The following is a 50,148-nucleotide window of genomic DNA, read 5'->3' as shown; positions in this document are numbered from 1 at the left end:
GATGTTGGACATGATCGGCGAGGCGATACCACCCTGCGGACAGCCGCTGAGCGTAGCGTTCCACCGCCAGTCCTCCAGATATCCGGCCTTTAGCATCCGGCCGACCAGTTGCAGGAACCGGCCATCGTGGATCTTCTCTCCCAGAATCCCAAGTAATACCTCGTGATCCAAACTACCGAAGCAGTCGGAGATATCTCCCTCGATGAACCATTTCGATCCCGTCCAGGTGTTGACCACTTCTCGCAACGCGGTGTGGCAACCCCGGTTGGGTCGGAAACCATGGGAATGGTCGGAGAACCGCACATCGTAGTACGCCTCAAGCAGCAGACGCACCACCTCCGCAACGATTTTGTCTGACCAAGGCGGCATCCCGATCGGACGCCGACGCCCGTCCTTCTTGGGCACGTACACCCGCCTGGCCGGCGACCACTGGTACGCCTCACGACGTAACGTGTCGATAATCGCCTCAATCTTGGCCAGGGACATACCGTCCACGGTCTCCCTGGTGGCCCCCCTTGTCATCGCCCCAGAATTCGAGTAGATGCGCCCGTAGGCCATCAGGAACAGTTCCCTGTTGAATAGCTGCCGATACAACCTTTCCAGCGGCAGACCGCGCCTGCCGCGCTCCCGAATGACGTTCAGCACGGTTTCAGCACTCTGCATTCCGCAGCCCTCCCCGTCCGAACTTCCCGACTACCTGTGCCCCTTCGCCCTCATTCCGGCTTTCCCGGACCTCGTGGCCGGTCGTTGCTCCGGCGGCTACTATGAGCACTCCGTCGCCGATAGGGCTCGCGCCCCTTAGGCGATCCCGTGGTACGTCTTCGCTGTACGCATCGAGCACGACTTAGGCCGCCCATTCATCCCCTCACCCGTCCTCACTGGACGATGTTGCGCGTCACGGAAGTTGCCTCGGCCCTTTGCCCATGCCGGGGCACGACGCGCCGTCGGCTTCAGGTGTCATTCCGACGGATGTTGTATTTCATCACTGGGGATTGGACTTTAAGCAGTTCAGCCTTGGCCTTATCGTGCGGGCCTCGCGGCACTTCGCCCTGGACACCTCCCGACGAACACCGCTTTCCTGACATGCTGTTGTCCCCTTCGTCTTTCGATTCCAGGTAAGTCAGGTGACCCAGGAACCTCCTTCCGAGTTCCTCCCGGCTGCACCGGGAATACAGCGAAGCGCCTCACGGCGCACGCAGAGCTACAAGCAGGTCAAGAACGAACGCAATTGAAGGCCTCGACCTTAGGGTCGCGGTCCTCGATGTGTGTTCGTAACTGATAGTGATGCCCAGGGCTTCGTAGAGTGGGCCTCTCGTCTCGGTGTCGGCTGCGTGGATGCGCTGTGCGATGTCTCCGAGCCTCTCAGCGATCTCCCGGATCTGCTGGGCGGCGAGTGGGCACTCTTTTTTCCGGGTGGCGACGGGCAGCGCGTCGAGTTTCTTCCGTGCCGCCTCCTTGTCTCTCTGCGCCTCGTTGATCCATTGGGTGACGACGGTGGGGTCGGCTCCGGCTTCGAGGGCGGCCTGGTAGCGGGTGAGTCGGCGTTCGCAGTCCTTGATTGCCTGGCGGGCCTGGGTGTGCCCGGGTGTTTGAGTGTCTGTGGCGTTTGCCGCGGCGCTTGCGTGGGTGAGGGCTTCGAGGGTGGCGGTGAGATCGGCGGGGCGGCTGCTGCCCACCCCGACCTCCGCCGACGCAGGCGGCCGAGCGGGCACCACCCCCAAGCGTCAGGGCGGAATGAATCTGCGTACCGCTGTCTCTCGCCTGCCGGATGGTGGGGCGACTACCTGCCAGCCATCCGTCGCTGGGAACACGCCACCGGTCGCGCCGCGCCCTCCCCGACCGTTCCCGGAACCCGGCGCCTGTCCGCCGATTTCGTCGAGTGGATGATGCTCCCCAGCGGGTGGGGCACCGGGACCGAGGGCCTGTCCCGTGCCGCTCAGCTCCGTCTCCTCGGCAACAGCGTTGTTCCCGAACAGGCGGTGCACGCGCTGGAGATCCTGCTCGGCGACATCACGGCACTCGCTCCCCTGAGGGAATGGCGTCTCGGTGGCGAGGAATGCACACCATGAGCAGCCGATCTCATACCCCTCGCGGAGTGGAAGAACACGGCCTTGACGAAGCGGGCGAGACGGAGCGTCAGTGGTCGACGGCCGCCGTCGACGCGTCGCCCGGCACAGTGCACCAGACCGAACTGACACATCGGGGGACGACTTCGAAGGTGACCGTCGGCTACGTTGTGGTCGACGGGCCCGATGGTCAGGCGCTCACCGAGCGCCAGGCCGCGTGTCGAGGGAGTGTCCGTGCCCCTGTCTGACAAGTAAGACGCGTCGCCCCTGCTTGAGTGGGTCTGTGGCGGCCCGGGTGATCCCCTTGGCCAGGGCGAGTATTCCGATACGTCGAGGTCGGAGCGGAGAGCACCGGTTCTTTTCGCCCGGGCAGGCAGTGCGGACGCGGCTGTGTGCATCGACTGGTGGCAGTGGTCGAACAGGCCGCCGCCGACATCGAGGTGCCGAATCCTCACCGTCGCGAACCAGGACGCCCAGAATGCCGTCCGCAGCGGCGCGACCGGGCCGATCGGCCCTACGGATGCAGAGTGGCGGGCCCGCCGACTGCACCGCTGGGCGTTGTATTGAAGCCGCGATTTGGCGGCTTCGTCGCCGGAAGCCGGGTGTGCTCACACGTCCGAACTGCCCCGCCTCGTGCAGCGGCCACTTCCGGGCGCGGGTCGGTGCGGCGGTGGTGGACTTACCGCTCGCGGGAGGCAGTGACCTGACCCCGTTTCTCTCGGGGGCCACGAGCACCGCGTTGCGGGTCGCCGCGCGCGAGTTGGAGTTTTACGACACCGGCGACGTCGACGGGGCGGACGAGGTGTTCGCCCCGGATGTGATCGACCACAACCCCGCCGTTGGCGCCGCCTCGGGCATCGACGGCATGCGAGCGTCGATCGCCGCGGTCCGTGACGGATTCACCGACGCACAGCACCGGATCCTCTTCCAGCAGGAGCTTCCCGGCGGCTGGGTGGTTCTCCACTGGCGGATGACGGCGATCCACACCGGAGACGCCTGCGGCAAGCTCACCCAGGTGCTCCTCCGACAGACCGCAGAAGGCGGAATGGGACGTGGCCGCGCGGGCCTGACTCGTCATCACACCCGAATCAACTCGCGCGGCCTTCGCCATGTCCCCGTCTGTGACCAAGAGCAATCACGAGGCAGCCCGTTAGCGGCGGATCTGAGCGTTCACTGTGGGATGCGCGTCATCGCTGTCCGCGTCCAGGCCCACGAGCAGGCGCAGTCCGTCCTTGGCGGGGCTGCCGGGAGCTGCGGACAGGACCAGCAGCTCCATACCCGATTCATCCGGTAGTGCGAAGTTCTCCTGGTGCAGTTCCAGCAGTCCGACCAGCGGGTGGCGGTACGCCTTGCGTCCATGGGTGCGGGCGCGCACGTCCGCGCGGGCCCAGAGGCGGCGGAAGCGCTCGCTGCCCATCGCCAGTTCGCCGATGAGCGAGGCCAGGCGGGGGTCCTCGGAGTATTTGCCGGCGGCCAGGCGCAGATGTCCGACCACGTCGAGGGTGCAGTTCTCCCAGTCCGCGTAAAGGCCGCGCTCGGCCTCCTCAAGGAAGATGTGCCGGGCGGTGTTCAGGCCCGGCATCGGCCGGCCGTAGAGGAGCCCGGCGAGGCGGTTCCCGGCGAGCACGTCCAGGCGGTGGTCCATGATCAGCGCGGGTGCGTCGGCGACCAGGTCGAGGACGCGCAGCAGCTCCGGCCGGACCCGCCCGCCCGGCGCCTTCGCGCGGCGGCGGCGCTGCCGGGCGAGCCGGTAGAGGTGCCCGCGTTCGGTCTCGTCGAGGCCGAGGACGCGGGCGAGCGCGTCGAGGACCTGCTCGGAGGGCTGGGTCGCGCGGCCCTGCTCCAGGCGTACGTAGTAGTCGACGCTGACGCCGGACAGGTGCGCGACCTCTTCGCGGCGCAGCCCTTCGACCCGGCGGCGGCTGTCGGTGGGGATGCCGACGGACGCCGGGCCGACCCGGGAACGCCGGGTCCGCAGGAATCCCGCGAGATCGTCCATGCCCCCCAGTATGGCCTCGGTGGTGTCCGTGAAGGTGGTCCTGCCAGTACCAGGAAGTCCCGTCCGATGGAAGAGGAGCCCCTGAACGCCGGGCGCCGCGGCGCCCAGGATCGGAGGCATCCGATCCGAAGGAGTTCTCATGAAGACGCTGATCGTCTACGCACATCCGGAGCCGAAGTCGCTCAACAGCTCGCTCAAGGACCTCGCGGTGTCCACCTTGGAGAGCGCTGGGCACGAGGTACGGGTGAGCGATCTGTACGCGATGAACTGGAAGGCGGTCGTGGACGCCGCGGACTACGGCCCCGCCGCCTCGAGTCCGCTGAAGGTCGCCCTGGCTTCGGGCCGGGCCTTCGACGCCGGGACGCTCACCCCGGACGTCCTCGCAGAGCAGGAGAAGCTGCTGTGGGCCGACACGATCATCTTCCAGTTCCCGCTGTGGTGGTACACGATGCCCGCGATCCTCAAAGGCTGGGTGGACCGGGTGTTCACCTACCACTTCGCGTACGGTGTCGGCGAGCACAGCGACACCAGGTACGGCGAGCGCTTCGGCGAAGGCACCCTCGCCGGCAGGAAGGCTCTGCTGTCGGTGACCGCCGGCGGCCCGGAGTCGCACTACGCCGCTCGCGGGATCAACGGCCCCATCGACGATCTGCTGTTCCCGATCCACCACGGCATCCTCTACTACCCGGGCATCGAGGTGCTGCCGCCGTTCGTGCTGTACGGCACCGACCGGATGACCAGCGTGGAGTACCCGGACGTTGCCAAGGCATGGGAGCAGCGCCTGCTCACCCTGGAGTCGACCGAGCCGATCGCGTTCCGGCGGCAGAACTTCGGTGACTACGAGATCCCCTCGCTGCACCTGAAGGAGGGACTGGAGCCGACGGGCCGCACCGGTTTCGGGCTGCACGTGCGCGGCTGACGGGATACCCCGTGACTCGTGCTCGCCCGCCCCACGGCCTGCTGAATCACCCACCAGCCGAACCTCCGGGCCAACACGCCTCAAGACCAATCGCGGGGCAGCTCGTAAGGGGACAACCGGTGAACTGCCCGGCACCAGGGGTGAGTTGCGGCCGTGCACGCACACCGTCCACCACGACAGCGGCGCGGTGTGTCCCGCGGTGTCCCGCGTGATCCTGCCGACGCCGTCCGCGTGAGGACCGGGCGCCCGGTCGGAGACGATCCGGGAGGCGCACCCCTCCTTATCCGGGTGCGTCCTGCCCTGCATTGAGCCCGTCCAGCAGGAGGTCCCCGAGCTCGGAGAAGGCATCGCCGGCGGTCAGGCCGGTGCTCTCCAGAAGGACCCCCGACTGGACCGCGTCGATGGTCACCGCCACGACCTGGGCGGCGAAATGCCCGTTGAGCGCGCGGAAGACGCCGCTCTGCACGCCTTCCTCGATCAGTTGGTGGACCCGGTGCGCCGCGGCGGCGGAGTTCTTGCGGTAGATCTGCGCCGTCGGTTCGTAGCCGACCATGTCGTCGTAGAAGGCGTTGGAGTGGCGGCGCATGGCCGTGCCGACGCCGGCGAGGTAGACCCGGATGCGCTGCCTGGGATCGGGCTCGGCCTGGACGGCCTGCTCGATCTCGGCTGTCGCATCCCGGAAGAAGGCCCGGGTGACCGCCAGCACCAGCTGTTCCTTCGTGGAGGCCAAGCTGTACAGCGTCGCCTTGGAACACTCCAGCCGTTGCGCGAGCTCATTCATGGTCACCGATGTGAAGCCCTCGGCGGCACAGCGATTTGCAGGCCCGCATGTTGAGGTGTCGCGTATCCTCCGGTGGTTTACAGCCGGTCACTCTGCGTGCTCGGAGGTGCCTACTGATCGCTCTGTGTCGTCCGAGCCGGGCGTGGTAAGGCCGATCTGGCAGCGGGTTGAGGCTTTGGAGATGGGGTCAGGTCCTGCCGCCGACCGAGGAGGGCGCGTAGTGCTGGGGCGGGGGCGTTGTGTGGTGGGCAGGGGGCGAAGTCAGGCTTGCCTTCGGGCGGTCCGCGTCCAGATGTAGGAGCTGACGGTCAGGTGCCCGCGGTTGTTGTCGCTGATGGGTTTTCGATGGCTTGTGAGAACCGGTAGCTGGGCGATTATGCGCTGCCAGCTCTCGGATTCCAGTTCCCCGACGCGAGGGCTTCGCGGCGGGGAAGTCGACGGCCGGGCGGGCATTGCGAAGCGAGTCCTCTCGGTGAGCCGGCGGCGGGCAGGGCTGCCGGTCGGCGTGTTGAAGACTGGAAGATCCTGCGGGACTGCCGGCTCAAGGGCAACGGAGTTCACCAGGCCATGCTCGGTATCGCCTGGCTACACAACCCAGCTCTCACCGGATAGCTCACACCCCATACGGGACAACCTCAAGACCTCATCCCGAGATGCGCTCCACCGGCGACGTCGAGAGAGACGCCGGTGATGTACCGGTTGGCCCGGCCCGTGAGGAAGCCGATCGCGTTGGCGACCTCGGCCGGTTCGGCGAAGCGTCGCATGGGGAGCTGCGCGGCACGAGCGTCGCGTGCTGCCTGCGCGGAGCCGGACTGGTCGGCGAGCTGTGTCCACATCGGTGTGTTCACCGGTCCGGGGTTGACGGTGTTGACCGAGATCCCGTCCGGTCCGAGGATCTTCGCCATCGACCACATGATGTGCAGCACGGCGATCTTGCTGGCGTTGTACGGCAGGTAGTCGATGCGCGCTTCCTTGGCCGCGACCGACGACAGCAGCAGAATGGTGCCCTTCGTGCCTCTGCCCCGCATGAGGTTCGCGACCTCGCGCGTGATGGTGAACGTGCCCGTGGCGTTGATGCGCATGGTGCGCTCGAACTCCTCGGTCGTGGTGGCCAGCGGGTCGGGGGTGCCACCGAGCACCCCTGCGGCGTGGACGAGGACGTCGATGCGGCCGTGCTCGGCGACCATCCGGCGCAGCACTTCGGCGGTCTGATGCTCGTCGGTGACGTCGAGTTCGGAGAAGCCGGTGATGTCCTGCCCGCCGAGCGGTGCGAGGTCGGCCCCGATGACGACGTCCCCGCGCGCCTGCAGCGCTTCGACGGCGGCCGCGCCGATGCCGCCGCTGGAGCCGGTGACCAGGGCGACCTGGGGCTGTGGCGCTACTGCACTGCTTTGCTGGACCACGTGCGTCCCTCCTGCTCCTCGGTGGGCAGGCCTGCCGCCGCGAGGATCTTGTCGAGTAGCTGCTGGGTCTTGACCGCTTCCCATCCGGAGGTCAGCGGCTGCTGCCGGTCCTGAACGCGGTCGAGGAAGTGGCGGACCGCGTCGGCGAAGCCGAAGGTCTCGGTCGCGGTCGCCCAGCCGAATGCTTCCGGGCTCATCGACCGGACGGTGCGGGCGCCGTCCGCCGTCACCGCGACGGTGTCGGGGGCGATGACCTCCGCCGAGCGCAGCTGGCCGTACGCGTCGAGCTTCTCGCCCCATGCGCCGGCGGTTCGGGCCGCGACCAGCAGGCCCGTGTTCCCGGTCGAGAACCGGATGAGGGCGGCTGTGCCGTCCTCCTCCCAGGGGTCGGTTCCTGCGGCCGCGCTGGTGACCTCGACGACGTCTCCGCCGCAGAACCAGCGGAGGAGGTCCACCATGTGGATCGCGTTTTCGAACGTGGCCCGGTACTCGGAGCCGGCGCGGTTCTTCTGCGCGACGCAGAACGACGCTCCGGCCGCACCGAACGCTTCCCGTGCAGCGACGTACACGGGCGCGAACCGCCGGTTCAGGCCCACCATCAGGATGCGGCCGTGCTCGTCGGCGAGCTCCGCAAGGCGGACCGCGTCGGAGGTCGAGGTGGCAAGCGGCTTCTCGCAGAACACGTCGATGCCGGCGCGCAGGGCGCTCTCGACGGCCGCGACGTGCTCGGAGCGGGGAGTGAGCACGAAGACGGCGTCGAGCTCTTCGGCGTCGAGCATTGCGTCGATCGTGCGGTACACGTTCGCGAACCCCCACCGACGCTGTAGCGGGCTCGGGTCCTCGCGCCGCGACACCAGGGCGCGCAGCTCGACGTCGTTGCGCTGAACGAGGGTGGGCAGCTGCGCGATGCTGGCGATGTTGCCGGCGCCAACCACGCCGACGCGGAGTGCGGTCACGAGCGGGCCTCGGCATTCTGGCCGGTCGCCTCGAGATCGAGCTGCCGCAGCAGCGTACGGAGATGCTCGGCGCCGCGACGGAATCCGATCTCGGGGGCGTCGAGATCCTGCGGATGCCACCGGTACTCGTATTCGAGCGAGAGCACGTCGTCGTAGCCGACCTCGCGGAGGCGTCGGAGGATGGGCGACCAGGCGAGGGTGCCGTCGCCGACGACGCGCGAGATGACGGCGCGTTCCTCGGCGTGCACGCGCGCCGTCTCGGATGCGACGAACGGGGCGTTCGGGTCCTTGAAGACAAGGTCCTTGACGTGCACGTGGCCGATGAGATCGCCCTGGACGGCGAAGGCGTCGTCGACGTCCTCGTCGTGGGTGAAGGTGAGGTTCGCCTGGTCGTAGAGGACGCGGACGGCGGGCGAGTCGACCGCGCGGATGAGCTTGGCGGTGTCGCGCGCGGTCTGCGTCATGGTGCCGAAGTGGTTCTCGGCGCAGAGCACGACGCCTGCGTCTGCCGCCGGGGCGGAGAGCTCCTGGAACGAGCGGACGAGCTGCGTCCAGTGCGCGGCGTGGTCCTGCCGGTCCGGCTGCCACGCGCCGGAATAGACGCGGATGCGGTTCGCGCCGATGGCGTGGGCGATGTCGATGGCCGATCGCAGTTCGTCGACGGCTGCTCCGCGTATGCGCTCGTCGGTCGCGTTGATGGCGGTCGTGTACGGGGTGAGCCCGATGACGGGGATGCCTTCGCCGTCGGCGACGCGTGCCGCTTCCGCCGCTGCCGCGGCACCGCCGATGGGCAGACCGCTCGTGTAGTCGTCCTGGTAGATCACCTCGGCGGCATCCAGGCCCGCTCGGGCGAAGAGTTTGAGCGCTTCGGGGACGGTGTGGTCGGGGGTGCCGAGGGTGTGGCCGGCGATCTTCAAGAGGGCGTCTCCGAGGTCTTCGAGGTCTTCGAGGTCTTCGAGGTCTTCGATGTCGAGTGGGTGTGCCAGTCGTGGGGGCCGACGAGACGCGGGGGATCGACGACCCGCGAGCGGTCGACGAACTCGAGGATGAGCCCCCAAGAGGTGCGGGCGTACACCCACCGGTTCCCGGCGACAGCGGGGCTGTCGCCGGCGACCTCCTTGCGCGCACCGAGGATCTCGATGCCCCGCAGGTCGGCGACCGCGTCGACCACGTCGTCGACGTCGTCGACGACGAAGCAGAGGTGGTGCCCGCCCGCATCGCTGGCGCGCGGGAACACGGGGGAGCGGTCATCGCTCCACCACTGGAACAGCTCCACGTTCAGGTTCGGCGGCAGCCGGAGCATGCGCAGCTCCAGGTGTGCGTCCGCGGGCACGCCGAAGTGCTCCGGCATGACCGCGGCATCGGGTCCGCGGGTGGAGCGATAGAGCTCTTCGGCGCCGAGAAGGACGGTGAACAGGCGGGTGGCGTCGTCGAGGTCGGGGACGGTGAAGGCCACGTGGTCCATGTATTGCAGACCGGGAAGGCGACCGGGGTTCGGACTCATGAGCGGTGTTCCTGAGTGGAGGAGCGGATGAGAAGCGATGGTTCGAGCACGACGTGGTCGGGCGGGCCGCCGGCGATGAGGGCCTCGCCGAGTTCGATGGCGATCCGTCCGAGGTCGGTGATTGGCTGTCGGACACTGGTCAACCGGGGGTTGAACTGGGAGCCGAGGTCGAGGCCGTCGAAGCCGATCACCGACAGGTCGGCGGGCACGGTCAGTCCGCGCGAGCCGAGCTCGGAGATCATGGCGAATGCGATGAGGTCGTTGGAGGCGATCACCGCCGTCGGGCGGATCGGTTCCCGCATCCAGTGGTCCACGAGCCCCGGCCCCGGTTCGGCGCCGGGCGCCGCCTCCAGGACGACGGGCGGGATGGCGTGACGCTCGGTGGCGTGGTGGTAGGCGTCCCAGCGATCCTGGGCGGTGTACGTGCCGACAATCCCCGGGGCGTAGGCGATGTTCGAGTGGCCGAGACCGAGGAGGTGGTCGAAGGCGAGGTCGACGCCCCGGGCGCTGTCGACAGTGACGGTGGGCACGGCCGGGTCGTCTTCGACCCGGTCGATGACGACGACCCGGTTCTGAAACGCGTACCGGCGGAGCGCCTCGAGGTTGACCCGGGTTGAGGGGGCGACGATGCCGAAGGGGGAGTACATGGAGTGCATCGCGCTCACGTAGTCGGCGGTCTGCCCGGTGTCGCCGTCGGTGATGCAGAGCATCAGCTGGTAGCCGCGTGCTTCGGCGGCGGCGGCGGTCGTGCGCGCAAGCTCGGCGAAGAACGGGTTGGTCAGGTCCGGAACGATCAGCGGGACGAGGTTGCTCGAGCCGCGGCGGAGAGCCTGCGCGAGGGGGTTCATCGAGTACCCGAGCTCGGCTGCGACACGCAGCACGTGTTCCCGGGTCGCCGCGCGCACGGCATCCGGTTTCGAGAACGCGCGCGACACGGTCGAGCGGTGCACGCCGGCCGCTTCGGCGACGTCGTCGATGCTCACCTCAGCCACGACGCACCGTCCCTTCCAGGTGCGGCGACCAGATGAGCTCCATAGTGGTCAGAAGCTCGGCGAGCGTCGGCAGGCCCGCGAACCCGGTCGTGAGCGTGTCGGCGACGCCGGTGACGAACACGTCGTACAGCGGGTCGCTGTCGACCTCGAGGACGGCGCTCTTGGTGATGCCGGACTGGTCGGTGAACGTTGCGACGCCGGTGGTGTCGACGGTGGCGAACCCATCGGTCCCGGCCGCGGTGAAGCTGCAGTACCGCTTCAGCGGCGAGTCGGGGAACGCGTAGCCGACCTCGACGATTGCCTCGCGGCCCGTGACGGTTGTCAGGACCATCGTGGAGTGGTCGTCGACCGGCTCGCCGTGCAGCGTGGTGGAGAGCTTCTGGACGACGTCGACGGGGTGTCCGAGGTGGCGAATCGCCAGGTCGACGAAGTGCGGGCCGAGGTTCATGAGGCTGCCGCCGCCGGCGAGGGCGGGTTCGAGCATCCAGGGGTTGCCGTTGCGCCGGTACCGTGAGGGCGGACCGGCGACGAACGCCATCCGCTCGTAGACGATGTCGCCGGCCTGCCGCAGCCAAGTGTCGATCGGGGCACCGCGCTGGACGAGCGGCACGGTCGCCGGCACGGCGGCCAGGCGCGCCTCCTCCTCGAGCGTCCGAAGGTCGTCGAGGTTCGCACCGGCGGGCTTCTCGATCACGAACGGGATGCCGCGGGCGATGAGCTTTCGGCCGACCGCGAGCATCTCGTGGTGCGGGCAGAACACGAACGCCACCTCGATGCCGTCCTGGTCCAGAGCCTCGTCGACGCTCGCCGCGACGGGTGCGCCCAAGGGCTCGGCGAATGCCCGAGAGACCGCGGGGTCGGGGTCCTGCACCGCCGTCACGCGGAAGTGCCGAGCGAGCCCGGCACGGTACAGCGGCGCGTGCCAGTGGGACGCACCCAGCACCACGGCCGAGGGCCGAGGGGCCGAAGAGGAATGATCCACCGCCGTCGACTCCTTCGCATTGATCAGGATCCCGGCGCATCAGTCGCCTCGCGGATGAGAACGATTGCTGAGATCGATTGCAACCGAAGATGTCAGACCTCGCCGCGATTCGTCAACGCATCCGGATCGCGGCTCGCGAAGCGCGCGAAATTGGTGTACCCATCAACGTCATGTTCCAGAAACTCGACGTCCTAGAGACCATCCGCGAATCCGGTAACGTCCTCATCGTCCGCCTCGACACCGCCGAGGAGGCGTTCGAAGTCGCCTCGGCAGCCGTCGCCGGCGGCATCCGTGCCCTCGAGATCACCCTGTCGATCCCCGGCGCCCTCACCGTGATCGAGCGCTTGACCGAGCGCTTCGCCGGTGAAGACGTGGCCTTCGGCGCGGGCACCGTCCTCGACGGGCACGCCGCCTGGTCGAGCATCCAGGCCGGTGCACAGTTCCTCGTCAGCCCGAACCTCAACCCCGACATGATCCGCGTCGCCAACCGCTACCAGATCGCCACCATCAGTGGTGCCTACACGCCGACCGAGATCCTCGATACCGCCGAGGCCGGCTCGGACATCGTCAAGCTCTTCCCCACCGAAGCCGGCGGCATCCCGTACGCCAAGGCGGTCCTGGCGCCGCTCGCGCACGTCCCGATCCTTCCGGCGGGTGGCGTCACCACCGCCAATGTCGGCGACTGGTTCGACGCAGGCGTCGCGGCGGTCGGAGTGGGCAGCGCCATCACCAAGGCCGGTCGCCCCGACGGCGACATGGGCAAGGTGACCGCAGCGGCGAAGGAGTTCGTGGCCGCGATCGCGCGAGTGAAGCGATGACATCCGATGTCCAAGCCCTGCCCGTTGCCTACATCACGCTCGGTGGGGCAGGATCGGGAAAGTCGACCCTGTCGAGACACCTCAGCTCCCTCACGGGCGCGGCGTATCTCGACAAGGACACGATCGCCGGCCCCCTCGTGCGAGTGGCTCTCGAGGCGTTCGGCCAGGATCCCTCCGACCGGGAATCCAACGAGCTGTACCTGCAGAGGGTCATGCCGGCCGAGTACGAGACGCTCTTCGCGACTGCCGGCCGGAATCTGGAACTCGGCCTCTCCGTCGTCCTCGATGCGCCGTTCGTGGCGTACCTCGCAGACCCCGGCTTCCTGCGTCGCTCGACCGAGAGTGCAGGCTGGCCCGCCGCTCGCATCCGGGTGATCCACGTGCGTACCTCGCCCGAGGTGGTGCGGCAACGGTTGATCGAGCGCGGCAGTGAGCGGGACCGGGCCAAGCTCGCCGGATGGGACGTCTACTGGGAGCGATTCGGTGCACTCGAGTGCCGCTGGAACACCGGCGAGCACGACGTCGTCGTGAACGATGACGAGACGGCGTTCACGCGTCTGCGTGAGCTGGTGCAGCAGATCTGACCGCTGAGTTCTCGGGGTCTGACGACCAGGACGACCGCGGCTCTTGACAGCGAGGGCGGACGCGTGTGACGTTTCGTAACAGCGTTCGTAACAGCGTTACAACCACGCGGACGTGGATCCCCGATGGCGAGGAGACGAGAACATGGCACTGGCCGATGGCGTCGTGAATGCGATGCGTGTGCTCGAACTGCTGGCGCCGCATCCCGAAGGCCGCCGCGTCACGGACATCGCCGAGCGCCTGGGCGTCAACAAGGCCGTCGTTCATCGCCTCCTCGCCGCCCTGGTCGATGCGGGCTATGTGAATCAGGATCCCCGCACCTCCAGCTACTTGGCCACTCACAGCCTCGGCGCCCTGGGGCTCCGCCAGCTGTCCTCGTCAGGAGTGGGAACGTGGGCTCAGCGAAGCCTGGATTCGCTCGCGGCGGAGTGTGAAGAGCTCGTTCGCCTGGCGGTAGCCACCAACGGCTCCTTGAAGTGGATCGCCAAAGCTCAGGGGGCGAACTCGTCCCTCCGCATCGACCCCGTCATGGGCCAGGACGCGGTCCCCCATGCCACTGCATCTGGGAAGGCGTGGCTCGCCACACTTTCTCCGGACCGAGTCGCGACCGTGCTGGCGCACGAGAGCCATCTCGACGTCACTCCCAGATCCGCCCTCGACCGGTCCGCACTCCAGGTCGAGCTCGACGAGGTTCGTCACCGCGGGTACGCCACGACGGTTGAGGAGATGGACCTCGGTATCAGTGCCGTGGCGGCCGCCATCCACGGAGCCGGACCGGGCCGGGAGGCCACCGGGACGATCAGCATCGCGGGCCCCTCCGTGCGGATGACCCGAGCGCGTATGGCCAAGCTGTCGCCGCGCCTGATGGCGGCCGCGGCTGACATCTCCCGCAGCTGGCCGAGCTACACCTACCTCGTCGCAGACGAGGAACTCTCCGCCTAGACAGGCAGACGCAGACACCCCTGCAACAGGTTCAGCGACCCTCGGCCCGGGCGTTGGGATGCTCACTTGCGCCCAAATTCAAAGGAGAATTCAATGACGGCCTCACGTCGCGCGCCCAGTACATCCGCCCCCGACAGCACAGACCCTGTCCTGCGTAAGAGAGAGGCCCGTAACCTGCTCGCCGGGACCGTCGGGCACTTTGTCGAGTGGTACGACTGGTATATATACGGTCTTCTCGCCTCTGTCTTCTCCGCGCAGATCTTCCCCTCGGGCTCCCAGTTCGCGTCCCTCATCGCCGCGTTCCTCACTTACGCCATCGGGTTCATCGTGCGGCCTCTGAGCGGCATCATCATCTCGCCGCTTGCCGACCGGTACGGGCGCCGACGCGTCCTGTCTCTCGCGGTCGCGGGGATGGCTCTCGGCGCGTTGATCATCGGGTTTACACCCCCGTACGCGACCATCGGCTACTTCGCGCCGATCTTGTTCGTCGTCGCCCGCATCCTCCAGGGCATCTCCGCCGGCGTCGAGGGGCAGAGCGCCATCGCGTTCATGGTGGAACACGCTCCAGCCAACCGGCGCGGTTTTTTCGGCTCCTTCACCAACATGGCCAGCGGGCTGGCAACCCTCGCCGCAACGGGCGCCGCAGCCACCGTCACCTCTCTTTTCGCCGCCGACGCCTTGGCGTCCTACGGATGGAGGATCCCTTTCATCATCGGTGGTGTGATCGGCGTCGCTGGAATCATCCTCCGCGCCCGCTCGGACGAGTCTCCGGAGTTCGAAGCCAGCACGCTCGTCGAGCAGAAGTCCGCACCCGCGAAGCTCCTCCAACTGCTCCGCGAGCACCCCAAGGCGCTCCTGCAGACTGCTGCCCTTTCCGCTCCCGCCGTGGCCTACTACACCTGGGCGACGTTCCTGCCCACCTACGCCAACCTCACCTCGGGCCGAGACCTGTCCTCCGCCCTTGCCGGCAGTGCGATCGGCCTAGCCCTGCTGGTTGTCATCGTCCCCGCAGGCGGCTACCTCTCCGACCGTCTCGGTCGCCGGAAGATCTTCCCCATCATCGGCGCCATCGGAATGATCGTCCTGTTCTATCCGCTCCTTCTCCTCCTGCAGGCGCCCGGCTTCGGTGTCTACGTCATCGTCGCCGCCTCCGGATGGGTTGTCCTCGGAATCTGGCAAGCCGTCTACCCCACCATCCAGGCTGAGCTGTTCCCCGCCTCGGTCCGCGTCTCCGGAATCGGATTCGCCCATCAGATCGTCATCGCCCTCTTCGGCGGCACCGCACCCCTCATCGCAGCCGCGTTCGTCGGCGCCGGACGGCCCATGTACGTGGCGATCTACATGATGGTCATCGTCGGCCTGTGCCTCATCGTCTACTTCACGCTCCCGGAGACCGGCAGCCGTGCCCCGCGGGAGATCGTTTCCCCGACCGACACCATCGCCGTCGTCATGAGCGAGGCGTCCACTGCTGACAGTTCAGCCCCTGAACAGTGCAAGGAGCCCCAGTCGTAGCCGCCCCTGCTCCCGGGTGCGCGATGGGGACACCTCAAAGATCGAACGGAAATCCATATGATCATCAACACTTTTTCATATCTTTGGTCGGCAACGGCGATCGATGCGATATCCGAGCTGACCCAGAATGGGTACAGTACCTTCGAGGTTCCCATCAGCTCTCCACATTGCTGGCCGGAAGAGATCTCCAGCTCCGAGCGTTCGGCAATCCTGGCGACGCTCAACGAGAAGGGCGCCAAGGTCCGATCCCTGAATGCCGGCGGATACGACATCAATCTGGCCAGTCCTGGTGCCAGCATGCGCCGGAAGAGCATCGAGCACATCGCGTCGGTGATCGATCTTGCGGTGGCTTGGGATGTCCCGGAAGTTGTCATCTCACCAGGCACACGGCGTCCTATGATCTCCCCCTCGCTCGAGAACGTCTACGGGTGGATGTACGAAAGCCTGGAAGAGCTGATCCCGCTGGCCAAGCGGGCGGGAAAACGACTCCTCTTCGAGAACACCCCCTACTGCTTTGCTCCCACGATTGAGGAGCTGGCAGATATCGTCGGTACGGTCAACGATGATGCACTCAAAATCGTGTACGACGTCGCGAACGCTGCTTACATCGGGGAGGATCCCGTATCGAGTCTGCGCTCACACCACGGATCGGTTGCGCTCATGCACATTTCCGACACGGGTACGGAAACGTGGGGCCACGACCCCATCGGCACTGGGGTGATCGATTGGAACGGCCTGGGTGAAGCAGTCCAGGAAACAATCGGGGTGAACAACGTCGTGCTCGAAGTCATTCGCGAAGAGAACACCCTTGAAGTATTCGCGAAGTCGATGGGTGATCTCAGCGAAGAGGGCTGGAAGCTCGGACAGTGATTTCAGTGCCTCGCGGTTCAGAATGACTCCGAGGGTCATCGAACAGTAAGATGGCAGTTCTCGGTGACCGGTGTGAATTGAAGTCCTTCGAAACGCATCAGATACAGCTGTCACGACTTGCGTGGGCCTGCTGAGTATGCCCGCTGGAAATATGCAAGGAGAGTGTGCAATGAGGGTTCTGGTCAGTGGCGGAAGCAGCGGCATCGGCGCGGCTGTAAGCCTGAGGCTCACAGAGGCAGCGCTTGCCCGTGGCGAACAGCCGATGATCGCGGTATCCGGCCTTACTGCGAACGCGCGACAAGACGAGGTCATCCGGTCGATCCAGTCGATGGGCGGCAAAGCCATTGCATTGACAGGAGACCTGGGTGATCCCGACGTGCCCGGTCAGCTGGTAACCGCTGCGGTCGACGAGTTCGGTGGCTTGGATGCGCTGGTGGCAAATGCCGGAATCGCCAACCCTGGCGCACTCAAGGATCTCTCTCTCGAGGACTGGGACGGAATGTTCTCCGTCAACCTCCGCGGGCCGTGGCTACTTGCCAAAGCAAGTTACCCGCACCTGAAGGACAGTCGCGGGTCCGCCTGTTTCACATCTTCGATGTCCGGCCAGCTCCCGCACGCCGGATCAGGTGCCTACAGTCCGACCAAGGCTGCGCTCACGCTGTTGGCTCAGACACTCGCACTGGAATGGGCGCCTGACGGAATCCGCGTGAACGTGGTGTCCCCGGGCATGACTCGCACGCAGATGACTGAACAAATGTACCTCGATCCCGAGATCAAGAAGGCGAGGGAAGAAATTATCCCGTTGGCGAAAATTGGCGACCCGATGGATATCGCGAACGTGATCGAGTTTCTTGTCGGCCCGCTGGCAGGATATGTCACCGGCCAAGATGTCTGCGTCGATGGGGGTTTCTCCAAGTCCATTCTCAGTCACATTCCCGGTCGGCCCAGCTCCAAGTCCTGACGAGAAATCTTCAATCGGCTTGACGGCAAGCAAAGGTGTAGTCGCAGCATCTGGCTACCTCGTCGGCCGGGTCCGTCCCCATTCATACCCTCGTCCGTGACCAGCTCGACCGAGTGGAGCTGGTGCCCGGAATCAACGAGTGAGCGAATGGTGTGACTACACATGCACTTGGACCCAATGCCGTGACTCTGTTGGTGATGTTGGGCAGGTCAGGCGGTGGCTGAGCGCAGGGTGCGGAAGTGCGTGGCCCGGCGTCGTGTTCTGGGTGCGGTGCTGATCCAGTCGGCGATGCGGGCGACGTTGCAGGCCATCGCAGTGAGGACGTGCTGGACGTGGGTGCGGGCCGGTCCGCGGTAGCGGGAACGGCGTAGCCCGTGAGCCCGGGCGTTCTGCGAGAGGGTGGCTTCGACGCCGGCGCGGATCGCGTAGCGGTGCTGCCATTGCTCGGTCTGCTGGTCGAGCCTACGGCGCTGTGAAGAGCATCGGGAAGCGCAGGCCCAGCCACGGTTTGCGGCCCCAGACGACGACCTTGGCGCGGGCCATGACAGTGGGGGTGGTCCAGCGGCCCAGGGCGAGGAGGAGGAAGGCGACGGGGTCGACGGCGATCGTGCAATCGGGGCGCCGGGGCGGGGTGTCAGTGACCGTGGGCGCACCGTCCGCGAAGGTGACGGCGAAGCGGTCGCGGCCGATCCGCAACAGATAGCACGCATGGTGGCCGGCCGCGCCGGCGTTCACTACACGCGGCATGGCCAGGCGCATGAACGGCAGCGTGAACGCGACCACTTCCCGGTTGACCATGTGCGGCCTGCGCAGCGCGACCGCGATGTCGTAGCCGTGCCCGAGCAGGTGCGTGAGCAGGTACGAGCCCAGGGTGGCCAGATCCATCGGCCCCATCGGCGTCAGCACCGCCTCCCGCGGACTGCAGCCGGCCGTGGCCGCAACGAAGGCCCGGGCCCCGTCCGCGATCTCCGCGCCGAGGACCGCCGGATCCCGCTGCGGGAAGACGGCCAGAGCCGCACGGTTGGCCGCCGCGAGACCGCTCGGCGTCCCATCACCGTAGGGATGGTCCTCGCCCGCCCCGATGTCCGCCATCAGCTTCCCCGCCAGCGCGAGGTGCGCCGCCGCCTCCCCCACCGTCCACTCCGCGCCCGGTAACGGCGTCCGCGGGTCGGCCCCCGCCTCCAGCAGCACCGCGATCCGGTCGGCAGTGGCGACGATTGCGTCCTCTGGCGTCATGAACGCGATCGTGTACGCACTCGGACTTCCTGTCCAGCACGAGGCGGCGCTGGCCATCGGCCGAGCCAGGCCGTTCTGGCGCAGGGAGCAGGCGCACACGAGGACTGCCCGACACGCCCTCCCCTCACCCCCGGGGACCGGGACTCTGTCGTGGCGGGGCTCCTCGGCCTCGTAGCGATCAGGGCGCCCTTGAGGCCGGGCCCGGCTTCGGGAGTCAGTCCCGGACGGCGCGGCTGATCGCGGCGCGGAGGTCGTCATCTTCCGTTTCCGCGCATGCCGGTGGGAGAGGGGACGCGCCGGCGGGGTTGAGCGAGTCGAAGAGCAGGGCCATGAAGCGTGCGCGCATGGACGGTGCGGTGCCGGGGAGCGCGAGGCCTGCGATACCCATGACGAGGAAGTGCGGAATGTCGTCCGCGGTGAGGTCGGTACGGATCTCGCCCTGCTCCTGTGCGTGCTCGAGGAGGGGGCGGAGGGACTCGCTGAGGCGCTGGAGGGCGTCCACGGCGACGTCGGCGAAGTTGGCGGCGAAGGTGACCAGTCCTCGCTCCTCGGTGATCAGCTCGAGTAGCCGGGTGGCGATGTCCAGAAGGGTCTGGCGTGGGTGGCGGGAGGCCGTGGCATCGTTGATCAGTGGGAGGAGGTCGGTCTCGAGGATGTCGTCGAGGACGGCCCGGACGATGGCCTCCCGGTTGGGGAAGTGCCGGTAGAGCGTCGCGATGCCCACGCCCGCCTCGGCGGCGATCTGCTCCAACGAGCCCTCACCCGCGCCGAGGACATGACGTCCGGCCGCAGTGATGCGCTCCACGCTGGAGCGGGCGTCAACCCTGCGTACCCGGTGTGTGCGCGGCGCGGCGTTCGGCATTTCTGACCCTCCCGTTCTGCACGCAGACTACTCAATCACCTGCGCGGTGATAGAACTCCACCGCTTCGGTAGTCGACTATCGCTTTGGTAGTACCCTCTCACTTCGTTGGATGCGCGTGCCCAGTAGGGTGCGCCGGAGAAGGGAGAAGGCTGTGTCTGTGCTGCTGTACCGGCTGGGGCATTTCGCCTACGCCAGGCCCTGGTATGTGATCGCCGGCTGGCTGGCGGTGGTGTTCGCCGTGGTGACTCTGCTCGTGGTCAACCCGGTCAAGCTGAGCAACGAGGTGCGCATCGACGGCACCCCCGCCCAGGAGGTCATCGACGATCTGGCGAAGTCCCTTCCCGAGGCGTCCGGCGGGCAGGGCATGCTGGTGTTCCGCGCGCAGAACGGAACGCGGGTCGACGGCGACGACAGCCGCGCCGCCCTCATCGCCGCGGTGGACGCGGTCTACCGCCACGACCACGTCATCGACGCCCGCAAGGTCCTCGCCGCCGAGTTGTCCAAGGGGGAGAAGAGTCTGCTGCTGCGGACCCAGGCGGCGGTGGCCGAAGCCGCCGGGCAGCCGACGGGAGGCAAGGTGCCGGCCCCGCTGCTGCAGGACGGCCGACCGGTGCCCGGGGTCGTCGTCTCGGCCGACGGCTCCACCGCCCTGATGCAGTTCCAGTTCGACGATCAGACCTACGAGCTGCCCTCCGGCACGATCGACAGCACCGTCGAGGCCGCCGAGCGGCAGGCCGAACGCGGCCACCTCGACGTCCTGCCGTCGGCGGCGATGCTGGAGATACCCGAGATCGTGGGCGTCGGTGAGATCGTCGGCGTGGTGGTGGCAGCCATCGTCCTGCTGGTCACCCTGGGGTCGGTGATGGCGGCGGGCCTGCCCCTGGTCATCGCGCTGGTCGGTGTCACGGTGGGCGTCGGCGGCGCCTTCACCCTCTCTACCGTCTTCGAGATCCACTCGCTCACCGCCGTACTGGCCCTGATGCTGGGGCTCGCCGTCGGCATCGACTACGCCCTGTTCATCGTCAACAGGCAACGGCGGCTCATCCTGGACACCGGCCTGGACGCGCACGAGGCGACCGGCCGCGCCATCGGCACCGCCGGGAGCGCGGTCCTCTTCGCCGGCAGCACCGTCATCATCGCCCTGGCAGGACTGCTGGTGGTCGGCATCACGCTGCTCAGCACGATGGCCCTCGCCGCTGCGGCCACGATCGCCGTCACGGTCCTGCTCGCCCTGACCCTGCTGCCGGCGCTCCTGGGCCTGGTCAAGGAGCGCATCTGCTCGGCCGGAACCCGACGCACGGCGCAGCAGCAGGCCTCCACCGCCGCACGGACACGGGCCACCCGCTGGGGATCACGCCTGATCCGCCACAAGTACCCCGCTCTCACGGCGGCGTTCCTGATCCCTCTGGTTCTGGCGCTGCCCGCCCTCGACATGAGGCTGGGCCTGCCGTCCGGTGCCAGCTACAGCCCCGACACCGTGCAGCGCCAGAGCTACGAGGAGGTCAGCGACGCCTTCGGCCCCGGCTACAACGGCCCCCTCATGCTCGTCGCCCGCTCCTCCGACAGCGGGCGGCCGCTCACCCCCACGGCGCTCGCCGCGGTCGTCTCCGAGCTGAAGGACACCGAGGGTGCCACATCGATCTCCCTGGCAGGAATGAACACCCCCGGCACCGTGGCCGTCCTCAGCCTCGTTCCCGGCGACGGACCGAACGACGACGGCACCAAGGACCTGGTCACCTCCGTGCGGGACAAGAGCCGGGAGATCCGCGAAACCCATGGCGTCACCATCGGCATCACCGGCTTCACCGCCCTCGCGATCGACGTATCCGACCGCCTCGGGGACGTCCTGCCCCTCTACGTGGCCACCGTTCTCGGGCTCTCACTGATCGTCCTGCTCCTGGTCTTCCGCTCGGTCGTCGTCCCGGTGATGGCCACTCTCGGCTTCCTGCTCAGCATCGCCGCCACCTTCGGCATCACCACGGCCGTCTTTCAATGGGGCTGGCTCCAGGCGCTGTTCGGACTCGACGCGAGCGCACCCGTGATGAGCCTGCTGCCCATCATCGTCACCGGCGTGCTCTATGGACTGGCCATGGACTACCAGATGTTCCTGGTCACCTCGATGCGCGAGGCCCGCATGCACGGCGCCGACCCGCTCGACGCGACCGTCTCCGGCTTCGCCCGGGCGAGCGCCGTCGTGATCGCCGCGGCCACGATCATGGTCTCGGTCTTCGCCGGATTCATCTTCAACGCCCAGCCCATGATCAAACAGGCGGGATTCGCGCTGGCGGTGGGCATCCTCATCGACGCGTTCGTCATCCGCATGACGTTCATCCCGGCCACCATGGCACTCGCACGGGAGAAGGCCTGGTGGATTCCCGTGTGGCTGGACCGTCTCCTGCCCGATCTGGACGTCGAAGGCGAGAAACTCGCGCAGAAGATCCCGCTTCCCCATCCTGCCGCACCTCGGCAACACGCCACAGCACAGAAGACCTGACGCGCCGTCGGCGAGCATGCGCCCGCCGACAGCACCGAACCCGCGGTCGTCGGCCGCGGTGCCGGTGTCACCCGGCTCGTTCCTCCTGGGCCGCGTAGGCAGCCTCCAGGAGGGCCGCGACAGCCCACGGCACACGATCGTCCTGCGGCTCGTCCTGCGGCTCGTCCTTGTGTTTCAGATCCTCGACGAGGGCAAGGCAGGGATCCTTCTGGCAGAGCGGGCCTGCCAGGGCGAGCACCGCGTCGAGGAGACACGTCACGCCTGCCTGCAGCTCCGCTTGCCGGACCTCGTTGTGACACAGGCGATCCGGTTGCCCGCACGTGGCCTTGAGCTCGTATCGCAGTACACACAAACGTGTTTGCGCACGATGCAGCCACGTATTGGACCTGAGATGAGGAGGTCCTGCGGCAGCGGATGCCGATGAGGCGTCCTGTGCGGCAGTCCGTGTTGCTGTTCGGCGGGCTTGGGTTCTGTGCAGCCAGCCTTGGCGGCCTTGGGCGTTCATGATTTCCCCCGGTCCGTTGGCGGGGTCAGGGTGGCGGGCCCGCCCCGCCCTGCGACGGGTGATAGCGGTTCAGCCACTGCCGGAAGTCCCAAGTGGCCAGGAACTGTTGTGCGGCGCTGCGGCCGTTGGTGTACAGCGTCTCGACCTGCTCCTGGGCAATGCGGAAGTCGGTCGACCGGACCTTGTCGGTGTCGACGAAGATGATGCGGTCCTGCACGCGGCTCTCATCCACGTGGATCCGGTCGTGGGCGCTGGTCATGGTGGAGACCAGCCGCCTCGCCAACTCCACGGGATTTCGGGCCGGTTGCCAGTCCTGGCTGGGGACACGCCGCATCGACAGTTTGATGCCGATGGTCGGCCAGCGGGGCGGTGTCGAGTCCCGCCGGTCGAACAGGTCGACGGGGAAGTTGGACAGCAGACCGCCGTCGACGAGCGTCAACCGCTGCGACTCATGGGAGGGGCCGGTACGGAACCTCACCGGCCGGAGATAGAAGGGGATCGAGGCGGAGGCACGCACCGCGTCGGCGACCTTCGCGGTGTCGGGATCCACCCCGCACAGCGCCTGGTAGTCCTCCGGCAGGCGCAGCTCACGCCCCCGGCTGATATCGCTCACGACGACGGCCAGCTTGTAGGGCGGCGTCCCGGTATCCTCTCCCTGCTCCTGGCGACGCAGCTGCTGGAAGGTGATGACGTTCTTGTCCGCCAGTCGCTCTTCGATCCAGGCATGCAGAGCATCGCCCTTGAAGACACCGTTGTGCAGCAGCACGGCCAATGCCGCCCCGACCTTCCCGAAATGACGCGCCGGCCCGTCCTGGAACGAGGCGAAGTCCAGGCTCCGCATCTCGTGCTCCAACTCCGGGACGGTGTACCCGGCCGCCAGCAGCGCCGCGACGATGGCTCCCGCCGACGTACCGGCCACACGCTGCACGGTATGTGCCGCGCAGAGCTCCCTCAGCGCACCGACGAGGGCGATGCCTTTGACGCCGCCCCCCTCCAGAACCACATCCACGTTCGTCCTGGCCGAAGCGCCGGTTACAGCATTGCCGTCCATGATGATCGCCCCCGTAGCCGATGGGCGAGACCGTTGACACGTCCCGCTCCATCAGGCTTCCTGAAGCATGCTCCGGGAAGTGGACGACGTCCACCACGATGACGCAGACACAATCCGCTCTCTATGGCGAAACCGAGGGCAGTCCGGCGGCCGCCGGTGTTCGTCGGCGTAGAGCGCTCGCGAGGACGGCGCGGTTCGGCTTGCACTGGCCAGGCTGCGTACCAGTAGGCGCTGCGCCCCGATGTGCAACGGCGGGATTCACGCGGGAGCGGATGAGGACGGCGGCTGGGCTCGTTGTCTGCCGTTCCGCGAACGTCGGTCTGATCGAGGAACCTGCTGCACTACGCGCCGTTCGGCGGCTCATTCCACCGGGCGACGGTGCGGTCCATGGAGTTGGCCGTGCCGCCGGGACCCGAGCCGGCCCCAGAACCGGGCCCGGCCACAGAATCCGTAGCCGGAGCAGGCCGCTCCGCGATCACCCGCTTTTCGTCGATCATGAGTCGCAGTGCAGCTTGCCAGGTTGTTGCTGCGAACCGTGTTGGCTCCCAACCCCTCAGGGGGCCAGCTCGGTTCGCCATGGCTGATGAGACTGCGCAGGTAACGGCAGAACTCCAGGAACCTGGTCCGCTTATTCTTCGGTTTGATGCGACCCCGTAGAGCTTGCCCTCGGCCAGATCGTAGGCGGCGAACAGGTGCCGGACCGCGTGCGGGCGGGTGTAGGTCGCCCGTCGGCGGGGCCTCGGTTCCCGGGCGGGGTCCTTGTGGCGGCCGCCGCGTTCGGTCCACTGCCGCCCGGGGTGGGGCCGGAGGTTGGGCGGCCCGAACTCGTCCATGCAGAAGACGACTTCGGGTTTGCCTTCCTCGGGTATGACCTCACCGTCGGCGATCGCGTAGAGGTGTTCGGCCTGGGCCTTCTTGGCCGTGTAGTCGTGTGAGGCCTTCCAGGTCTTTATGCATTGAAATCAGACGCCTTCCTCGCGGAGCAGGGCCCGAAGGCCCTCGTGGCTGATGTCGTCGAACGCCCCCTCGGCTACCAGGAAGTCGGCCGGCTCGGCTGGGCTCCAGGTCGAGAACGGCAGGCCGTGCTCGGCCGGCTTGGACTTGGCGATCTTCTTGGTCTCCCGGCCGGTCCGGACGAACAGGGTCTGTTCCATGGAAGATTCAACGGAGGCGGGACGGGTCCGGCGGACCGGTGGGAATGACATTCCGCTCGGCCCGGATCAGGTCGCGGTGAGCATCCGCCAACGCCGCGCGGGTGCGTCGAGGAGATCGCCGTCGCGCCCGCCGGCCGGGAGAGGGTGACGCTCGCCGCAGGCGTGGAGGTGCTGCCAGTGATCATCCAGTGCAGGCAGATATATCTCGCAGCTCGATATATGCTCGATGCATGACCAAGCAGAATCCACCCCTGACGGAACCGCAGTACTTCATCCTCGCCGCGCTGATGGACGGACCGTTGCACGGCTACGGCATCATCAAGGCCGCCGAGCGGACCACCGGCGGGCGGCTCCGGATCGCTGTCGGCACTCTCTACGGCGCGCTGGAGCGGATGGAGCGGGCCGGGCTGGTGGCCGCCGGCCATGAGGAGATCGTGGACGGGCGGGCGCGGCGCTACTACCGGCTCACCGAGGACGGCACCGAGGCGCTCGGCCGGGAGGCACTGCGGATGCAGCAGGCGGCGGCCGTCGTCATCGGACACTCGCGGGATGCCGGAGCAGCCCCGGCATGAATCGTCTGCTGCTTGCGGCCTATCCCGAGCCCTACCGTTCCCGGCAGGGAGAGGAGGTGCTGGCCTGCCTGTCCGAGGCGTATCCCGGCCGCTCCTGGCCCCCGCCGCGGGAAGTTGCCGCCCTGGTGCGCGCCGGGACGCAGGCCCGCGCCCGTGCCGTCGTCGACGACACGGCCCGACCGTGGTGGCTGGACGGCATCCATCTGGCCGCCCTGGCCCTCGCCGCGCTGGCGCTGGTTCCGTACTTGCAGGATGTGTGGCACTGGGCACTGCACATCGACCCCGGACAGCACGCCATCGCCTTCCACTTCTCCGGCTGGTACCCGTGGGCCGAAGGTCCCACGCGGATACGGCTGCTGCCCTACGGGCTGCTCCCGCTGGGCTGCCTGATCGCCCTGCTGCGCGGCAGACCGTGGATCGCGCTGCCGGCCGCGGCAGCCATGATCTGGGCCGGCGCCACGTTCCACGGCCGCACCCTCTTCGGCGACGAGGGCAAGGCGGGCCTGGGCTACTACGGTCTTGGCGCCCCGATAACGGCACGTGACCTGGTGCTGTCGGGGGCACTGTGCGCCGCGTGCGCCGTGCTGGCGCTCTGCCGTCCCAGCCGTCTGCGACGCCGCTCGTACCGCTGGCTGGCCCCCGTCGTGCTCGCCATGTTCGTGGCCGGGGGCCTGCACATCATCTCCGTCAGTCCGGCTTTCCAGCGCGGTTTGTTCGTCCTCGAAGTCGCCGCGCTGATCGCCGCGTGGGTGGCGACGGCCGCCACCGGCGACCACCGGTGGCTGATCCCCGTCGCGGCGTTCGCGATCGTCCGCATGCAGGCGATCGTCGTCCGGCCGGACGCGTTCATGCAGTCCTTTCCGGACCTGGTCGTCCTCATCCTGCTGATCGCACCCCTCCCCGCCCTGGCGATCGCCGCCCAGCGCCGGCAGGGGCAGGCACTCGCCGAATAGGAGCGGACCCCCGGTGGGCCGGCCGAGCCCGGCGGCCCACGTCGTGCCGGAGGACGTGCGTGACCGAACTCCCTCCAACGGAAGAAACAGAGCGATGACTCAGCACGATTCTCAGCCCCGGCCCGCGCACCGTCCGGGGGCCTCAAGGCAGGCCCCCGAGGCCCCCGACGACCCCAGCCCGTCGCGTACGACACGGCCGTGGATGCCGGCTCTGCTGTACAGCCTGGGGTTCCTGACGGTCTACCTGCTCGCCATCTGCACCCCATGGGGGCAACGAGCTGAGAACGCCCTGTTTGATCTCGGTAAACAGGGGGGCGAAGAAGCATGGATCTACCCCCTGTCAGGAGCGGTCTACGGCTCGACGCCCCTGCCGCCGATGGAATTGAGCGCCAAGCCCACCCTGATGGCGGGCCTGGCCGTCATCGTGGTCCTCACCCTGGTGCGGCGGTGCTGGCGGCAGGGGTGCGCGGCGCTCGGGGTCGTCATTCTCACGACCGGAGGCAAGGAGGTGCTCAAATCGACCATCCTGCCCCGCCCCGATCTGGTGGGCGCGCCGGAGAATCTCCTTGATCAGGGTTTCCCCAGCGGGCACACGGCCATCCCCGCCGCGCTGACCCTCGCCGCCGTCCTCGTGGTTTCCCCCCGCATCCGCCCCTACGTCGCCACGGCCGGTGTGCTGTGGCTCGCCTGCATCGCCGCCGCCAGCGCGACCATGGGCGGCCACCGGCCCAGCGAAGTGCTGGGAGCCACACTGTTGGCCTGTGCCTGTTACGGCCTCGCAACCTGGCTGCTGCCGCCGGCCGCCGTGCCAGGCGCCACGCGGAGCCCCCATGCGCTGCCCGTCATCACCCTGACGCTGGCACTGGCCGTCGCCCTCGTTTCCGGCGCACGGAACGACACCCTCACAAGGTCACTGGTCTCCGCGGCGACGGCCTTCATATGTGCGGCCGTGGTCTGGTACGCCGCAGTCGGGCGGCCCGCACACACCGCACGCCGCACACGCCCCGCACCGGACTGACCACCCGGCCGGCTCCGGGCGGGAACCGGCGCATCCTGGCAAAGCGGCGGTCCGACGCCACCGCCCAGTCGTAGAAGCCGTCGACGCCCGAGCGGGGATGCGCTACCGCCCGGCGTGTCCTCCCGTAGTCCGGTCAACAGGCCGGTGCCGCCCGGCGCGGCAACCGGACGGCCAGAATGATCACGTGGCTGAACGAGGGCAGGTCCGCGAGATCAAGAAGATCGCGAAGTCCAGGCCGAGTGAGCACGACCTGCCCTTTTCCACCTGGAGTCTGTCCAAGCCGGCGGACTTCCTGGTCGCAGAGGGGTGATCGACGACATCAGCCACGAGGGCCTGCGCATCCTGCTCCGTGAGGAAGGCATCTCCTTTCAACGTCTGAAGACCTGGAAGACCTCCCGCCACCCGGACTACGCGGCCAAGAAGGCCCGCGTCGAGCACCTCTACGCGATCGCCGACGGGGAGGCCCTGCCCGAGGAAGGCGAGCCCGAAGTCATCTTTTGTATGGACGAGTTCGGGCCGCTCAACCTCATGCCCCACCCCGGGAAGCAGTGGGCCGAGCGCGGCGGCAAGCACAAGGACCCTGACCGTGAGCCGCGCCGCAGGCGGCGGGCGACCTACAACCGCTACGGCGGAGTACGGCACCTGTTCGCCGCCCTGGACCTGGCCAAGGACAAGCTCTACGGCCACATCAAGCCAGTCAAGCGGCGGACGCAGTTCCTGGAGTTCTGCCGCTACCTGCGCACCCTCTACCCGGACAAGGTCCGTATCGCGATCGTCTGCGACAACTTCTCCCCGCACTTGACCACGAAGAAGTGCCGGCGGGTCGCCTCCTGGGTCGCGGCGAACAACGTCGAGATCGCCTACACCCCGACGAACTCCTCCTGGCTCAACCGCATCGAGGACCAGTTCACCGCCCTGCGCTACTTCACACTCGACGGCACCGACCACGCCCGTGTTGGGCAGCGAGCCTGACGCCGTGGGTCGGTGCCGGAGCGCGCCGACGGCGGAGACCCCTATGTTCAGCCGCTTGTCCACCATGCGGCGGACATGCCAAGATCACCGCTGGCTGCAAGGACTCACAGAGCTGGAGCTGAAGCCAATTGGATGCGGGCGAGTTCGCTACTTGAGCCGCCGATGCACTGAATGCACCACCCGACGTGCGCCTGTTGCGAGCCCGGGTGATATCGGCGGCATGTCCGATGTCTTTACATGCCTTCAGAGGGATCTTCCTATGGACTTCGACGTCCAAAACCATGCGCGCACGCGCGCCCTGCGTTCCGGCGGTCATGTGCGCAGCGGCCCGTTCGTGGTGCGCTATGACCGGAACTGGCCGAGCCCGTTCGCCAACTATGCGATCCCGGATGACGGGGCTGCGCCGACCGCGAGCGAGATCAGCGCCCTCATCAGCATGTTTCGCACGCTCGATCGGGTGCCGCGTCTGGAGTACCTGCCCACTTGCGCGCCGCAGGTCGAACTGGCCCTGCGTGCGGCGGGGTTCACGGCCGAGAACCGCGCCGCGGTCATGGCCTGCTCAGCTGAAACACTCATCACCCCCAGAGCGGCGACCGGCGTCCTGATCACTGAGCCGACCGATGGCGCCGGGCTCCTTGCCACCGCGGTGGTGCAGCACGCCGGGTACGGACAGCCGGGTGAGCCGACAACGGGTGAGACTGCCTGGCTGCGCGACACCATCGCGAGCGGCGGCGTGGTCGCCCTGGTCAGCGCCGGCGACGGCACCGCGGTCGGCGCGGGCGTCTGCTCATCGCCGGTGGACGGCTTGAGTGAGTTGGCCGGCCTCGCGGTCGCCGAGAGCTCCCGGCGGCGCGGTATCGGCGCGATGCTCTCCGCCCACCTGACCGCTGCAGTCCTGGATCGAGGCTGCCGGACGGTGTGGCTGGAGCCGGGCGATCCGGGTATCGAAAGGATCTACGCCCGGATCGGCTACCGAACCGTCGGCGAGAAGCTCAATATCTCCCTGCGATAGGCCAGCGGGGCGGGCGCCAGGACATTGCGACCCGCCCCACAGCTTCGTCAACCCGCGTCCGCGGCCGCCGCCGTCTGTTCGGCGCGGGCGCGGGTGGCGGCCAGCCGGTAGGAGTCGGTGCCGGTCTCGATGAGGTTGCCGCCGAACGTCAGTCGGTCCACGATCGCCGCGCAGAGCCTTGGATCCGTAAAGGTTCTGGTCCAGCCGCCAAAGGATTCGTCTACATCTGGCCCTCGCTCGTCGGTCTCGGCAGCGGCATTGCACAGGCCGCCATTCCGGTCCTGGTCACCGGCTCCGTCCCACGCGAACGGGTGGGCGAGGCGAACGGGTTCAACGCGATTATGTGCAACGTTGGTTCGGGCGTGGTCGGGGTCAGGCGGCGGTGCTGCCGCTCTTCTCCTCGTCGGACTCGTCGACCGCGGCCAGCACCGCGTCCAGGAGGCCCGGGAAACGGGAGTCGAGATCCTCCCGGCGCAGGATGTGCAGGATGATGCGCCCGTCGCGGCGGGCCCACAGGACGCCGCTCTCCCTCAGTACCTGCCAATGGCGGCTGGCTGTGGACGCCGAGACGTCCGGCAGCACGGTCGAGCAGGTCAGCTCCTCACCGCCGGCGAGCCGCTTGACGATTCTCAGGCGCAGCGGACTGGCGAGCGCGTCGAGAACGGACTGGATGAGCAGGTCCTCGCGAGCGGGGTGAGCCAGAGCCTTCATACCTCAATTGTACGTGACCTTGTGAACAGGCGGACGAACGAGAATGGTCGGCCCCCGGGCGCGGTTGTTGCCCGTACACTCCCATGGTTCAATAGTTCAATAGTTCACGAGTTTGCGAACAATGGAGGTGTTGTATTAGCGCTTACATGGTCATCAGCGTGTCCCCCGAGGACCAGGAGAAGATGACGGAGTACGAGACCAGGACCCTCGCGGTCGTGGAGAAGTTCGGCGGCAGGCCCGTGGCCCGGGACACCAGTCCCGAAGTGTTCGAGAGCGACTACCGCCCGGCCATCGGTGTGATCCTCGAATTCCCGGACAAGCAGGCCGTGCTCGACTTCTACCACTCGGAGGAGTACCGGCCCCTGAAGGAGTTCCGGCACACCTTCGCCCGGGCGAGCGCCCTGGTCGTGGAGGCCGGACATGGTCCCTGTACAGGAAGCCCTTGGGGGGCACGAAGTCGGCGGCCGGGTCGGTCAACTGGTCGACGGGCTGCCCGGTGCCCGCGTTGCCCGGACTGCGATAGCCGGTCTGGCACCACACGCGGTACTGCCAGCGGATGATCGGGTTGTCGTCCACGCCCGCCAGTGCCCGCGCCGCTGCCGTACTCGTGGCCAGGGCGGACGGGATCGCCGTCGCGCCCATGCCGGCCATGACCTACGCGCTGAACTCACGCCTGGTACGTGTCACGTTTCCTCCTGTGTCGACCTGTGTCCCGAAAATGACCGGGGGCGGTCCTGAGGCCCTGCCAGGCGGGGAGTTCGAGGACACCGGCCGCCGCTCCCAGAGAGCCGTCGCCCCGGACCGGCAGGGTCACCACGGATCCTGGGACTGCGAGGAAGGTGACGATCAGCCAGTTTCCCGTTGGGTCGAGGGTGAGGTGCACTGGGTTGCGGCGGCCCACGTCGATGGTGTTGAGCAGCGTCAGGGGGCCGCGCGCGGGGTCGACGGCGAAGGCGCTGACGGTCGTGGCGTCACCGTGGACGGCGTAGAGGCGGGTGCTGTCGGGGTTGAGCGCGAGGAAGGACGGGTTGACCGGGATCGCGCCGGGCGGCGTCGGTGTCGTGGGTGTCCGCGTCGTCGGCGGGAACGGTTTGGAGCAGTGTCCAGGAGTCCTGGCCGGGGTCGACCCGCCACACGGTGATGCCGCCGCCCGACGTGCTGGATGAACTTCGACGGTGCTGGATGGGTGCTGGGTGTAACTGAACAGCGAGTCAGCACAGTGGGCGGGCGCGACTGGTGCCGCTCCCACCGGGGGTAGTCTCGGCGGCTGCTGCCACCCCCGTGCCTGGGGAAGAAGACGACCGTCTGAGCTGAGGAGGTGCGACCTCAGTAGCCGACGCGGGCGTTGATGCGGCGCGGGTAGTAGCGCTCGTCACCGCTCCGCTCGTAGCCGGGCTTGCGCGGGGTGTCGCTCGCGGGACGGTCCCCGGGCACGGTGACGCGCTGGCCGCGGCGGTATTCCGATCCGGGCCCGTTTCGAAAACGCGGCGAAATGCCAGACAATAATTGGAGTCAAACCTCGCAGGCGCACGCAAGCGGCTTGACTTCATCATTGACACTCCTGCCGTGTGTCCCGGCCCGCGTGCGCCGACGGACGGGCCGTGACCGCGGCCGGGTACGAGGTCGCCGCGTGGACGGCAGAGCGACGTGTGACCCGCCGTGGTGGGACGGACCCTTCGCGCGTGTCTGACCGCGACGGTGAGGGTCAGGCCGACGACCGTGGCGGGAGCGGTGACGGCCGCCAGCCGCTCGCGAGTTCGGTGAGCCGTTGGGTGCCCTTCGGGCCCAGACGGTCGTACGGGGCACGGTCGAGGTGGTCCGTTCGGTGTTCGAGTTCCTCGCGCAGGGAGAGCCCCGTGTCGGTTGGCTCGCCGGCGGCGTCAAGCAGGCCGCGGGCGCGGAGCCGGTCCTCGGCGTGGGACCAGTCAGCGGGGCTTCAGCCGCGCATGGACTGAGACCACTCCGGGACCATGCCGTCACCTGTGCGCGGCTCGCGACAGACCACACCCGCGATGTGACGGGTCGCGATGTGACGGGTGAGGAGGTGGAGTGCGTCTGCTGAGGATGCGTCGTTGGGGGTGTAGATCTCGAGGCGGTGGTCCGGGCTGTCGGGCTGGAGCCATACCTGGTAGGCGATGCTCGCGGTACCGACGGTGGGGTGTTGCAGGTGCATGTCGCCGGTGGTGCAGTCGGCGACCTCTCCGGTTGCCCACATCTGGGCGAACTGGTCGCTGCGCATGGTGAGCTCGCCGATGAGGTTCGCCAGTCGCGCGTCGGTCGGGAACCGGCCGGCGGTGAGCCTCAGGTACGCGACGTGGACGCGCGCGAGCTCGTCCCAGTTGCGGTGCAGGTCCCGGGTGAGGGGGTCAAGGAAGAACATCCGCGGGATGGAGGGACGACGAGCTGGGTCTGCAGGGGCGTCGAATTCCATGTGTTCGGCGAGCAGCGCCTGACCCGTGCGGTTCCAGGCGAGCACGTCCCCGCGCCTGCCGAGCACGATCGCGGGAGTAGCCTCGCCCAGCGAGTCGAACAGCGCGAGCACACGAGGATGGGGCTGCTCGACGGGCGGTTCGGCGAGGCCTGGCCGGTCGGTCCGGCGGGCGAGGTTGTGTAGGTGGACCGTCTCGACCTCGTCCAGTTCCAGCACCCGGGCCAGTGCGTCGAGGACCTGGGCCGAGGCTGCGCCCGCTTGTCCCTGCTCCAACCGTGTGTAATAGCCGGCGCTGACGCCTGCGAGATGAGCCAGTTCTTCTCGGCGCAGCCCTGGAACGCGCCGACTGTTGCCGTAGGTGCGTAGCCCGATCGCGTCCGGTGTGACCTGGTCGCGGCGGCCCTTCAAGAATGCTCCGAAGCTCTCCACACCATCGAGCCTAGACATGGTCCGCGGCGGTGTGGGTGCACCTGCTGGGTGTAGCCACACCGGGTGTCTGGATGCAACGGCCGGGAGCCTGCAGCGTTGACGTCATGACCCAGCACGCCTCACCCACGACCAACGCCGGTAGCCTCCGGGCCTCGCTCGGTCTGCTCGTCGTCCTCGGCCCCGTGCTACTGGTCTCGATGGACGGATCCATCCTGTTCCTCGCGATGCCCCGGGTCAGTCAGGCGCTGAGCCCCAGTGCCGACCAAGCACTGTGGACCCTGGACATCTACGGCTTCGCCGTAGGGTCACTGCTCATCGCGTTCGGAAACATCGGCGACCGCTACGGACGCCTCAGGCTCCTCATGGTCGGCGCGACCTTCTTCGGCCTCGGCTCTGCTGCCGCTGCCTTCGCCCCCACACCGGAACTGCTCATCGCCGCCCGTGCGGTCATGGGGATCGCCGGCGCGACCCTGCTTCCCTCCGCGCTGGCGGTTCTGAGTGAACTGTTCACCGACCCCAAGCGACGCGCACAGGCCATCGGCATCTTCGCCGCAGCATTCGCTGCCGGCTTCGCGATCGGACCGGTCATCGGCGGCGTGCTGCTGGAACACTTCTGGTGGGGATCGGTGTTCTTGATCAACCTCCCCGTCATCATCGGCTTCCTCTGCTTCGCACCGGTGCTGCTCGGCGAGGTCCGGGCGACCCGGCCTGGGCGGATCGACACCGCCAGCGTCGTGACCTCCGCCGTCGGGCTCCTGCTGGCGATCTACGGCATCAAGCACGTGGCCGCCCAAGGCCCGACAGTTACCGCGGTGGCCACCGTGTTCGCGGGCATTGCCGTGCTGGCGTGGTTCGGTCTCCGGCAACGGCGACTGGAGCACCCGCTCATCGACTTCTCACTCTTCCGCGACCGGATCTTCACCGTCGCCGTCATCACCGGCCTGCTGCCGCTCGCAGCATGGTCAGCTGCCGCGTACCTGGCCGGGATCTACCTGCAGTCTGTCCTCGACGTCCCCGTCCTGCAGGCCGCGCTCTGGGCGCTGCCTGGAGCCGTCGCACTCACCACCACCTGCATGATGACCCCGCTGGTCGTCGACCGCGTCGGCAAGCGCGCCGCGCTGCTCGTGTGCCACTTCTCCATCGCCGCCGGTTTGCTCCTGCTGCTGCCCACCACCAGCACAGGCGGAATCGGCTGGTACGTCGCATCCACCGCGGTCGCGGGCCTCGGCTATGGCATTTCCTTCGCTGTCGTCGCCGACACCGCCGTTGCCGCAGTCCCTCCCGAGCGCGCCGGATCCGCAGGCGCGATCGCGGAGACCAGCAACGAGATCGGCAATGCTCTCGGCATCGCGTTGCTCGGTTCGCTGGCCGCTCTGCTGTTCCGCCTCCAAGGCCCCGACCTCGCCCCAACCCTCGACGAGACACTCCAGCTGCCTGAACTGACAGCGGCGATCGTGACCGACGCCAAGTCGGCCTTCCTCACCGGACTGCACGTCGCCGCGGCGACAGCCAGCGTCCTGCATCTCGTCCTCGGCCTCGTCGCGCTCCGCTGGCTGCCCCGACCGGCCAAAGTCACCGCGGCTGAGAATGAGACGGCTGAGACCCGATGACCCGGTAAGTTCCTCCGCCAGCTGTGACGGCGACATGATGTGCCGTGGTCCACGGCGAAGCAGCAGGTCGAGGACGGCGAAATCGGTGCGGGTCACGCCATGACGCTGGTAGACCGGCCGCGTCATGGCGTACATGGCTGGGGTGATCCGGTCGACGTTCCTGAAGACTTCGAAGCCCAGCGCGGTCTCCGGCTGCCCGCTGTCGGTGAGGCCTGGCATCCAAGGTCCTCCTGCTCACGTGTGTGCCGGGGACTCTGCTCCCCGGTGAAGATCCCGAGGACATGCGAGATCGGATTCACCGGTCCGATGTCCGAGAAGAACGCTGTGCCCGCCGCGTCGGTGTCACTCTCCATCGCTGCTCCTCAACTCGACGACCGTGATGTCCGGGGGAGCGCCGACGCGTACGGGAGGGCCCCAGAATCCTGTGCCGCGGGTGACGTAGAGCTGGGCGCAGTCGACCTGGTGCATGTCGGCAAGCGCGGGCTGCTGGAGGGAGGCGAGGAGGTTGGAGGGAGCCAGACGTAGTCCGGCCAGGTGATCCACTGTCCGACGCGGGGCGGCAGGTCGCGGGTGGTGGCCATCGCGAGTGGGGGCAGCACGGCCGGCACGGCGAGAAGCCCCGCGCTCCATCTGCCGGTTCGTTCGCCGAGGGCCGTGTCGCGGACCAGATCAGAAAGATCCAGCGCCGGCCGACGGTGGCTTCCGCAGCTGGCGGCCGGTGTAGCGGGGGTTGGCCAGGATGGCCCGCACCGTGGTCAGGACCCACTGCCGACGGGACGGATGCGGGTTATGGCCGGAACCGGCGGCCGAGGGGCAGGGGATGGCGGCGTCGTTGAGGGCGCGGGTGATACGGGCGATGCTGTGCCGGGCAGGCCGCTGCGTGAAGATCCAGGACACGATCGGCCCGCACACGGGGTCGGCAGCGAGGCACACGCCGAAGCCCGGGCAGGGCACTCCACTCCCGTGCAGGCAGCAGCCTGCGGGATGTTGGTGGTGTCGCGATTCTCGGCCAGGGCCCTGCTGCGGCATATTGGGCCGGTTGCGGTCGGCCAGAGCTTTCGCAAGGGCCGTACGGCCCTGTCTCGGGGGCGTACGACTCTGGGACGGGTGGGCGGGCAGGAGCAGGATTCCAGCAGAAGTCCGCGGTCGGCTGCTATGCCTCTGTCTCGTACGGTCGCCCGCGCCGATCCCTCGCATCGAGAGAGAGTGGCCGAACGTGATCGCTGTCGCAGTGCGTTCCGCTGACGAGTCGCGGTCACCCGGAATTCGTCCTCCGGTGCCGCTGTTTTGCGGGAAGACGTCGTGAGCGCCGACGAAGTCGTGAGATCCGGAGCCGGCGCGCGCATGGTGGAACTGAGCAGAGGGGAAGCGCTGCAACTTCTGGCGAGTGTGTCCTTGGGCCGGGTCGGCTTCACTCAGCAGGCGTTGCCTGCCATCCGGCCCGTCAACCACCTGGTCGACCAGGGCATCGTCGTCATTCGCACCCACTCGGGGTCCGCTCTGCTGAATCACTCCCTGCGCTCGGAGGTGGTGGCGTACGAGGCGGACGACATTGACGCGACCCTGCACACCGGTTGGAGCGTGGTGGTGACGGGCGTGGCCACGCGGGTCACTGACTCCGATGAGTTGGCCCGTTATGGGCGTCTGCTGACGCCCTGGTCCGGCGCGGTAATGGGAGACGTCGTACGCATCGAGCCGGAACTCGTCACCGGGTATCGCCTGGTGCCGACACCCTGACCGGAGGCACACCTCGGCGACGAGGCCATTCCGTGGTGACCGGGCGGCCATGATTGCCGCCCTGCTCCGGAGCATCCGTGGGAACCCGGAGCAGCGGTGCCCGATGCCCGGACAGCGGGCAGGTGGGCAGCGGTCGCCGCCTTGTCCACGCCTCCCTCGTGGACGACCGCAGTGCACCGAAGCCGCCGACAGGGCCTAACGGCCCGCAGCTCGCCCCCCTACGGCCCAAGCCGCGCCCCGTGCGGCGACGGCAGGCTGGCACCGCGCTCGGACGCCACCGGGCAGCGCGAACCCATCCGGGAGGACCAGGACATGACCGTACGTGTGGGGATCAACGGTTTCGGCCGTATCGGACGCAACTACCTGCGCTGTGTGCTGGAGCGTGCCGAGACCGGCGCCGGTACACCGGTGGAGGTGGTCGCGGTCAACGACATCACGTCGCCGGCGACGCTGGCCCATCTGCTGACCTACGACTCGACGTACGGACGTCTGGGCCGGCCCGTCGAGCACGACGACACCTCACTGACCGTGGACGGACACCGCGTTGCCGTGAGCGCGGAGCGCGACCCGGCCGCACTGGCCTGGGGCGATCTCGGCGTGGACATCGTCATAGAGGCGACCGGTCGCTTCCGCACTCGCGAGCAGACAGGCGGACACCTGTCGGCCGGGGCACGCAAGGTGCTGTTGTCCGTGCCGGGCAAGGACGTCGACGCCACCGTGGTCATGGGCGTCAACGAGGGCGCCTACGACCCGCGGCAGCACCATGTCGTCTCCAACGCCTCGTGCACCACCAACTGCGTGGCACCCATGGTGAAGGTTCTGCACGAGCACTTCGGCGTGGTCAAAGGGCTGATGACCACCATTCACGGCTACACCAACGACCAGGTGATCCTGGACGGCCCGCACAAGGACCTGCGCCGCGGCCGCAGCGCCGCCGTGAACATCATTCCCACCAGCACCGGCGCCGCCCGTGCCGTGGGTCTGGTCCTGCCCGAGCTGGCCGGCACGCTCGACGGCAGCGCCGTGCGTGTTCCGGTCGAGGACGGGTCTCTGACCGATCTGACCATGGTCCTCGACCGTTCTGTCAGCGTGGACGAGGTCAACGCCGCCTACCGGGAAGCCGCCGACGGACCGCTCAAGGGCATTCTCAGGGTCTCCGACGCCCCGATCGTCTCCCGGGACGTCGTCGGTGACCCTGCCTCCTGCGTTTTCGACGCCCCGCTGACCCAGGTGCACGGCGATCTGGTGAAGGTCTTCGGCTGGTACGACAACGAATGGGGTTACACCAACCGGCTGCTCGACCTCACCGAGTACGTCGCCGCACGACTGCAGAGTGACTGACGAACACCTGGGTGCGTCGAGGTCTCTCCCCGAGGTCAGGACAGCCGGCCGTCGGTGGCCCGGACGACTGCCGTGCGGGGGCGGGGCCGGTCCGCCCCGGGCGGCGCGGAGCCTCGGCAGGCCGCTCGGCCTCGCCCTGCGGTTGCAGCGGGGCAGCCTCATCGGCTGGAGCTGCGGCGTGTTTCTCGCCGGCTTCGCCTACGGCTGGGTCGCCTCCGACGTCGAAGACCTCATCGGCGGCAACGGGACGCTGCGCGACATGGTCGCCCGGTACGGCACGACAGATCTCACGGACTCCTACCTCTCCCAGTCACTCCTCCTCGTCGCACTGATCGGCACCGGGTTCGCCGTCCAGTCCGCGTTGCGGCTGCGCGGCGAGGAGACCGGGCTGCGCGCCGAGCTGCTGCTCGCCACACCCGTCTCCCGCGTTCGCTGGACCGCCAGTCATCTGGCCGTGGCGATGGCCGGGAGCGTGGTCGTGCTGGCCGCCGCGGGGCTGGGAACGGGACTCGCGTACGGGACGACCGGCGGTGGGCCGGAGCAGATACCCCGCCTCCTCGGAGCCGCGCTCGCCTACACGCCGGCGCTGTGGCTGCTGACCGGGCTCACGAGCGCGCTGTTCGGGCTGCTGCCCCGCGCGGTGGGTACCGCCTGGGTGTTCCTCGCCGCCTGCTTCGTGATCGGCCTGCTCGGTGAGGTGCTCGGCCTGCCCGGCTGGGTCACGAGCGCCTCGCCTTTCGAGCACGTTCCGCACCTGCCGGCGGGGGATCCGAGCGCCGCCGCGCCGGTGCTGCTGGTGCTGATCACCGTAGCCCTGACGGCGGTCGGCGCGGCCGGCTTCCGCAGACGGGACGTGGGTTAGATTCGGTGCCGCACCCTCCCGGACCGATGTGCCGTCTCTGCCCGAGAAGACCCGAGAAGACCCGAGAAGAGCGGTGTCCAGGCTGTCGACGCCCCCGCCACGCCCGGTCGGGACGGGAGCGGTCCCGCGCACACCCCTCAGGGGCGAGGGCCCCGGTGAACTTTCCCCGGGTTCGCCCCGCGCGCGGAGGCACCGGGGCATGCGCCCGCATGGCGGCGATCGCCGCGTCGGCGGCCGCGTCGATCCGGCGTCGGCCCGTTGCGACGCCACGTAACCCGTGGTCGAGGTACGGCGGGACGCAGGGGCCGGTCGGTCCTGCAGCGAGGTTCGGGCGGCCCCTGCAGGATCTGTACGTTCCTCCCCGACAGTGGGGTGGACGCGTGGAAGGGAAGGCGAACCGCTGTGGACGCAAGGGTTGTTGTAGGGGTGGACGGCTCGGTGGGCAGCCGGGCCGCCGGTGAGTGGGCGGCACGTGAAGCGGTCAGCCGGGGAGCCGCGCTGCAGATCGTGCACGTGACGTCCGGACCGGAGCCGCAGCCCACAACGGGCCCGGCATCCGGTCGGCCTGTCGATGTGGCCGCGTGCCTGGCCGGGGAGATGGCCGCCAGGTACCCCCAGTTGACGGTCGACGCTGTGGCCGTCGAGGGTGAACCGGCATCGGTGCTGGCGAGTCGCCACCAGGGCATCGAGCTCGTTGTCCTGGGAATTCAGGGCGCGGGACGCTCCGCGGGGGCCGGCGTCGGCACAGTCGCGCTGCACGTGGCCGCCGCGTCCCGGCGACCGGTGGCCCTTGTGCCGCCCTGGCCCACGAACAGCAACCGCAGAGGCGAAGTGGCCGTGGGCGTCGACGCCCGGCAGCCGGACGGCGCGGCGCTGGACCACGCCTTCGGCGCCGCGTGCCGGCTGATGGCGCGGTTGCGTGCGGTGCACGCCTGGAAGCTGCCACTGCCGGAAGCCGCGTGGCTGCCGTACGCCGTGCCCGAGGAGGACCGGGGCCGCTGGGAGGACCAGGAGGAGCAGGTGCTGGCCGACGCGCTCCGTGTCTGGCGAGAGAAGTATCCGTCCACGCCCGTTCTGGAGGACGTGGTCCTGTTCGACGTCGGCGAGGCGCTGATCAGGGCCTCGGCTCGCGCCGAGCTACTGGTCGTCAGCCGCTGCAACGAAGGCGTCCTGTCACCTGCCGTGCACGCGCTTCTGCAGCACTCCCGGTGCCCGGTGACCGTGGTCCCGGCCTGACACATCGGCCGCGGCTCGGAGACTCCATCGCCGCCACCGTCGGGAAGGTGGCAGCGGAGACCCGGAGCGGTGTCGTGGCAGGCGTCGACCAGGTGAGCGTCGCGAGGACGGTCGGGGCCGCGTTCAGGACGAGATCGGAGCGGTGGGCCCCGATGCGGGAACCTGTGGCCGGGCCGACGTACGGCGCCGCCGCCTCTTTCCGCCGCAGCGACATACCTACCCTGGTCTGCCGCCCGTGAGGGACCAACGGCCTCTTACCGTGTGACCGCTGGGCCGCCACTCTCGGAGGCACGGGTACCCGTCCGACGTCCGTACGAGAGAAGGCCACCATGCGTACCGCACTTCTCGACGCCGCGACCCTGGAAGCCTGTGTTTCCGCCGCCGTGGCCGCGCCCTCGTTCTTCAACACCCAGCCGTGGGACTACCGGCTGGACGCCGACACCACCACCTTCGAAGTACGCGCCGCCCCGGAGAGGAGCCTGCGGCACGCGGATCCGGTCGGCCGCGCCCTGCACCTGTCGGTGGGCGCGTCCGTCTTCAACCTTCGTGTGGCAATCGCCCACTTCGGCTGGTCACCCGTCGTACGACTGTTGCCCAGCCCCGAGGATCCCGGCCTGCTCGCTCTCGTCCGCCTGACCGCGCCTCTTCGACGGCACGGCTCGGGGCATCGAGCCGATCTCTATCCGGCGATCTGGCGCAGGCACAGCAGCCGCTTCCCCTTCTCCGAGCATCCGGTGCCGTCGCCCGTGCGCGTCGAACTCGCGGAAGCCGCCCACGCGGATGGTGCGACCCTCGCCTTCCCCACGTCCGTCGAGACGGCCCGTATGCTTCGTGTGGCCGCCGAGGCCGAGCACCGCAACCGCATCGACCCCGACCGCGGTACGGAGAGCCGTCGCTGGGTGCATTCGGATGCGGACGACTCCGCGGACACCGGTCTTCCCAGGACTGTCCTCGGTCCGCAGGACGCGCGGGAGCGCACCCCGATGCGGGACTTCACCGCTCAGCGGCATCAAGAGCGGCTGCCCGCCCGAACCTTTGAGTCGGCACCGGTCATCGCCCTGCTCACGACCGAGCACGACCGCCGTACCGACTGGTTGCGGGCCGGACAGGCGCTCGAGCACGTCCTGCTGGTGGCCACGGTCCACGGACTGCGGGCGTCCTTGCTGCACCAGCCGATGGAATGGCCCGATCTGCGTCGCGGTCTCACCCCTGTGCCTGACCACACCGGACACGCGCAGATACTGATCCGCCTCGGCTACGGCGTGCAGGGCCCCGCCACCCCGCGACGCGCTCCGCAGTCGCCACTGGCCACGGAACCGCCGAACCGGTGACCCGTCAGCCCACCGTGCCCGCAGCCGTGAGGTCGCTCTCGTTCGAGGAGGACCGCAGTGCCTCGGGCAGGTCGGAGTGCATCTCGAAGACGCCGGCCAGATGGGCGCCCTGAAGAATGCGCAGGAAGTGCGTGTCGTCGACAATCAGTCGGAGCCGGCCGCGGCGGGCGGTGACCCGGTTCTGTGCCCGGCACAGCAGCCGCAGCCCGCTGCAGTCGATGAAGGAAACGGGACGCAGGTCCAGCACCACGTCGGGGCAGGGACGCTCGGTGATGTCATCGAGACGCACCGAAAGAGGCGATGCGGTCAGTATGTCGATCTCGCCGCGCAGCTCAATCACGATCGTGCCGCCGGCGTCACGTTGCGTGTGGCGGAACGCTGAGCTGATTCGGTCTTCAGACATGAGCACACACAACCTGACCCGGAGGGCGCCACGGAAGGGCCGGTCGGCCCTGTTCGCGCGACTCCACGGTGGCCTGCTGTTCCAGGCTCGGACTCCTGCTCGAAGGGGCCGTCCGGGAGGCTGACAGGAACCGACCGGCCCAAGCGGAAGTCGACCATCTTGGAACATATTGAATATGCGTGTCTTTTCTGGCCTGACCGGAGGAAGAGGTGAGGACCATGTCCGAACAGACATCGGCCGGCATGGCGAAAACATCGACCGGATCCGCCCGAGGTGACCTCGCGCGCCGTCTCGTACAGCGACGCACGGAACTTGGCCTCACCCTGGAGGAGGTGGCGGGCCGGGCAGGTGTGGCACCCGGCTACCTCCGTTACCTGGAGACAACGCCCACTTCCGCGCCCGGCGCCAGCGCTCTCATCCGACTCGCGGGTGCCCTGAGAACCAGCCTGGCGGCGCTCACCGGCGGCGATGCCGACCTGCCGCCCGGCTACGGGAGGGCCACTCGCGACCCGGAGTTCGTGGAGCTGGAACTCGAGGAATGCTGGCGGCGGTTGTCCACGCACGGTGTGGGGAGGCTCGCGACGACGACGGCGGAGGGGCCGACGGTTCTGCCTGTCAACTACAGCGTCGTCGACGGCTCGATCGCCTTCAGGACCGCTCCCGGCTCCACATCGGCGTCGGCGGTCGGAGCCCGCGTCGCCTTCGAGGTCGATCACATCGACGAGACGTTCAGCCGAGGCTGGAGCGTGTTGGTGCGCGGACCCGCCCGTGGTGTGACGGACCCCGACGCCGTACGTCGGCTGACGGAGCAGGCGTACAGCAAGCCATGGACCGGAGGCAGGCGCGACATGTGGGTGTGCCTCGACCCGGTCGACGTCACCGGCCGCGTGATCAGGGAGCGCTACTTCGACGGTGGGTGAGCGACGACCGGCCTTCTGGGTCGCTCTCCGGTGGGGCGGGACTGGTGGCCCCTCATCGGCTGCCGGCTCCGGTCACAGGATGGTCCACACGAAGTGACACCCGGCGAGAGGCGGACTGACCATGTATCTCAACGACGGTTTCCGCGAACTCGACCGGCAGGAGTGTGAGGACCTGCTGGCGAAGGTGCCTGTGGGCCGCATTGTCTACACACGTCAGGCCCTGCCCGCCGTACTACCGGTCAACTTCCGCCTGGACCCTGGTGGCGCAGTGCTGCTGCGGACGTCGGCGGCCTCGGAACTGGCTCACGCGATCGACGGCGCGATCGTCGCGTTCGAGGTGGACGAGGTCGACGGGGCCACGCACTCCGGCTGGAGTGTCGTAGTCACCGGCCGGGCCACCGTGGTGACCGATCCGGACGAACACGCCCGACTGCGCCGGGTGGGACCGCGTTCATGGGTGCCCTCGCCCAAGGAAGTGTTCGTGCGAATCGAACCCGAGCTGGTCACCGGACGGCAACTTGTCGCAGGGCGCACGATGTACGGTGCGCACCTCGCACCCTGAGTACGGGATCTTCGCCCACCACGGCTACCCGTGGCTGATCCACCGCCCGGCCTGCCGGCGCAGCGGCCACAGCCACCTGCACGTACGCGGCCACAACATGGAGATATCGCAGACCGGGCCTGGGACGGCTGAACAGGCCCTCCTCGAAGGGACGTTCGGCCCCGTTCGCAGGGCCCCACAGCCCCTGCGATCCACGTTCCCGGCGCGGGACATTGATGACGCAACGAAAGACATCGAGAACCCCGAGCATCACCCTTGGAAGGGATGAGCATCATGGCAGTCCACGACCACCCCCAACGGCACCAGGGATTCCACCTCCCGTCCCTGCGCGGGAACGGGACGGCTCCTGCGGCGGCCGGTACGACGACTGCGGCGGCGGCGACTACTGCGTATGTTTTCGCGGGGTTGCGGTTGCTGACGGGGTTCGTTTTCCTGTGGGCGTTCCTCGACAAGACGTTCGGGTTCGGTTATGCGACCGGTTCGGGCAAGGGCTGGATCGATGGTGGTTCGCCGACCAGGGGTTTCCTCAGTGGTGTGGCGGCCGGGCCGATGGAGTCGACGTTCCATGACTGGGCGGGTGCGACGTGGGCGGACTGGCTGTTCATGCTGGGTCTGCTGGGTGTCGGTCTCGCGCTGGTCAGTGGGATCGCGTTGCGGCTCGCGGCGGTGGCGGGCACGCTGATGATGGCGTTCATGTGGATCGCCGAGTGGCCGCCGGCGAAGCATCTGTCCGACGGGTCGGTGAGCATGTCGCCCAACCCGTTCGCCGACTACCACCTCGTCTACGCGGTGGTCCTGATCGCTCTCGCGGCGGCGGGTGCCGGCGCGGTGTGGGGGCTGGGCAGGGTGTGGGCACGGCTGCCGTTCGTCAGCCGCAACCGCTGGCTCATCTGACTCCCGCACAACCGAAGACGGGCACCGCCGCAGCAACGCGGCGGTGCCCCTCTTCGCGGCCTCCGACGGAAGCCCGGCGCCGGCACCCGCGACGCCGTTGACCTCCCAGTTCCTGTCGGTGCGGACGCGTCTCACTACCGTGCGGGCCGGTACCCGCCGTTCCGCGGCGGCACCCTGCGCACGAGCCGGCCGTGACAGCTCGTCTGACACACGTGACCGTGCGGTGGGCGAAACAGGGCCGACCGGCCCTGGTCTTTCGGGCCATGAACGGGAAGGATCTAGATGGACGAAGCCGATACTGTCCATGACCGGACACCGGCGTGGACCGTAGGTCAGGGAGCGTCTCATGGTGGACAGCGAGCAGGCCGGCGCTGCCGAAGGACCGATCCGGGTCTTCCTGCTGGACGACCATGAGGTGGTTCGGCGCGGAGTGCGTGACCTTCTGGACGATGAGCCGGACATCAGTGTGGTCGGTGAGGCCGGCACCGTCGAGCAGGCCCTGGTGCGTGTGCCTGCGCTGCGGCCACAGGTCGCTGTCCTCGATGTCCGCCTGCCCGACGGCAATGGCGTGACCGTGTGCCGGGAGCTGCGTTCCCGGATGCCGGAACTGGCCTGCCTGATGCTCACCTCGTTCGACGACGAGGAGGCCCTGCTGGACTCGATCATGGCGGGGGCGGCGGGGTACGTGCTGAAGCAGATCCAGGGCGCGGACCTCGTATCGGCTGTCCGCACGGTGGCTCGGGGCCAGTCGCTGCTCGACCCCAGCGCCGCCACCAGGCTGATGGCCCGACTGCGCAAGGACCAGCAGCAGGAGGAAGAGCCGGACGCGTTGCCGGGCCTGACCGACCGGGAGCGGGAGATCCTCGGACTGATCGGTGAGGGACTGACCAACCGGCAGATCGGCCAGCGGCTCTACCTCGCCGAGAAGACGGTCAAGAACCACATCTCCCGTCTGCTGGCCAAACTCGGTGTGGAGCGGCGCATCCAGGCCGCCGTCATCGCCACCCAGGCCGAGGACCGTCTTCGGATGGGCCGCTGACACCACGCAACGCTGTTCGGACCGGACGCCCCGCGGCCTGAAGCGCGCAAGCGGAACCGGTGCCGCTCGGGACGGGCCGACGGCGCCCCCCGGAGCCCCGCCAGGCATGTCGAGCCGGCAGCGACTCGCGCTGTGGTTGGAACGCGCGTGCAACGACCCAGGACGGGTCGGCCGGCGGCGGAGTGCGGCAAGTGCCGGTCGACAGGGAGCGAGTGGGCCGCGCGGTGGGCCGGTCGGCCCACGCACGTGTGGGCATCGGTGGACGACACTGGAAGTGGAGAAGAAGGAGGGTGACATGAGCGGCATGATCGAGCGGTTGCCCGGCTGGCCCACACTGCCTGACCTGTTCGGCTGGATGGAGAGCGGGTTCCCCGGGGCGCACACGGTTCCCGGGACGCACGGAATTCGTGTCGAGGAACTCCTGACGGACGGAACGTACGTGCTGCGGGCCGAGCTTCTGGGTATCGACCCGTCCAAGGACGTCGAGATCACCGTCACGGAAGGAGTTCTGACGCTCCGCGCCGAGCGCGGCGAGAAGACCACGGAGAAGTACCGTACGGAATTCCACTACGGCACCTTCGTGCGCGCTGTCCGGCTGCCGGCCGGAGCCCAGGGCGACGAGGCGACGGCGGAGTACAAGGACGGTGTGCTGGCCGTCACGGTCCCGGTGCCACAAGTGAAGGAGGGCAGCCGGACCATCCCGGTGCGGCACGTCTGAGCGCCACGGCGTGCTGACCGCACCACCTGTGCGCGGCCGGACCGATGAACCGGCCGCGCACGCTCCCGTCCTGCCGCGCACGCTTCCGTCCTGTCAGCAGATGCAACGGTCAGCAGATGCGGGGAAGTTGCTCACCCAAAGGCATGTCCACCACTCGCCGGGCGCCGACCAGTGTCCGTACCGTCACCCGGCCGCTCGGCCCCTTCGGAAGGACCTCCCCGATACGGACCGCGCCGCGCCCCTCGGGAACCGAGCGCATCGCGGTCAGAACGGCGTCGGCCGCGGTGGCGTCGACGAAGGCGACCAGACAGCCCTCGTTGGCGACGACCAGGGGATCGAGGCCGAGCAGATCGCAGGCGGAGACGACCGCCGACGGTACGGGCACGGCACTCTCGACGATCTCGACGGCGACGGACGAGTCGTGGGCGATCTCGTTCAGCGACGAGGCGAGACCACCCCGGGTCGGGTCGCGCAGGGTGTGCACGTGCTCGCCGAGCGGTTCCAGGGTACGGACGAGACGGTGCAGGGGGCGGCTGTCCGAGGCGATGTCGCTCTCGAAGCCGAGACCTTCGCGGGTGGACAGGACGGTGGTGCCGTGCAGCCCGATCGGCCCGGAGAGCAGGACGGCGTCGCCTGGACGGGCGAGCCCGGCGGACGGGCGCAGTGTCCGGTGCCGTCGCCCGATGCCGGTCGTGTTGATGAACACCTTGTCCACCGCGCCCCGGCCCACGACCTTGGTGTCACCCGTGACGACGGGGACCTCGGCGTCGCGGGCGGCCTTGCCCAACGACTGCAGAACAGAGCGGAGTTCGGGCAGCGGGAGCCCTTCCTCGACGATCAGGGCCACGGACAGGGCCAGCGGCCACGCCCCGCGCATCGCAAGGTCGTTGACCGTTCCGTGCACGGCGAGGGAACCGATGTCCCCTCCTGGAAAGAACAGTGGGCTGACGACGAAACTGTCGGTGCTCACCACCAGATCCGGATGGCCAGGAAGCAGCGCGGCGTCCTCAAGCGGACCGTCCTCGCCGTCCTGGCCGTCGAGGGCGGGCAGGACGAGCGTGTCGAGGAGTTCGGCGGTCAGCCACCCTCCGGCGCCGTGGCCGAGCAGCACGACTTCGTCCTCGTGGCGGGGAGCGGGGCATTCGGGGCTCATGACGGTGACGCTTCCTTCGTGCGGCCGGCGGAGTGGAAGGCGGAGCAGGTCCCTTCGGTGGAGACCATGGGTGCGCCGAGCGGACTGCGGGGCGTGCAGCGCAGGCCGTAGGCCGTGCAGTCGGTGGGCAGTCGGGCGCCGGTGAGGACCGCGCCGGCGATGCACTCGGGGTCCTCGACGGGACGGAGTTCGCCGACGTCGAAGCGGCGCGTGGCGTCGAACCGCGCGTAGGCGTCGGTGAGTTCGAAGCCGCTGTCGGGCAGTGGACCGATGCCGCGCCAGGCCCGGTCGGTGATGCGGAAGACCTTCCGGAGTGCGTCCTGCGCCGCTGTGTTGCCATGGCGGTGTTGGGCACGGTCATGTCACAACTCCCGTACGTGCAGCAGAGGTTCGGCCCGGTCCCAGCCGATCACAGGGCCGTCGCGGCAGAGCAGGACGCCGCCCAGTTGGCAGTGGCCGCAGTGCCCGGTGGCGCAGCGCATGTTGCGTTCCAGCGAGACTCGGACCCGGTGTGCCGGCACACCGCGGTGGAGCAGGTCGCGGGCGGTCGCGCGGATCATCGCCTCGGGGCCACAGATGTACGCCGTGGTGCTTCCTGGCTCGAAGCGGGCGCCGTTGAGCAGAGTGGTGACGACACCGACCCGCCCGCGCCAGCCGGGGGAGGGGCGGTCGACGGTGACCGCACAGTGCAGAGGCCCGTGGGCCACCGTCCAGGAGTGCACCTCGTGCGCGTAGACAAGATCGTCGGTCGTGCGGGCGCCGATGAACAGGTTCAACCGGCCGAATTCCCGCGGGGCCGCCAACGCTTCCAGTACCAGTGGCCGGAGCGGAGCCAGACCGATGCCGCCCGCGACGACCACCACTTCCCCGCCGGCCGCCCGGTCGAGCTCCCAGCCGGTGCCGAAGGGGCCGCGCAGCCCGACCGGGTCACCTGGTAGGGCAGGGGGACGTCGGTCATGACCTGTCGCCACCGCCGTGCGGGCCGTACAGGTCGAGCAGCCGGAAGCGGGAAGCGTGCAGCCGTTGGGCGACCACGTGGCCGACCCAGGCCGCGACCGCGCGGCCGAAAGCGGGGTCGTCCGCGCACATCGCCCGCACCGCCCGCGCGTCGAACTCCCAGGCCCGCACCGGATGTGTGACCTCCGCGCCCAGCTGCCACACATAGGGCGAGAAGTGCCAGGACCAGCCGACCAGCTCGCCGTGGCCCAGCGACTCGACCACGGCGGCCCGCCGGCCGGGCACCCGCAGGTCCAGGGCGACGACGCCGGTCCGCACGATCCAGAAGCGGTCGGCGTGCCCGCCCTCCTCGAACAGGCGGGTGCCCGCTTCGAAGGAGTCCTCGCGGGCGATCCCCATCAGACGTTCACGGTGCTCGGCCGGGAGGGCCGAGGTCGTCATGGTCACGGATGTCATCGCTCAGACTCCCCTTGTTCCTGTTGCCGCAGTCGCCCGGCGAGTTCGTCGTGCAGGGCCGAGGCCTCTTCCGTGATGTCGATGCCGACGGGGCACCAGGTGACGCACCGTCCGCAGCCCACACAGCCGGAGCTGTCGAACTGGTCGTACCAGGTGGAGAGTTTGTGGGTGAGCCACTGCCGGTAGCGGCTGCGCGGAGAGGACCGCACCGGGCCGCCGTGCAGGTGGGAGAAGTCCAGGTCGAAGCAGGAGTCCCAGCGCTGCCACCGTTCGGCGTGGTCGCCGGTGAGGTCGGTGACCTCCTCGGTGGTGGTGCAGAAGCAAGTTGGGCACACCATGGTGCAGTTGCCGCAGGTCAGGCAGCGGGCGGCGACCTCGTCCCAGCGATCGGCCTCCAGGCTTTCGCCCATCAGGTCGCGCAGACTCACAGGGGGCATGGCCCGCCCCATCCGGTCCCGGGCACCGTCCACCGCCTCGCGGGCAGACGTCCGCGTAACCAAGTCGGCCGTGTGGTGCGGGATCCCGGAGAGAAGGTCGTCACCGGTCTCGCTGCCGGCGCGGACGAGGAAACGGTGACCGGCGTCGTCCACCACCTCGGTCAGCGCGAGATCGAATCCGGCGTCGGCCGCCGGACCGCCGCCCATGGAGACGCAGAAGCAGGTGGCGCCGGGCTCGGTGCACTCGGCGGCTATCAGGAAGGCCCCGGTACGCCGCTCGCGATAACCGCTGTCCGCGTAACGGCCCCCGGCCAGTACCCGGTCCTGGATCGCGATGGCGCGCAGGTCGCAGGGGCGTACGCCCAGGAAGGCGTACGACGGCCGCACGGCACTCTCCTCGGCCACCGTCAGCTGCCCGTCCGCCGCACGGTCGGCGCTCCACAGTTTCTCCCGCTGCGGATGCAGGAACGTCTTCCAGGACTGCGGACCCGAGGTGTGCGCGAAGGCGGCGCCGTCCGCCCGGGGCACGAGCCGGTAGCGGCCCGCCTCGACCTGGGTTCCCCAGCCGAAGGGCAACTCGTCGGCCGACGCGAGCTCGGCCAACACCACGGCTCCGTCGCGCACGGTCGGCCCGATGACCGTTCGGCCTTGTGCGCCCAGAACTTTGACCAGGGCGTCGAGCCCGTTCCTGTCCAGGACCGCGGTCGTACGGCTGTCGGTCATCGTTCCCCTCCAGGACGCCGTGGGGTTGCTGCCCCCAGGGTCTGCCCGGGGGATGTGCGGCACCACGGGCCGCCCGGGCCTGACATGGGGTCGTTCGGCCCTCGAGGGCGTGGAGAGGACGACGGAGTCCGCCCACCGACCGGTGCGGTGGCGTACGGCGTGGCCGTCGTACCACGCGCGAGCAGTGTGCGCCGGTCCGCCGACAGCGAGGTCCGGGCGGAGGCCATACCCCGTGCGGCCCTTCCCGAGGGCTGGACCGGGCCTCTGCCGTGGACCGGTCGGCTCATGCGCCGAGATCCGCGTCGTAGTTGGCTGTTGGTGAGGAGAACGATGCCGGCACGAGGAGAGTGAGAACAGTGGTTACGATGTTCGCACCGGAGTTCTGGGAGTTGTCCGCGGTGCTGATGGTAGCGGCGATCGCCGTGACGATCGTCCTGGCCGTCGCTCTCGACGGGCTCGCGGTTCGCTCACTGAGCCGCCGTGTGCCCAGGCCGCCGGCCAATGCGACACATGAGCCGGAGCCGGCCGACCACCCGGTGAACCAACACCCCTTTGAGCGCGTGCCTTGCGGCGACCCACGGCGAACAGCTGCATGACGGCGACAGAAGAGCACGAGATCGTGCAGTTGCTTGGAGATCGCACGGACGGCCCACCGTGTGAACCGTCCGGACGAGGGCCGGACGGTTCACACGGTGGGCCGTCCGGCCCCTGCGCCGTGTGCGGGGTGTGGGAGCAGGGTGGGGCCGGTGACGAGGTGAGTCCGCGAGGACGACGTTGCCGGGCTAGTGCCGCGACAGGCAACGTTCGCCCCGTCGCGACGCCCGGCACGCACTCTCGCCGCACCGGCCGAAACCCCAAGTACGTCCAGTACGAGGGCTTCCGGCCGGCACACCGAGAGCACGCACCGGACGGCGCTCCTTAACGGGCAAACGTTGCCTGCCGCGGCACTAGTAGCGTGTCGCTGCTTAGTTCCGGTGTGTCGGGTCGGGAGGTTGGTGTCTGGCAGATTTCCTTTCCCTCTGCCTGATAGGACGGCGCTCATGCCTTCGCAGAAGAAGCGTCCGGTCACGTTGACCGCGGC

50 protein-coding genes and 8 pseudogenes are annotated in these 50,148 nt (G+C 68.5%); 29 read left to right on the top strand and 29 right to left on the bottom strand.

The window, feature by feature from the left end; translation table 11 throughout:
* Both AB0D14_RS38145 and AB0D14_RS38140 read right to left on the bottom strand, forming a co-directional pair.
* Positions 1-663: reverse transcriptase/maturase family protein (locus AB0D14_RS38145; protein ID WP_362787950.1), on the bottom strand; the 663-nt coding region annotated here is incomplete at its 3' end.
* A 521-nt stretch (positions 664-1,184) separates the two neighbouring features.
* Positions 1,185-1,676 carry a hypothetical protein gene (locus tag AB0D14_RS38140; RefSeq protein ID WP_362787947.1) on the bottom strand — a complete coding sequence of 164 codons (492 nt, stop codon included), beginning with the start codon at positions 1,674-1,676 and terminating at the stop codon, positions 1,185-1,187.
* A gap of 207 nt (positions 1,677-1,883) precedes the next feature.
* Here AB0D14_RS38140 and AB0D14_RS38135 point away from each other — a divergent pair, with 207 nt between their 5' ends.
* On the top strand, positions 1,884-2,069 hold the full coding sequence (locus AB0D14_RS38135; RefSeq protein ID WP_362787944.1) for a hypothetical protein: 186 nt from the start codon (positions 1,884-1,886) through the stop codon (positions 2,067-2,069).
* Positions 2,070-2,544: 475 nt separating this feature from the next.
* Positions 2,545-3,009: pseudogene (locus AB0D14_RS38130) on the top strand (nuclear transport factor 2 family protein); the annotation flags it as partial.
* 207 nt (positions 3,010-3,216) lie between these two features.
* On the opposite strand, the gene AB0D14_RS38125 reads toward AB0D14_RS38130, so the two are convergent.
* Entirely contained in the window at positions 3,217-4,065 is an 849-nt protein-coding gene (locus AB0D14_RS38125; protein ID WP_362787941.1) for a helix-turn-helix transcriptional regulator, read from the bottom strand.
* Positions 4,066-4,204: 139 nt separating this feature from the next.
* Between AB0D14_RS38125 and AB0D14_RS38120 the strand changes: the two genes are divergently transcribed.
* Positions 4,205-4,984, top strand: coding sequence for an NAD(P)H-dependent oxidoreductase (locus tag AB0D14_RS38120; protein ID WP_362787938.1), 780 nt, complete (start codon positions 4,205-4,207; stop codon positions 4,982-4,984).
* A gap of 280 nt (positions 4,985-5,264) precedes the next feature.
* Here the strand turns inward: AB0D14_RS38120 and AB0D14_RS38115 are convergent, their stop codons facing one another.
* Positions 5,265-5,831 (bottom strand): TetR/AcrR family transcriptional regulator, encoded by a 567-nt coding sequence (locus AB0D14_RS38115; protein WP_362787959.1) that lies wholly within the window; start codon positions 5,829-5,831, stop codon positions 5,265-5,267.
* Positions 5,832-6,269: 438 nt separating this feature from the next.
* Between AB0D14_RS38115 and AB0D14_RS38110 the strand changes: the two are divergent.
* A pseudogene (locus tag AB0D14_RS38110) lies at positions 6,270-6,377 on the top strand (IS5/IS1182 family transposase); the annotation flags it as partial.
* 23 nt (positions 6,378-6,400) lie between these two features.
* Here AB0D14_RS38110 and AB0D14_RS38105 read toward each other — a convergent pair.
* Genes AB0D14_RS38105 through AB0D14_RS38080 form a run of 6 tightly spaced genes read right to left on the bottom strand, consistent with a single transcriptional unit; the run spans position 6,401 to position 11,602 of the window.
* On the bottom strand, positions 6,401-7,168 hold the full coding sequence (locus AB0D14_RS38105; protein WP_362787935.1) for an SDR family oxidoreductase: 768 nt from the start codon (positions 7,166-7,168) through the stop codon (positions 6,401-6,403).
* The gene (locus AB0D14_RS38100) at positions 7,144-8,124 is read right to left on the bottom strand and encodes a Gfo/Idh/MocA family oxidoreductase (protein WP_362787932.1); all 981 of its coding nucleotides are present in this window, start codon (positions 8,122-8,124) and stop codon (positions 7,144-7,146) included. The genes AB0D14_RS38105 and AB0D14_RS38100 overlap by 25 nt, the downstream gene beginning before the upstream one ends.
* Positions 8,121-9,041, bottom strand: coding sequence for a sugar phosphate isomerase/epimerase (locus AB0D14_RS38095; RefSeq protein WP_362787929.1), 921 nt, complete (start codon positions 9,039-9,041; stop codon positions 8,121-8,123). Before AB0D14_RS38095 ends, AB0D14_RS38100 begins: the two co-directional genes overlap by 4 nt.
* A complete protein-coding gene (locus tag AB0D14_RS38090) occupies positions 9,038-9,628 on the bottom strand; it encodes a VOC family protein (protein WP_362787927.1) in 591 nt (196 codons plus the stop codon). Before AB0D14_RS38090 ends, AB0D14_RS38095 begins: the two co-directional genes overlap by 4 nt.
* Positions 9,625-10,620, bottom strand: a complete 996-nt coding sequence (locus tag AB0D14_RS38085; RefSeq protein WP_362787925.1) for a LacI family DNA-binding transcriptional regulator — start codon at positions 10,618-10,620, stop codon at positions 9,625-9,627. Before AB0D14_RS38085 ends, AB0D14_RS38090 begins: the two co-directional genes overlap by 4 nt.
* Positions 10,613-11,602, bottom strand: coding sequence for a Gfo/Idh/MocA family oxidoreductase (locus AB0D14_RS38080; RefSeq protein ID WP_362787922.1), 990 nt, complete (start codon positions 11,600-11,602; stop codon positions 10,613-10,615). The genes AB0D14_RS38085 and AB0D14_RS38080 overlap by 8 nt, the downstream gene beginning before the upstream one ends.
* 89 nt (positions 11,603-11,691) lie before the next feature.
* On the opposite strand from AB0D14_RS38080, the gene eda reads away from it, so the two are divergent.
* The 6 genes from eda to AB0D14_RS38050 all read left to right on the top strand — a co-directional run bounded on the left by eda (position 11,692) and on the right by AB0D14_RS38050 (position 17,287).
* On the top strand, positions 11,692-12,420 hold the full coding sequence (gene eda / locus AB0D14_RS38075) for a bifunctional 4-hydroxy-2-oxoglutarate aldolase/2-dehydro-3-deoxy-phosphogluconate aldolase (RefSeq protein WP_362787919.1): 729 nt from the start codon (positions 11,692-11,694) through the stop codon (positions 12,418-12,420).
* On the top strand, positions 12,417-13,004 hold the full coding sequence (locus tag AB0D14_RS38070) for an AAA family ATPase (RefSeq protein WP_362787916.1): 588 nt from the start codon (positions 12,417-12,419) through the stop codon (positions 13,002-13,004). The genes eda and AB0D14_RS38070 overlap by 4 nt, the downstream gene beginning before the upstream one ends.
* Before the next feature lie 142 nt (positions 13,005-13,146).
* A complete protein-coding gene (locus tag AB0D14_RS38065) occupies positions 13,147-13,944 on the top strand; it encodes an IclR family transcriptional regulator (protein WP_362787913.1) in 798 nt (265 codons plus the stop codon).
* 93 nt (positions 13,945-14,037) lie between these two features.
* Positions 14,038-15,456: an MFS transporter gene (locus AB0D14_RS38060; RefSeq protein WP_362787910.1), complete on the top strand. Its 1,419-nt coding sequence runs from the start codon at positions 14,038-14,040 to the stop codon at positions 15,454-15,456.
* Between the two features lie 57 nt (positions 15,457-15,513).
* On the top strand, positions 15,514-16,326 hold the full coding sequence (locus AB0D14_RS38055; RefSeq protein ID WP_362787907.1) for a sugar phosphate isomerase/epimerase family protein: 813 nt from the start codon (positions 15,514-15,516) through the stop codon (positions 16,324-16,326).
* Between the two features lie 169 nt (positions 16,327-16,495).
* Entirely contained in the window at positions 16,496-17,287 is a 792-nt protein-coding gene (locus tag AB0D14_RS38050) for an SDR family oxidoreductase (RefSeq protein ID WP_362787904.1), read from the top strand.
* A 347-nt stretch (positions 17,288-17,634) separates the two neighbouring features.
* Here the strand turns inward: AB0D14_RS38050 and AB0D14_RS38045 are convergent.
* From AB0D14_RS38045 to AB0D14_RS38035, 3 genes and pseudogenes are all read right to left on the bottom strand, one after another.
* Positions 17,635-17,709: pseudogene (locus tag AB0D14_RS38045) on the bottom strand (hypothetical protein); the annotation flags it as partial.
* Between the two features lie 40 nt (positions 17,710-17,749).
* Positions 17,750-18,523: a maleylpyruvate isomerase family mycothiol-dependent enzyme gene (locus AB0D14_RS38040; RefSeq protein WP_362787901.1), complete on the bottom strand. Its 774-nt coding sequence runs from the start codon at positions 18,521-18,523 to the stop codon at positions 17,750-17,752.
* A 214-nt stretch (positions 18,524-18,737) separates the two neighbouring features.
* Positions 18,738-19,385: a helix-turn-helix domain-containing protein gene (locus AB0D14_RS38035; protein WP_362787898.1), complete on the bottom strand. Its 648-nt coding sequence runs from the start codon at positions 19,383-19,385 to the stop codon at positions 18,738-18,740.
* A 152-nt stretch (positions 19,386-19,537) separates the two neighbouring features.
* Between AB0D14_RS38035 and AB0D14_RS38030 the strand changes: the two genes are divergently transcribed.
* A complete protein-coding gene (locus tag AB0D14_RS38030; protein ID WP_362787895.1) occupies positions 19,538-21,880 on the top strand; it encodes an MMPL family transporter in 2,343 nt (780 codons plus the stop codon).
* Between the two features lie 67 nt (positions 21,881-21,947).
* Here the strand turns inward: AB0D14_RS38030 and AB0D14_RS38025 are convergent, their stop codons facing one another.
* From AB0D14_RS38025 to AB0D14_RS38010, 4 genes and pseudogenes are all read right to left on the bottom strand, one after another.
* The gene (locus AB0D14_RS38025) at positions 21,948-22,139 is read right to left on the bottom strand and encodes a hypothetical protein (RefSeq protein WP_362787891.1); all 192 of its coding nucleotides are present in this window, start codon (positions 22,137-22,139) and stop codon (positions 21,948-21,950) included.
* Between the two features lie 271 nt (positions 22,140-22,410).
* On the bottom strand, positions 22,411-23,436 hold the full coding sequence (locus tag AB0D14_RS38020) for a patatin-like phospholipase family protein (protein ID WP_362787888.1): 1,026 nt from the start codon (positions 23,434-23,436) through the stop codon (positions 22,411-22,413).
* Between the two features lie 341 nt (positions 23,437-23,777).
* Positions 23,778-23,933 (bottom strand): hypothetical protein, encoded by a 156-nt coding sequence (locus AB0D14_RS38015; protein ID WP_362787962.1) that lies wholly within the window; start codon positions 23,931-23,933, stop codon positions 23,778-23,780.
* An 88-nt stretch (positions 23,934-24,021) separates the two neighbouring features.
* Positions 24,022-24,590 (bottom strand): annotated as a pseudogene (locus tag AB0D14_RS38010) (IS630 family transposase); the annotation flags it as partial.
* 230 nt (positions 24,591-24,820) lie between these two features.
* On the opposite strand from AB0D14_RS38010, the gene AB0D14_RS38005 reads away from it, so the two are divergent.
* From AB0D14_RS38005 to AB0D14_RS37985, 5 genes and pseudogenes are all read left to right on the top strand, one after another.
* On the top strand, positions 24,821-25,162 hold the full coding sequence (locus AB0D14_RS38005) for a helix-turn-helix transcriptional regulator (RefSeq protein ID WP_362787886.1): 342 nt from the start codon (positions 24,821-24,823) through the stop codon (positions 25,160-25,162).
* Complete coding sequence (locus AB0D14_RS38000; RefSeq protein WP_362787883.1) at positions 25,159-26,115, top strand: hypothetical protein; 957 nt, start codon at positions 25,159-25,161, stop codon at positions 26,113-26,115. The genes AB0D14_RS38005 and AB0D14_RS38000 overlap by 4 nt, the downstream gene beginning before the upstream one ends.
* Positions 26,116-26,317: 202 nt before the next feature.
* Positions 26,318-27,133, top strand: a complete 816-nt coding sequence (locus tag AB0D14_RS37995; RefSeq protein WP_362787880.1) for a phosphatase PAP2 family protein — start codon at positions 26,318-26,320, stop codon at positions 27,131-27,133.
* 205 nt (positions 27,134-27,338) lie between these two features.
* Positions 27,339-28,084 (top strand): annotated as a pseudogene (locus AB0D14_RS37990) (IS630 family transposase); the annotation flags it as partial.
* A 280-nt stretch (positions 28,085-28,364) separates the two neighbouring features.
* On the top strand, positions 28,365-29,117 hold the full coding sequence (locus AB0D14_RS37985; RefSeq protein WP_362787878.1) for a GNAT family N-acetyltransferase: 753 nt from the start codon (positions 28,365-28,367) through the stop codon (positions 29,115-29,117).
* 47 nt (positions 29,118-29,164) lie between these two features.
* Here AB0D14_RS37985 and AB0D14_RS37980 read toward each other — a convergent pair.
* A pseudogene (locus AB0D14_RS37980) lies at positions 29,165-29,338 on the bottom strand (ATP-binding protein); the annotation flags it as partial.
* A 151-nt stretch (positions 29,339-29,489) separates the two neighbouring features.
* Complete coding sequence (locus AB0D14_RS37975; protein ID WP_362787875.1) at positions 29,490-29,828, bottom strand: helix-turn-helix domain-containing protein; 339 nt, start codon at positions 29,826-29,828, stop codon at positions 29,490-29,492.
* Between the two features lie 146 nt (positions 29,829-29,974).
* Here AB0D14_RS37975 and AB0D14_RS37970 point away from each other — a divergent pair, with 146 nt between their 5' ends.
* Positions 29,975-30,388 carry a DUF1330 domain-containing protein gene (locus AB0D14_RS37970; protein WP_362787872.1) on the top strand — a complete coding sequence of 138 codons (414 nt, stop codon included), beginning with the start codon at positions 29,975-29,977 and terminating at the stop codon, positions 30,386-30,388.
* A gap of 107 nt (positions 30,389-30,495) precedes the next feature.
* On the opposite strand, the gene AB0D14_RS37965 is transcribed toward AB0D14_RS37970, so the two are convergent.
* Together AB0D14_RS37965 and AB0D14_RS37960 are read right to left on the bottom strand one after the other, a co-directional pair.
* Positions 30,496-31,077 carry a beta-propeller fold lactonase family protein gene (locus tag AB0D14_RS37965; protein WP_362787869.1) on the bottom strand — a complete coding sequence of 194 codons (582 nt, stop codon included), beginning with the start codon at positions 31,075-31,077 and terminating at the stop codon, positions 30,496-30,498.
* Between the two features lie 687 nt (positions 31,078-31,764).
* Positions 31,765-32,688 (bottom strand): helix-turn-helix transcriptional regulator, encoded by a 924-nt coding sequence (locus AB0D14_RS37960; protein ID WP_362787866.1) that lies wholly within the window; start codon positions 32,686-32,688, stop codon positions 31,765-31,767.
* Positions 32,689-32,792: 104 nt separating this feature from the next.
* Between AB0D14_RS37960 and AB0D14_RS37955 the strand changes: the two genes are divergently transcribed.
* On the top strand, positions 32,793-34,298 hold the full coding sequence (locus AB0D14_RS37955) for an MFS transporter (RefSeq protein WP_362787863.1): 1,506 nt from the start codon (positions 32,793-32,795) through the stop codon (positions 34,296-34,298).
* A 342-nt stretch (positions 34,299-34,640) separates the two neighbouring features.
* On the opposite strand, the gene AB0D14_RS37950 is transcribed toward AB0D14_RS37955, so the two are convergent.
* Together AB0D14_RS37950 and AB0D14_RS37945 are read right to left on the bottom strand one after the other, a co-directional pair.
* A complete protein-coding gene (locus tag AB0D14_RS37950; protein WP_362787860.1) occupies positions 34,641-34,841 on the bottom strand; it encodes a hypothetical protein in 201 nt (66 codons plus the stop codon).
* Positions 34,842-34,967: 126 nt separating this feature from the next.
* Positions 34,968-35,252, bottom strand: coding sequence for a recombinase family protein (locus tag AB0D14_RS37945; RefSeq protein ID WP_362787857.1), 285 nt, complete (start codon positions 35,250-35,252; stop codon positions 34,968-34,970).
* A 390-nt stretch (positions 35,253-35,642) separates the two neighbouring features.
* On the opposite strand from AB0D14_RS37945, the gene AB0D14_RS37940 reads away from it, so the two are divergent.
* The 5 genes from AB0D14_RS37940 to AB0D14_RS37920 all read left to right on the top strand — a co-directional run bounded on the left by AB0D14_RS37940 (position 35,643) and on the right by AB0D14_RS37920 (position 40,805).
* Positions 35,643-36,035: a pyridoxamine 5'-phosphate oxidase family protein gene (locus AB0D14_RS37940; RefSeq protein ID WP_362787956.1), complete on the top strand. Its 393-nt coding sequence runs from the start codon at positions 35,643-35,645 to the stop codon at positions 36,033-36,035.
* A 312-nt stretch (positions 36,036-36,347) separates the two neighbouring features.
* Complete coding sequence (gene gap / locus AB0D14_RS37935) at positions 36,348-37,376, top strand: type I glyceraldehyde-3-phosphate dehydrogenase (RefSeq protein WP_362787855.1); 1,029 nt, start codon at positions 36,348-36,350, stop codon at positions 37,374-37,376.
* Positions 37,369-38,238: a hypothetical protein gene (locus tag AB0D14_RS37930; protein ID WP_362787853.1), complete on the top strand. Its 870-nt coding sequence runs from the start codon at positions 37,369-37,371 to the stop codon at positions 38,236-38,238. The genes gap and AB0D14_RS37930 overlap by 8 nt, the downstream gene beginning before the upstream one ends.
* 402 nt (positions 38,239-38,640) lie before the next feature.
* A complete protein-coding gene (locus AB0D14_RS37925) occupies positions 38,641-39,474 on the top strand; it encodes a universal stress protein (protein WP_362787850.1) in 834 nt (277 codons plus the stop codon).
* Between the two features lie 329 nt (positions 39,475-39,803).
* Positions 39,804-40,805 (top strand): nitroreductase family protein, encoded by a 1,002-nt coding sequence (locus tag AB0D14_RS37920; protein WP_362787847.1) that lies wholly within the window; start codon positions 39,804-39,806, stop codon positions 40,803-40,805.
* Between the two features lie 4 nt (positions 40,806-40,809).
* Here AB0D14_RS37920 and AB0D14_RS37915 read toward each other — a convergent pair whose 3' ends face one another.
* Positions 40,810-41,208, bottom strand: a complete 399-nt coding sequence (locus tag AB0D14_RS37915) for an STAS domain-containing protein (RefSeq protein WP_362787845.1) — start codon at positions 41,206-41,208, stop codon at positions 40,810-40,812.
* Between the two features lie 218 nt (positions 41,209-41,426).
* On the opposite strand from AB0D14_RS37915, the gene AB0D14_RS37910 reads away from it, so the two are divergent.
* From AB0D14_RS37910 to AB0D14_RS37885, 6 genes are all read left to right on the top strand, one after another.
* The gene (locus AB0D14_RS37910; RefSeq protein WP_362787842.1) at positions 41,427-42,128 is read left to right on the top strand and encodes a pyridoxamine 5'-phosphate oxidase family protein; all 702 of its coding nucleotides are present in this window, start codon (positions 41,427-41,429) and stop codon (positions 42,126-42,128) included.
* 121 nt (positions 42,129-42,249) lie between these two features.
* Positions 42,250-42,690 carry a pyridoxamine 5'-phosphate oxidase family protein gene (locus tag AB0D14_RS37905; protein ID WP_362787840.1) on the top strand — a complete coding sequence of 147 codons (441 nt, stop codon included), beginning with the start codon at positions 42,250-42,252 and terminating at the stop codon, positions 42,688-42,690.
* Complete coding sequence (locus tag AB0D14_RS37900; RefSeq protein WP_362787837.1) at positions 42,671-42,958, top strand: hypothetical protein; 288 nt, start codon at positions 42,671-42,673, stop codon at positions 42,956-42,958. The genes AB0D14_RS37905 and AB0D14_RS37900 overlap by 20 nt, the downstream gene beginning before the upstream one ends.
* Positions 42,959-42,963: 5 nt before the next feature.
* Complete coding sequence (locus tag AB0D14_RS37895; protein ID WP_362787953.1) at positions 42,964-43,584, top strand: hypothetical protein; 621 nt, start codon at positions 42,964-42,966, stop codon at positions 43,582-43,584.
* Between the two features lie 346 nt (positions 43,585-43,930).
* Complete coding sequence (locus tag AB0D14_RS37890) at positions 43,931-44,623, top strand: response regulator transcription factor (protein ID WP_362787834.1); 693 nt, start codon at positions 43,931-43,933, stop codon at positions 44,621-44,623.
* A 295-nt stretch (positions 44,624-44,918) separates the two neighbouring features.
* On the top strand, positions 44,919-45,341 hold the full coding sequence (locus AB0D14_RS37885; protein ID WP_362787831.1) for an Hsp20/alpha crystallin family protein: 423 nt from the start codon (positions 44,919-44,921) through the stop codon (positions 45,339-45,341).
* A 109-nt stretch (positions 45,342-45,450) separates the two neighbouring features.
* On the opposite strand, the gene hypE is transcribed toward AB0D14_RS37885, so the two are convergent.
* The 5 genes and pseudogenes from hypE to AB0D14_RS37860 all read right to left on the bottom strand — a co-directional run bounded on the left by hypE (position 45,451) and on the right by AB0D14_RS37860 (position 49,067).
* Entirely contained in the window at positions 45,451-46,494 is a 1,044-nt protein-coding gene (gene hypE, locus AB0D14_RS37880) for a hydrogenase expression/formation protein HypE (RefSeq protein ID WP_362787828.1), read from the bottom strand.
* Positions 46,491-46,856 (bottom strand): annotated as a pseudogene (locus tag AB0D14_RS37875) (hydrogenase formation protein HypD); the annotation flags it as partial. The gene hypE and the pseudogene AB0D14_RS37875, both read right to left, overlap by 4 nt.
* Positions 46,857-47,429: pseudogene (locus AB0D14_RS37870) on the bottom strand (oxidoreductase); the annotation flags it as partial.
* Between the two features lie 19 nt (positions 47,430-47,448).
* Positions 47,449-47,907, bottom strand: a complete 459-nt coding sequence (locus AB0D14_RS37865) for a cyclic nucleotide-binding domain-containing protein (protein ID WP_362787825.1) — start codon at positions 47,905-47,907, stop codon at positions 47,449-47,451.
* Positions 47,904-49,067 carry a 4Fe-4S dicluster domain-containing protein gene (locus AB0D14_RS37860; RefSeq protein WP_362787822.1) on the bottom strand — a complete coding sequence of 388 codons (1,164 nt, stop codon included), beginning with the start codon at positions 49,065-49,067 and terminating at the stop codon, positions 47,904-47,906. Before AB0D14_RS37860 ends, AB0D14_RS37865 begins: the two co-directional genes overlap by 4 nt.
* Positions 49,068-50,148: the final 1,081 nt, after the last annotated feature.

It is taken from the genome of Streptomyces sp. NPDC048484 (assembly GCF_040651415.1).
Taxonomy (GTDB): domain Bacteria; phylum Actinomycetota; class Actinomycetes; order Streptomycetales; family Streptomycetaceae; genus Streptomyces.
This window is presented reverse-complemented; position numbering and strand designations above follow the sequence as displayed.

Coding starts and splice junctions, on each gene's coding strand:
- AB0D14_RS38090 (WP_362787927.1), bottom strand. CDS start 9,628: ATGAGTCCGAACCCCGGTCGCCTTCCCGGTCTGCAATACATGGACCAC.
- AB0D14_RS37920 (WP_362787847.1), top strand. CDS start 39,804: ATGCGTACCGCACTTCTCGACGCCGCGACCCTGGAAGCCTGTGTTTCC.
- AB0D14_RS37915 (WP_362787845.1), bottom strand. CDS start 41,208: ATGTCTGAAGACCGAATCAGCTCAGCGTTCCGCCACACGCAACGTGAC.
- AB0D14_RS38015 (WP_362787962.1), bottom strand. CDS start 23,933: ATGATCGACGAAAAGCGGGTGATCGCGGAGCGGCCTGCTCCGGCTACG.
- AB0D14_RS37995 (WP_362787880.1), top strand. CDS start 26,318: ATGCCGGCTCTGCTGTACAGCCTGGGGTTCCTGACGGTCTACCTGCTC.
- AB0D14_RS38135 (WP_362787944.1), top strand. CDS start 1,884: ATGATGCTCCCCAGCGGGTGGGGCACCGGGACCGAGGGCCTGTCCCGT.
- AB0D14_RS38035 (WP_362787898.1), bottom strand. CDS start 19,385: ATGCCGAACGCCGCGCCGCGCACACACCGGGTACGCAGGGTTGACGCC.
- AB0D14_RS38005 (WP_362787886.1), top strand. CDS start 24,821: ATGACCAAGCAGAATCCACCCCTGACGGAACCGCAGTACTTCATCCTC.
- AB0D14_RS37985 (WP_362787878.1), top strand. CDS start 28,365: ATGGACTTCGACGTCCAAAACCATGCGCGCACGCGCGCCCTGCGTTCC.
- AB0D14_RS38125 (WP_362787941.1), bottom strand. CDS start 4,065: ATGGACGATCTCGCGGGATTCCTGCGGACCCGGCGTTCCCGGGTCGGC.
- AB0D14_RS37895 (WP_362787953.1), top strand. CDS start 42,964: ATGGCAGTCCACGACCACCCCCAACGGCACCAGGGATTCCACCTCCCG.
- AB0D14_RS37885 (WP_362787831.1), top strand. CDS start 44,919: ATGAGCGGCATGATCGAGCGGTTGCCCGGCTGGCCCACACTGCCTGAC.
- AB0D14_RS38065 (WP_362787913.1), top strand. CDS start 13,147: ATGGCACTGGCCGATGGCGTCGTGAATGCGATGCGTGTGCTCGAACTG.
- AB0D14_RS38055 (WP_362787907.1), top strand. CDS start 15,514: ATGATCATCAACACTTTTTCATATCTTTGGTCGGCAACGGCGATCGAT.
- gap (WP_362787855.1), top strand. CDS start 36,348: ATGACCGTACGTGTGGGGATCAACGGTTTCGGCCGTATCGGACGCAAC.
- AB0D14_RS37865 (WP_362787825.1), bottom strand. CDS start 47,907: ATGACATCCGTGACCATGACGACCTCGGCCCTCCCGGCCGAGCACCGT.
- AB0D14_RS37955 (WP_362787863.1), top strand. CDS start 32,793: ATGACCCAGCACGCCTCACCCACGACCAACGCCGGTAGCCTCCGGGCC.
- AB0D14_RS37970 (WP_362787872.1), top strand. CDS start 29,975: ATGGTCATCAGCGTGTCCCCCGAGGACCAGGAGAAGATGACGGAGTAC.
- AB0D14_RS37940 (WP_362787956.1), top strand. CDS start 35,643: ATGGTGGAACTGAGCAGAGGGGAAGCGCTGCAACTTCTGGCGAGTGTG.
- AB0D14_RS37910 (WP_362787842.1), top strand. CDS start 41,427: ATGTCCGAACAGACATCGGCCGGCATGGCGAAAACATCGACCGGATCC.
- AB0D14_RS38060 (WP_362787910.1), top strand. CDS start 14,038: ATGACGGCCTCACGTCGCGCGCCCAGTACATCCGCCCCCGACAGCACA.
- AB0D14_RS37905 (WP_362787840.1), top strand. CDS start 42,250: ATGTATCTCAACGACGGTTTCCGCGAACTCGACCGGCAGGAGTGTGAG.
- AB0D14_RS37890 (WP_362787834.1), top strand. CDS start 43,931: ATGGTGGACAGCGAGCAGGCCGGCGCTGCCGAAGGACCGATCCGGGTC.
- AB0D14_RS37975 (WP_362787875.1), bottom strand. CDS start 29,828: ATGAAGGCTCTGGCTCACCCCGCTCGCGAGGACCTGCTCATCCAGTCC.
- AB0D14_RS38050 (WP_362787904.1), top strand. CDS start 16,496: ATGAGGGTTCTGGTCAGTGGCGGAAGCAGCGGCATCGGCGCGGCTGTA.
- AB0D14_RS38040 (WP_362787901.1), bottom strand. CDS start 18,523: ATGACGCCAGAGGACGCAATCGTCGCCACTGCCGACCGGATCGCGGTG.
- hypE (WP_362787828.1), bottom strand. CDS start 46,494: ATGAGCCCCGAATGCCCCGCTCCCCGCCACGAGGACGAAGTCGTGCTG.
- AB0D14_RS38000 (WP_362787883.1), top strand. CDS start 25,159: ATGAATCGTCTGCTGCTTGCGGCCTATCCCGAGCCCTACCGTTCCCGG.
- AB0D14_RS38120 (WP_362787938.1), top strand. CDS start 4,205: ATGAAGACGCTGATCGTCTACGCACATCCGGAGCCGAAGTCGCTCAAC.
- AB0D14_RS37860 (WP_362787822.1), bottom strand. CDS start 49,067: ATGACCGACAGCCGTACGACCGCGGTCCTGGACAGGAACGGGCTCGAC.
- eda (WP_362787919.1), top strand. CDS start 11,692: ATGTCAGACCTCGCCGCGATTCGTCAACGCATCCGGATCGCGGCTCGC.
- AB0D14_RS38020 (WP_362787888.1), bottom strand. CDS start 23,436: ATGGACGGCAATGCTGTAACCGGCGCTTCGGCCAGGACGAACGTGGAT.
- AB0D14_RS38070 (WP_362787916.1), top strand. CDS start 12,417: ATGACATCCGATGTCCAAGCCCTGCCCGTTGCCTACATCACGCTCGGT.